This is a genomic window from Buttiauxella cochleicola (assembly GCF_021282435.1).
Classification (GTDB): Bacteria; Pseudomonadota; Gammaproteobacteria; order Enterobacterales; family Enterobacteriaceae; genus Buttiauxella; species Buttiauxella massiliensis.
Genome location: NZ_JAJSOT010000013.1, coordinates 57,672 through 101,269, shown reverse-complemented (window position 1 = coordinate 101,269; position 43,598 = coordinate 57,672). Strand labels below are relative to the sequence as shown.

The window sequence follows — 43,598 nt, the reverse complement described above, 5'->3', positions numbered from 1 at the left end:
TTTCAGAGTCAAGCGTTTATTTTCGCTTTTCATCTGGCTGACAAGCCGGTTTGTAAGCCGTTGTGCCGTGTCAGTGGAGGCGCAGTATAGGGATTTTCTGGGGGCTGACAAGTGTTTATTGCAAATAGATTACCAAGCGTCTTTTTTTTCGCCAAAAGCACTACAAAACAGCTGTTACACGGGATATTTGCTGTTTTAAGCACCAGTAAAGGACACCTGGTGGCATACTACAAATAGAAACAACGCTAAAGGAATTGCATTTATGTCTCTATCTGCACAACAACTCGCGGCACAAAAGAACCTTTCCTATGTTCTTGCGGAAAAACTAGCGCAACGCATTCTTCGAGGTGAGTACGAAGCGGGCAGTATATTGCCTGGTGAAATCGAATTGGGTGAGATCTTCGGAGTTAGTCGCACAGCGGTACGAGAAGCAGTAAAGACATTAACAGCAAAAGGAATGGTTCTACCTCGCCCGCGTATTGGTACTCGAGTTATGCCTCGCAGTCACTGGAACTTCCTTGATAAGGAGTTGCTCACGTGGTGGATGACAGAGGAGAACTTTAATGATGTGGTGGATTACTTCCTTGTTATGCGTAATAGCCTGGAACCACAAGCCTGTGCCATGGCCGCTATTAATGGCACTCAAGAGCAGAAAACATTTCTCAACGAGATGATGGTAGAAATGGTAAAGCTGAAAGGCTCGTTTGACCGCCAACGCTGGATAGAAATCGATATGGCTTACCATGAACAAATCTATGCAATGAGTGGTAACCCTTTCCTTTGTTCTTTCGCTAACTTATTCCGCTCTATTTATTACAATTACTTTACCGCAATAACTAATAACGACGTTATTAAGCTCGACTTGCACCAGGCAATCGTTGATGCCATTACCCAGGGCGACAGTCAGGCCGCGTTAATCGCCGGCCAGACACTGTTAAAAGAACCCTCCGCTCAAGGGTAAAGACTCGCCTTCTCCTGGATGCGTTTAAAACATCAGGATAAAAATGACCAAAACAGCTCGCAGTATGGCCGGGTTACCGTGGATAGCGGCAATGGCTTTCTTTATGCAGGCGCTGGATGCCACAATTCTCAACACAGCCTTACCCGCCATTGCTCATAGTCTTGGGCGCTCTCCACTGGCAATGCAATCCGCGATTATCAGTTATACCTTAACCGTTGCAATGCTGATCCCCGTCAGTGGTTGGCTTGCCGACCGCTTTGGTACTCGGCGCGTGTTTATGTTTGCGGTTTCCCTCTTTACTCTCGGTTCGTTTGCCTGCGCGATGTCAAACTCGCTCGGTGAGTTGGTTGTCTTCCGTGTGATACAGGGTATCGGCGGGGCGATGATGATGCCGGTCGCCCGCTTAGCATTACTACGAGCCTATCCGCGCAGTGAACTCTTACCGGTTTTAAACTTTGTCACCATGCCCGGATTGGTCGGCCCCATCCTCGGCCCACTACTCGGCGGTGTTTTGGTTACATGGGCGAGCTGGCACTGGATTTTCCTCATTAATATACCTATTGGTATCCTTGGGCTGATTTACGCACGTAAGTACATGCCAAACTTTACGACTTCACGTCGTGGCTTTGATATGACAGGTTTTCTTCTGTTTGGCCTAAGCCTGGTGCTTTTCTCAAGCGGAGTGGAATTATTCGGCGAGCGAATTGTTTCAAGTTATATCGGCATTTTGACCATTATTGGCGGTCTGGTTCTGTTAGCCACTTATATATGGCATGCACGCCGACATCCTACGCCACTGATCGCGCTGCCGATGTTTCGTACCAGAACCTTCTCTGTCGGTATTATCGGGAATCTCGCATCGCGCCTCGGCACCGGTTGCGTCCCCTTCCTTATGCCTTTAATGCTACAGGTTGGTTTTGGCTATTCGGCGCTGATCGCTGGCTGCATGATGGCACCGACTGCAATTGGTTCTCTGCTGGCTAAATCCACCGTGACTCAGGTATTACGCCGACTGGGTTACAGGAAAACGTTAGTCTGTGTGACTGTGATCATCGGTTTGCTGATTGGACAATTTTCATTGCAGTCGCCGGGGATGGAAGTGTGGCTACTGATTCTGCCGCTATTTATTCTTGGGATGGCGATGTCCACGCAGTTCACGGCTATGAATACTATTACGCTTGCGGACCTCACCGATGAAAATGCCAGTAGCGGAAATAGTGTATTGGCGGTGACGCAACAACTGGCAATTAGCCTTGGCGTCGCGGTAAGTGCAGCTGTACTTCGTCTATATGAGAGCGTCGAGAGTATTAACACTGTCGAGCAGTTCCACTATACATTCCTGACGATGGGTGGGGTGACGCTCGTTTCGGCTCTCGTGTTCTTACTGTTACGCCCGAAAGATGGGCGCAACATGATTAAACGCTAGGCCGAACCACGCACCACCAGTTCAGGCGTCAGAAACAGGCGCTGTTGCTCCAGGGAGGGTTGTGCCATTCGGTGTATCAGCACATCAACGGCCAACTCACCCAATTCATCTTTAGGCTGATGAATAGTCGTGAGCGGTGGCGTCATATAACGCGCCAGTTCTATATCATCGTAACCAACAACCGCCATATTCTGTGGAACCGTCAATCCAGCCTGATACAAAGCCTGATATGCGCCAACCGCCATCGCATCATTGCCAGTAAATACGGCGTGCGGCGGTTGTTCCAGTGCAAGCAGGGAATTCATCGCTGTGAAACCACCCTGAAACTCAAAGTCGCCAATGATTTCATACCCTTCACGAATCTCAAGTCCTGCGCGGTTCATCGCCTTGCGATAACCTTCGAGGCGCAAACGCGCTGGCGTTTTATCCTGCGGGCCGGTAATACAAGCGATGTGGGTATAGCCATTATCAATAAGATGTTGCGTTGCAGTCTCGCCGCCGAGCAGCGAGTTGTCCTGAATCACATCGCTTTCGCCCTCGAAAGGCGACCAGTCCATCATCACGGTTGGAATAGAAGGATAGCGACTCATGATGTCAGGCGAAGGGAGATGGGTTTCAGTACATAAAAGAAGAAGACCGTCGACGCGCTTTTGCAGCAGCGTTTCCAGGTTGCGATTCATCCGCTGTTCGTCGCCTTCGGTGTTGCAGAGAACCAGGCTGTAGCCGCGCTCAAAGCAACTCCGTTCCACACCGCGTACCAGTTCCGAATAAAATGGGTTGCTACTAGCGGTGATTAGCATCCCGATAGTGTGCGTTTGATTGAGTTTGAGGCTACGCGCCAGAGCGGATGGCGCATAGTTAAGAGTCTTGATTGCCGCATCAACCTTTGCACGAACGGCATCACTCACAAAACGGTCGTTATTAATGACGTGCGAAACGGTAGAAGTCGAAACCCCCGCCAGCTTCGCGACGTCTTTCATGGTGGCCATGATTATCCTTGCTGTTGCAAAAACTCGTCGATTTCATGACGCCATGGCACGGAAGGTTGCGCACCTTTACGAGTCACGGCAATAGCGGCAGCCGCATGTGCAAAACGAATCGCTTCATTCATTGGTTTTTCTTCCAGCAAGGCCGTCACCAACGCACCATTAAAGGTGTCGCCAGCGGCGATGGTATCCACGGCTTTAACTTTAAAACCTGGTACGCGCTGACCTTTGCCGTTTTCACTAAGCCAAACGCCGCGACTGCCAAGCGTAATAATCACGGTTTGAATGCCTTTCGCATGCAGAGCTTTGGCCGCAACTGCTGCGTCGTCATCGTTTTCAACGCGCACGCCCGTCAGCTTTTCCGCTTCGGTTTCATTTGGCGTGATCATATCCACCAGCCCAAGCAGCTCGTCTGATAATTCACAGGCCGGTGCAGGATTGAGCACGACTTTAGTTTTGTTCTGATGAGCAATTTTAGCCGCCGCCAACACGCTTTCCAGCGGTGACTCAAGCTGCATTAAAAGTGCAGAAGCTTCTGCAATTTTTTGGTTCTGTTCAGCCACAAGCGCTGGCGTTAATGCCGCGTTCGCCCCGGCGTGAATGCCAATTACATTTTCCCCGGCGCCATTCACGAAGATCAGTGCCACACCTGTAGAGGCTTCTTTAATAGTGCTGACTGGGGAAGTATCGATTTTGTCGCTTGCCAGTTGCTTGCAAACACGGCTTCCGGTGTCGTCATCGCCCACACAGGCAATAAAGGCAATGTCTGCGCCGCTGCGCCCGGCAGCAACTGCCTGGTTTGCCCCTTTCCCACCGAACGCGACCTGATACTCTTGCCCGGTAACGGTTTCACCCGGCGTTGGGAAATGTTCGAGGTTCAGGATATGGTCAGCGTTGATGCTGCCCAGGACGACGAGATTGCCTTTAGTTTTCATTTTTATCCGTCCAGTTAAGTGTGCCACCCCCATTTCTGGAGTGGCACGGTGCCCTGCTTTTCTATTGTTGTCTTATTTAGTAACCAGCTTCAGGTCGACCGGGATTTTGGAGTCGACTTTTTCGCCTTTCAATACTTTGTCTGCGGTTTCTACGCCGATAACACCAATCTGGTCGGCCATCTGTGCCACGGTTGCGCCCAGCTTGCCGCCTTCAACAGCTTTCACGCCGTCAGCAGTACCGTCAAAACCAACCACCAGCACGTCGGATTTACCAGCGGTTTGCAGTGCACGCAACGCGCCCAGCGCCATTTCATCGTTCTGAGCAAACACCGCCTGCACATCTGGATGCGCAGTCAGCAAGTTTTGCATGACGTTCAGGCCCTTAGTACGGTCGAAGTCAGCAGGCTGGCTCGCAAGAACGGTAAATTTGTGCGCAGCCGTTGCTTGTTTGAAGCCTTCGCCACGTTCACGGGCAGCAGATGCACCCGCAATACCTTGCAGTTCGATAACTTTCGCGCCTTCACCCAATTTCTTAGCGATGAAGTCACCAGCCATCTTGCCGCCAGCAACGTTATCAGAAGCAATGTGGCTCACTACGGTGCCCTGATTCGCCATACGGTCGAGGGTAATCACAGGGATTTTAGCCTGGTTGGCCATTTTCACCGCATTACCTACGGCATCGGAGTCCGTTGGGTTGATAAGCATCAATTTAGTGCCGCGAACCGTGAGGTCCTGCACGTTGGCCAGCTCTTTTGCCGGGTTATTTTGCGAGTCCAGAACAATCAGGTTGTAGCCCAGTTTGTCGGCTTCTTTCTGCGCGCCGTCTTTCAGTGAAACGAAGAACGGGTTATTCAACGTGGAAACAACCAGCGCGATAGTATCTTTCGCCATCGCGTTAGCGCTAACCGTGGCGCTCAGTGCAACAGCGGAAACCAGGGTAGCTAGTTTTTTCATATTCATAGTCAGATGTCCTGTAGGGTTATGATTGTTACTGCTTTTTATTGTCCACCAGCACCGCCAGTAAAATAACCACTGCTTTGACGATCATCTGGTAATAAGAAGAAACACCTAATAAATTCAGCCCGTTGTTAAGGAAGCCCAGGATCAGCGCACCGATCAGCGTCCCAACAATTCGCCCTTTCCCGCCCGCCAGGCTTGTTCCACCCAGAACCACCGCAGCGATAGCATCCAGCTCATAGCCGGTACCCGCTGTTGGTTGTGCAGAGGAAAGACGCGCCACTTCGATGATCCCGGCCAAAGACGCCAGCAGACCGCAAAGTGAGTAAACGATAATTTTTACTTTGTTAACGCTGATACCTGACAAACGCGTCGCAGCTTCATTACCGCCCAGCGCGTAGATATAACGACCCAGGCGAGTGTGGTGCAGCATGTACCATGCAGCCAGGAAAACGATACCCATGATCCACACAGGCGTTGGGATCCCCAGTGGGCGGCCAATACCAAACCAGCCAAACAGATCCGCGTTATCAGAGAACCCAGTGTTTACCGGGCTGCCGTTGGTGTACACCATCGTCACACCACGCAACAAAAGCATCATCACCAGCGTGGCAATAAATGCCTGGACTCGCCCTTTAGCAACAATCACCCCTGTTACAGCCCCGATTGCAACACCCAACGCCAGTGCACTGGCAATAGCCACCAGAGCATTCACTTCTAAACCAACAATCGAGGCGGCCACAGCTCCGGTCAGCGCCAGTAAAGAACCGACGGAAAGGTCGATCCCGGAAGTCAAAATGACCAGCGTCATCCCAACCGCCATAATGGCGTTCACGGAGGTTTGTTGCAGGATATTGAACAGGTTATTTACAGTGAAGAAGTTAGGGCTAAGGCTCGAGACAACAGCAATCAACACCAATAGTGCGATCAGTGATTTTTGCTCCAATAGCCACGCTTTAGTGAACCAGCGACGTGTCGAAATAGACTGGGTACTCATTTTACAGACTCCTGATTCACGCGATTTAACTTGCCGACGGCCGCCGCCATGAGTATTTCCTGGGTAGCCTCTTCACGGGTAAATTCCCCGCCCAAATGGCCTTCATGCATCACCATAATTCGGTCGCTCATACCTAGGACTTCCGGCATTTCGGACGAAACGAGAATGATGCTTAACCCATCGGCTTTGAACTGATTGATTAATTGATAAATTTCTTTTTTCGCCCCAACATCAACTCCGCGCGTTGGTTCATCAAGAATCAACACTTTCGGGCGCGTCATCAGGCCACGGGCAATCGCCACTTTTTGCTGATTCCCCCCTGAAAGCAGCCCAATCGGCTGTTCCATTGATGGGGTTTTCACGTTGAACAAACGGATAAAGTCCTGCACCGCTTGCTGTTCATCTTTATGTTTCAGGCGGCCCGCGTTATGGCTGAAGTAGCGCAGTGCGGTCAGCGACATGTTCTCTTTCACCGACATGCCGAGCACCAGCCCATCACGCTTACGGTCTTCCGAGATATAAACAATGCCGTTTGCCAGGCCATCTTGCGGTGAGCGCGTCACCACTTCACGACCGTCCAGCGCAACATAACCGCCGGTACGCGGCAGTGCGCCATACAGCACTTTCATTAATTCGGTGCGGCCCGCACCCATCAAACCGGCAACGCCCAGGATTTCACCTTTGCGCAGAGTGAAACTCACGTCATGTACGCCTGGTCCGGAAAGGTTATCGACGCGCAGAAGGATTTCGCCGGGTTGCTTATCCAGCCGTGGGTATTGGTCTTCAAGTTTACGGCCGACCATCATTTCGATAAGCGTATCTTCGGTCAGCGTCACCACTTCACGTTCGGCAATAAACTGCCCGTCGCGGAACACGGTCACGTCGTCGCAAATCTCGAAGATCTCTTTCATGCGGTGGGAGATATAGACGATGCCACGCCCCTGAGCTTTCAGCTCGCGGATAACGCGGAATAAAGAATCGGTTTCGGTATCGGTCAAAGCATCGGTTGGTTCGTCCATCACAATGACTTTCGACTCGAAGCTCAGAACCTTGGCGATTTCGACCATCTGCTGATCGCCAATCGACAAATCACCCACCAGCTTCTGGCTAGTAAAGCGCAGGTTCAGTTTCGCCAGCAGTTTGTCTGCTTCGGCGTACATTTTCGTCCAGTCAATCTTGCCGAAACGGCCAACAAATTCACGACCGAGGAAGATGTTTTCCGCAATACTGAGCTGCGGAATCAGGTTGAGTTCCTGATGAATAATCCCGATGCCCGCTTCCTGTGAGGATTTTGGGCCGGTAAAGATGGTTTCTTTGCCAAGCCACAACAGCGAACCCGCATCACGCTGATAAATGCCGGTCAGCACTTTCATCATGGTGGATTTGCCTGCGCCGTTTTCACCTACCAGCGCCATCACGCGCCCCGGATAAACATTCAGCGCGGCTCCTGACAGGGCTTTTACGCCCGGGAACGCTTTATCGATCCCTTTTAATTGCAGTAACGGTTCCATGCCGGCCTCAGAAAGTTACGCCAGCACAGAGAATGATATTCGCATACGGGGAACACTCCCCGCTGCGAATAACCGCCTGGCTATCAGCGGTGTGTTGCTTGAACTGCTCATGACTAATGTAACGAATAGAAATGGTGTTTCCCTGGTGTTGTTGCAGTTGCTCGATATGGCTAAGCAACGTTTCATGGAGTTGGGGATTATGTTGTTTAATTTCCGAAGCTAAGTACGCCGCTTCAACCTGCATCTCTTGCGTTACGACTTCAACGACCTGCATAAAACCCGGTACGCCGTGAGTCAGAGCCAAATCTATACGCGGTGTATTGCGCGGGATCGGCAATCCTGCATCGCCAATCACCAGCGTGTCGGTGTGGCCAAGACGGGAAATAACAGACGAGATATCAGCGTTGAGAACTGTGCCTTTCTTCATTTTCTTACTCCACTAGCGAAACGTTTCGCTGGAGTAAAGTGTAGGAAATATAGTGATGGTAAAACAACCAGCACATTGCGGAAATGTGATCGCCATCGAAACGTTTCGCTGCATTGTTTCATTAAGAAGGAAATGAGAGCGCGTTCAATCAACAGGCAAAGAAAAACGCCCCTTCGATTGAAGAGGCGTTGGCGTTAAATCTCGACCTGGGTACCTAACTCGATAACCCGGTTTGGCGGGATTTCGAACTGGTCAGGCGCTCGCAGAGCGTTTCGTTGTAAGGCTAAGAATAGCTTGCCGCGCAGTCGCAAATACCACGGGCGTTTACCGATGATCAGCGATTCATGGGACATAAAGAACGACGTCTCCATCATTCGGCAGCTCAACCCTTCCAGGCCGCAGCGATGGAACACCTCTTCCACGTTTGGCGTTTCGCGCCAGCCGTAGCTTGCCACCACTCGCCAGAAGGTAGGCGAAAGCTGTTCTATAGAAACACGACGTACATTATGAACGTACGGTGCATCTTCAGTTCGCAGCGTCAGGAGTACCACGCGCTCATGCAGCACTTTGTTGTGCTTGAGGTTGTGAAGCATGGCAAAAGGAATCACGTTCAGCGCACGGGACATATAAACCGCTGTACCCGGCACGCGTACCGGCGGTGATTTTTCCAGGGAGGCAATCATTGCTTCCAGTGAATTTCCGTGCTCATGCATACGGCGCAGCAGACGGAAACGCTCGCTTTTCCAGGTCGTCATAATGATAAACATCACTAGCGCCAGGCACAGCGGCAGCCAACCACCGGAGAAGATTTTGACCACGTTAGCTGAGAACAACGGGATATCGATACACAGGAAAGCAAAGCCCATCAGCAGCACAGCAATTTTGTTCCAGTGCCAGTTTTTGGTGGCGACGGTACAACAAAGGATGGACGTCAGCACCATCGTACCCGTTACCGCGATACCGTAAGCTGCTGCCAGGTTGCTGGAGTGCTCGAAACTCACAATCACAATCACCACAGAGATATAAAGGAGCCAGTTAATTGCTGGCACATAAATCTGCCCGGATTCCATTTCCGAGGTGTGGATGATGCGCATTGGCGACAGGTAACCCAGGCGCACAGCCTGGCGAGTCAACGAGAACACGCCGGAAATCACCGCCTGAGAGGCGATAACTGTGGCAAGCGTTGCCAGAATCATCAACGGGATTAGCGCCCAGTCTGGAGCCAGCAAGAAGAACGGGTTCTTAATCGCTTCCGGAGATTTGAGCAGCAGCGCGCCCTGGCCGAAATAGTTCAGCACCAGAGACGGCAGCACCACGGAAAACCATGCGATACGAATCGGCAACTTACCGAAGTGGCCCATATCCGCATACAAGGCTTCAACACCGGTAATAGAAAGCACGACCGCGCCAAGTGCAAAGAATGAAACCGTTTTGTATTCGAGGAAGAAGTGCACCGCCCACGCAGGATTCAGCGCATGAAGAACTTCCGGGTTGTCGATAATACTGCGCGCACCTAACACTGCCAGAACCAGGAACCATAGCATCATGACAGGAGCAAACAGTTTACCCACCAGCCCAGTACCGTGTTTCTGAATCATAAACAGCAGAGTCAGTACTGCTATCGACAAAGGAACGATATAGGCGTCAAGCTGCGGCGCGGCTATCTCAAGCCCTTCGATGGCCGACATAACCGATATTGCCGGGGTGATGACTACCTCGCCATAGAAGAAGCTGCCGCCGATCAATCCCATGATCACCAGCACCGACGTCATTCTTGCCGAAGTATTACGCCCAGCCAAAGACATTAGCGTCAAAATACCGCCTTCACCGGCGTTATCAGCACGCATGACAAAAGTAAGATATTTAACAGAGACGACTAAGATCAATAACCAGAAAATTAACGATAGAAAGCCAAATACGGCGTCACGTTCTACGCCAAACCCAAATTGACCAGACAGACATTCACGAAGGGTATAAAGCGGGCTAGTACCGATATCACCGTATACCACCCCAATTGCAGCCAGCGTTATCGCAGGCAATGATTGTTTATTATCAGCGCTCATAGACTAATCTTTTGTTGGAATCCTGAAAGCGTGTGCTTAGTCCCTTGGCCCACAAAAAGGCGCACAGTATGCACGATAATGAAGTAAATCGTACCCCTAAATACAACAGGCTTAACTTATGTCAGGGAAAAAAGAGCCGTTCATCAATCCATTAACGATAATATAGATGAACGATATACTCGCTGTACCCAATGAGTTTTATACCGCGTAAGGATGCAATGCTAATTATGGCTCAATCACATTTATTGGCTGAAAGAATTTCACGGCTTAGCCAGGCGCTGGAAAAAGGATTGTTTGAACGCCAACACGCGGTGCGTCTTTGCCTGCTGGCAGCGCTAAGCGGAGAAAGTGTTTTCTTGCTTGGCCCTCCAGGTATAGCCAAGAGTTTGATTGCCCGCCGACTGAAGTTTGCATTCCAGCATGCGCGCGCTTTTGAATACCTGATGACGCGTTTCTCGACCCCAGAAGAGGTGTTTGGTCCGCTTTCCATTCAGGCTTTAAAAGATGAAGGCCGCTATGAACGTCTGACTGCGGGCTATTTGCCAGAAGCTGAAATCGTCTTTCTCGATGAAATCTGGAAGGCAGGCCCAGCAATTCTGAATACTCTGCTGACCGCAATAAATGAACGCCGTTTCCGTAATGGGGCAAGTGAAGAAAAAATCCCAATGCGTTTGCTGGTGGCCGCCTCCAATGAACTCCCGGAAGCAGACAGCAGCCTGGAAGCCTTATACGACCGTATGCTGATTCGCCTGTGGCTCGACAAAGTGCAGGATAAAGGCAATTTCCGCTCAATGCTGGTCAGCCAACATGATGAGAACGACAACCCGGTTCCCGAAAGCCTGCAAGTCACTGACGATGAGTATTTCCAGTGGCAGAAAGATATTGGCACGGTTTCGTTACCGGATAATGTATTTGAGCTGATCTTCACTTTGCGCCAGCAGCTAGAGAATGTGTCGGGAGCACCTTATGTATCAGACCGCCGCTGGAAGAAAGCCATTCGTCTGCTGCAAGCCAGCGCCTTCTTTAATGGCCGAAATTCCGTCGCGCCAATTGATTTAATCCTGCTGAAAGATTGCCTGTGGCACGACACCGCAGCGATGAATTTGATGCAACAACAGCTGGAAATATTGATGACAGGGCACGCGTGGCAGCAACATGCCATGCTCAGTAAATTAGCAGCCATCGTGCAGCGCCGGATTCAGTTACAACAGCAGCATAGCGACCGCGAAGCCATCACGGTGGCCAAACAGGGCGGCATGTTTGCCCGTCGCCCTCAGTATCAATTGCCTGACAATCTGATGGGCGAAACACTGACATTGCTGCTCCAGCAACCGCTAAAACTGCATGATATCGAAGTTCTCCATGTATCCATTCCCCGTGAAGCCTGCGCTCAATGGCTAATAAAAGGTGGCGAATTACGCGGTAAACTCAACGGTATTGGTTTTGCCCAGGTTCTGAATATGGAAGTCGACAGCAGCCAGCATCTGGTTTTGCGCGATATCAGTTTGCAAGGCACGCGGCTGATGATGCCGGGCAAACAGCAGGAAGGTATGCCAGAGGAGATCAAGCAGCAATTTGACTCTCTCGAAGAGACTCTCCACCAGCAACATGAACGATTTAACGATCAGCAAAAATGCCTGTTTATCCACAACGATTGGCTTGGAAAGATCGAAGCCAGTCTGCAAGATGTGGCCGAACAGATTAAACAGGCGCGGCATTAATGCTCAGCGTTGAGGCTCTTGATGTCATCCTCGCGATTAGCGAGGGTGAATTAATAGAAGGAGTGATTATCGCGCTGCTGGCAGCCCCGCAGCTGGCTATATTCTTTGAGAAATTCCCGCGCATGAAAAAGGCGGTGACCAAAGACATCCCCCGTTGGCGCGAATTGCTGAAAGCCCGCTTGCATGACACCAACATCCCTCAAGAATTAGCCCGGGAAGTGCAGTGTTATCAGGAAAGCCAGTTGCTTACCACCAGCCAGCTTTCTGCAAAACTGTCGGAAATTTTACAGTTACTGAAAAGCGTCGATTCACCCTTTTTTGAGCAAGCCCAGAAGCTGGTGGCCGAAACACCTCGACTGACACCCGCCCAACAAACGCTGTTTCTGCAACGCTGGCGTCTGAGTCTGGTGGTTCAGACCACATCACTTAACCAACAATTACTGGAAGACGAGCGTGACCTGTTGCTCGCTGAAGTGCATCAGCGTCTGGCATTAAGCGGCCAGCTAGAACCAGTTTTAGTCGATAGCGATAACGCCGCAGGGCGTCTGTGGGATATGAGTGCCGGTTCGCTTAAACGTGGGGATTATCAGCTCATCGTTCAGTACGGTGATTTTCTTGCCAGCCAGCCTGAATTGCTCAAACTGGCCGAACAGCTTGGTCGCTCTAAAGAAGCAAAAGCGGTGCCGAGAAAAGATGCTCCAACCGAAACCTGGCGCATGTTGGTGCGTGAGCCCGCAACGGTGCCAGAACAGGTTGACGGGCTTCAGCGTAGCGATGACATTTTGCGGTTATTACCCCCAGAGTTGGCAACACTTGGCATTAGTGAGCTGGAATTTGAGTTCTATCGTCGGCTGGTGGAAAAGCAGTTGCTGACTTATCGGTTACATGGTGATTCCTGGCGCGAGAAAGTTGTCGAGCGCCCTGTCGTTCACCAGAATTTTGACGAGCAGCCACGCGGGCCTTTCATTGTTTGCGTGGATACTTCAGGTTCAATGGGTGGTTTTAACGAACAATGTGCCAAAGCGTTTTGCCTCGCACTGATGCGCGTGGCGCTGGCCGATAACCGTCGCTGTTTCATCATGCTGTTTTCCAGTGAAGTGGTGCGCTACGAGGTGTGTGGTGCAGATGGTATTGAGCAAGCGATCCGTTTTCTGAGCCAGCGTTTTCGCGGTGGTACCGATCTCGCCAGTTGCTTTAGGGCAATCGCAGAAAAAATGCAGGGAAGTGAATGGTTTGATGCCGATGCGGTTGTGATTTCTGACTTTATTGCTCAACGCTTGCCAGATGATGTCGTCACACAAGTGAAGGATCTGCAGCGTAAACATTTACATCGTTTTCATGCAGTCGCGATGTCGGGGCATGGTAAGCCCGGCATCATGCGCATATTCGATCATATCTGGCGCTTCGATACCGGGATGCGTAGCCGCCTGCTGCGTCGCTGGCGGCGTTAATTCTTACAACAGTGATGCTACCTTCGTATGGACTTCAGCAGGCCACACGCCGCACTGTACCTGACCAATGTGCGGCTGTTGCAGCATCAGCATCACCAGGCGAGACTGGCCAATACCACCACCAATAGTTTGCGGCATTTCACCTTTGAGCATTGACTGGTGCCACTCAAGTTGCAGACGATCGACATCACCCGTTACGGCCAACTGGCGTTTTAAAGTTTCAGCGTCGACTCGGATCCCCATAGACGAGAGCTCAAACGCATCTTCGAGGATCGGGTTCCACACCATAATGTCACCGTTCAACCCTTTGAAATCGCCCTGACAGGCGGTTGACCAGTCATCGTAATCCGGTGCACGAACATCATGGCGTTTTCCATCTGCCAGTTTGCCACCAATACCAATCAGGAACACCGCGCCCAGCTCTTTGGCAATCGCACGCTCACGCCCTTTTGCATCAAGGTCGGGGAAACGCTGTTGTAGTTCTTCGCTATGAACAAAGTGGATTTGTTCAGGCAGGAAAGGCGTCAAACCGTACTGCTCGCTCACTGCGGCTTCCGTGGCTTTCATTGCCGCCCAGATGCTTTCTACAGTTTGCTTGAGCGTACCGAGATGACGTTCTCCTTCACCCATAACTCGTTCCCAATCCCACTGATCAACGTACACAGAGTGAATAGGGGTCAAACGGTCTTCATCGGGGCGAAGAGCTTTCATGTGCGTGTAAAGCCCTTCGCCTGCGCTGAAGTCGTGCTGGCCGAGTGTTTTTCTTTTCCATTTAGCCAGCGAATGCACCACTTCAAACTGCGCGTCAGGCAAGGTTTTCACCTTCACCTGCACCGCCTTTTCACAACCAGACAGATTGTCTTGAGTACCATCACCCACGCGGCTGAGAATCGGAGCCTGGACTTCCATCAGACCAAGCTTTTCTTCCAGTTGACGAGAGAAGTGGGACTTAACAAAACTAATCTGGCGTTGTTTAGCGATGTAGGCAGTTTTCATGGTTTTCTCTTTATTGTGTTGTTTTACTGACGATGATTAAGCAACAAACTCGGCATAACATTCAATAATCAACAATAAAAAAGCCTTACTGGTTTTCAATCGACTAATTTAAGGCTATAAAATCTGAACTATCGTTACTAATCATAGGAAAAAGTGATGGATAATTATCAGATCGACAATCTCGATCGCGGCATCCTCGACGCTTTAATGGCAAATGCGCGTACCGCTTACGCAGAACTGGCTAAACAGTTCGGTGTTAGCCCTGGCACTATTCACGTGCGCGTAGAGAAGATGAAACAGGCGGGAATTATTACCGGCGCACGCATCGATATCAGTCCCAAGCAGTTGGGATACGACGTTTGCTGCTTTATCGGCATCATTTTAAAGAGTGCGAAGGACTACCCTTCGGCACTGGCAAAACTGGAAAGCCTCGAAGAAGTCACCGAGGCGTATTACACCACCGGACACTACAGCATCTTTATTAAGGTGATGTGTCGATCTATCGATGCGCTGCAACAGGTACTTATCAACAAGATCCAAACAATTGATGAAATTCAGTCCACCGAGACACTGATCTCCCTCCAGAACCCGATCATGCGCACTATCAAGCCATAGCCGCTATTTTTAATACCCATATTATCCACAGGTAGATCGCAGGCCTTACACAGCGTACAATGCCCATCGTTTCGAAAAGGTGGGATCGCAATGACAGAAGTTACTCTGATTAGCGGCAGTACCCTGGGCAGTGCTGAATATGTGGCTGAACATTTAGCGCAGAAGCTAGATGAGGCGGGTTTTACGACCCAAACGCTGCATGGGCCACTGTTTGAAGATCTACAAACCAGTGGGATATGGCTGATTGTCTCTTCTACTCATGGAGCAGGTGATCTTCCTGACAATCTGCAACCGTTGTTCGATGCTATAAATGAAGAACGTCCGGATCTGAGTTCTCTTCATTATGGTGCAATCGGAATTGGTAGTCGTGAATACGACACTTTTTGCGGCGCAATTGAAAAATTGGACACCCTTCTGACGGAGTGCGGAGCTAAAAGAGTGGGCTCTTTACTCAAAGTGAACATCCTTGATCACGATATTCCGGAGGATCCGGCAGAGATTTGGGTCGGATCATGGAAGAATTTACTCCTGGATTTGTAAAGATCTAACTTTTATCTGTGTATAAGTATGCTTAAAACCTTGGGTTAAGCAGTAGTTATCCCAATAACAACTCCTGTTCACTTTTTGAGTTGTGCATAACTAGTGATTTTGATCCCAGCTTATACGTACTGGGATCACCGATCATTCACAGCTAATGATCCTTCTTAATCACTTGATCTCTTTAGCATAAAAACGGTTATCCACAGAACATGCCGATCCTAATAAGAGATCATAATAAAGAGATCTTTAAATAAAAAAGATCTTCTTTTAATTACCTACGATCCCAATACTTTCTCGAAAGGCTAAAGTTAAGTAGAATCGCCAACCTCGGGAATCAGTCATCCCCCCATTTGCAAAACCGTGAGGCAGTACCATGTTTTATCCAGATCCTTTTGACGTCATCATCATTGGCGGGGGTCATGCAGGCACTGAGGCTGCAATGGCCGCTGCACGGATGGGCCAACAAACCCTTCTTTTGACTCACAATATCGACACTCTGGGACAGATGTCTTGTAACCCAGCAATCGGTGGTATTGGCAAGGGACATCTGGTTAAAGAAGTGGATGCTTTAGGCGGTTTGATGGCAAAAGCTATCGACCATGCCGGTATCCAGTTTAGGATACTAAACGCGAGTAAAGGCCCTGCAGTACGGGCTACTCGTGCTCAGGCAGACCGAGTGCTGTATCGCCAGGCGGTACGCACTGCACTGGAAAACCAGCCGAACCTGATGATCTTCCAACAAGCTGTTGAAGATCTGATTGTTGAGAACGATCGCGTTGTCGGTGCTGTCACACAAATGGGTCTGAAGTTCCGCGCTAAATCCGTGGTACTGACTGTCGGTACGTTCCTGGACGGCAAAATTCATATCGGACTGGATAACTACAGCGGTGGCCGTGCGGGCGATCCGCCATCCATTTCGCTTTCACGTCGTCTGCGTGAACTGCCACTTCGTGTCAGTCGCCTGAAAACAGGCACACCACCACGTATCGATGCACGCACCATCGATTTCAGCGTACTTGCCCAGCAACATGGCGATAGCCCAATGCCGGTGTTCTCGTTCATGGGAAATGTGAACCAGCATCCTGCGCAAGTACCTTGTTACATCACGCATACCAACGAAAAAACGCATGACGTTATTCGTAATAACCTCGATCGCAGCCCGATGTATGCAGGTGTTATCGAAGGGATTGGCCCGCGTTACTGCCCATCAATCGAAGACAAAGTGATGCGTTTTGCTGATCGCAATCAGCACCAAATCTTCCTTGAACCTGAAGGGCTAACCAGCAACGAAATCTACCCGAACGGCATCTCCACCAGCCTCCCGTTTGATGTTCAGATGCAGATCGTCCGTTCGATGGAAGGTATGGAAAATGCGAAGATCGTGCGACCTGGCTATGCTATCGAATACGACTTCTTCGATCCTCGCGATCTGAAACCAACGCTGGAAAGCAAATATATCCAGGGCCTGTTCTTTGCCGGACAAATTAACGGCACCACCGGTTACGAAGAAGCTGCGGCGCAAGGTTTACTGGCTGGTTTGAACGCAGCACGCTTCTCTGCAGAGAAAGAGGGTTGGGCACCAGCTCGCTCCCAGGCATACCTCGGCGTACTGGTAGACGACCTTTGCACCCTTGGCACGAAAGAACCGTACCGCATGTTTACCTCACGTGCTGAATACCGCCTGATGCTGCGTGAAGATAACGCCGATCTGCGTTTAACCGCCGTTGGCCGTGAAATGGGTCTGGTGGATGACGAACGTTGGGCACGCTTTAACGAAAAACTGGAAAGCATTGAGCTTGAGCGTCAGCGTCTGAAAGACATCTGGCTGCATCCTCACTCTGAAAGTGTTGAAGAAGTGAACGCCAAACTAAGTGCTCCACTATCGCGTGAAGCAAATGGCGAAGATCTGCTGCGTCGTCCAGAAATGACCTATGCTGAGATGATGCAACTGTCAGTATTTGCGCCAGGCCTTCAAGATCCACAGTCTGCTGAACAGGTAGAAATTCAGGTCAAATACGAAGGCTACATCGTGCGTCAGCAAGAAGAGATTGAAAAACAACAACGTAACGAAAATACGTTGCTTCCTGCAACGCTGGACTACCGGCAGGTGAGTGGTCTTTCTAACGAAGTGATCGCTAAGCTTAACGATCACAAACCAGTCTCAATAGGCCAGGCATCACGCATTTCAGGGGTAACCCCGGCGGCGATCTCCATTTTGCTTGTCTGGCTAAAAAAACAAGGCCTGCTACGCCGTAGCGCCTGATTTATAAATTTTCAGGGCCAGGAATTCCTGGCCCGTTTTTTTGATGGGTATTGACCACAGTGCTTAACAAACTGAATCGCCTGCTGGAAAGCGCAGGCATTACGCTGCCAGAAAACCAGAAACAACAATTGGTTGGCTATGTTGAACTGCTCCACAAGTGGAACAAAGCGTATAACCTAACCTCTGTTCGTCTTCCTGAAGACATGTTGGTACGCCATATTCTGGATAGTATCGTTGTAGAGCCGTACTTGCAGGGCTCACGTTTTATCGATGTGGGAACAGGTCCTGGTTTACCAGGGATCCCGCTGGCCATTGTGCGCCCGGATTCGCATTTTACGCTGCTCGACAGCCTCGGTAAGCGCGTACGCTTCCTGCGGCAGGTCCAGCATGAGCTTCACCTTGATAACATCACGCCAGTACAAAGCCGTGTAGAAGAGTTCCCGGCCGAGCCACCTTTTGATGGGGTTATCAGCCGTGCTTTTGCCTCAATGACTGACATGGTGACCTGGTGTAAACATCTGCCTGCTGAGCATGGTCGCTTCTATGCTCTCAAAGGATTGCGCCCGGATGATGAAATTGCAGCCTTACCCGCAAGCTTCACGGTTGAAGAAGTGATTCGTTTGCAGGTGCCAGAGCTTGATGGTGAACGTCATCTGGTGATGATTAAGCCAAACAAAAATTAATATTTATCAAAAAAAGGCGAAAAAGGATTGTTTCTTTTTGGTTAAAAAATCAAGAGAAAAGGCCTGAAATCTCTGGTTACATTTAACGTGAGTTTAACTTTCCTCTATCACTTTTTTAACGCGAAATGCAGAGTTAGGTTTAAAAGTAGTTAAGCATGAAAATATAACCCTGCTAAATATTACGTAAGTATCAAACGCGGATAATTGTTAAAATATAAATAAAAATGTCAATGAAATGTTTTAATGATGTTTCAGGCTATTTTAAATAGAGTAGACAGTAATCAGCTTATTTATCAGACATCTGTGTTTCGCACTTAATGAGACAGACAAATGCATAATGGCTGTGACATGTTTGATTTGTGATCTTGTGCACGCTTTATTAGGCGACTATTTCGGTTGTTTGCCCTTTTAGGGAAAATAACCAGTATTTAGAAAAAGTTGAAAAATAACTGCGTTGGAAAATATTTAAACATTTGTTCACCTTTTTGCTACTTATTGTTTGAAATCACGGGGCCGCACCGTATAATTTGCTCGCTTTTTGAGGCTTGACTCAAAGACGTAAAGGCAGTTTTATACCAGCGCGACATACCCCGAAGGGAGCAGGAGTTAGGATACGCCATGTCTGTGTCGCTATTGAGTAGAAACGTTGCTCGTAAGCTTCTGTTCCTTCAGCTTCTTGCAGTGATAGCAATTGGATTGCTGTTTTGCCTCAAAGACCCCGTGTGGGGTGCTTCTGCTTTTGGCGGGGGCCTGGCAGCCTGGTTGCCAAATGCTGTATTTATGAATTTTGCCTGGCGTCACCAGGTGCATACACCGTCAAAGGGCCGTTTGGCCTGGACCTTCGCTATCGGCGAAGTATTAAAGGTGATAGCGAGCTTTACCATACTGGTGGTGGCGTTAGCTGGTTTTAAGGCGGTCTTGTTGCCGCTTATTGTGACGTGGGTTTCGGTGCTGGTTGTGCAGATACTCGCACCAGCTGTAATTAACAACAAAGGGTAAGAGGCATCATGTCTGCAGGAGAAATCTCTACACCGCAGGAGTATATAGGCCACCATCTGAATAACCTTCAGTTGGACCTGCGTACTTTCTCGCTGGTTGATCCGTATCACCCCCCAGCTACCTTCTGGACACTCAATATTGACTCCATGTTCTTCTCCGTGGTTCTGGGTTTCTTGTTCCTGGTGTTATTCCGCAAAGTAGCAAAAAACGCTACTAGTGGTGTCCCAGGGAAATTCCAGACAGCAGTTGAGTTGGTCATCGGTTTTGTTAATAGCAGTGTCAAAGACATGTACCATGGCAAGAGTAAGGTCATTGCACCGCTTGCTCTGACGGTCTTTGTCTGGGTATTCCTGATGAACCTGATGGACCTGCTGCCAATCGATTTCCTGCCGTTCATCGGCGAGCATATCTTTGGCCTGCCAGCCCTGCGTGTGGTGCCGTCTGCGGACGTGAACATCACCCTGTCTATGGCGCTTGGCGTGTTTATCCTGATTCTTTTCTACAGCATCAAAATGAAAGGCATTGGCGGCTTCACGAAAGAGCTGACGCTGCAGCCGTTCAATCACTGGGCATTTATACCGTTCAACTTAATCCTTGAAGGTGTGAGCCTGCTTTCCAAACCTATTTCTCTTGGTCTGCGACTGTTCGGCAACATGTATGCCGGTGAATTGATTTTCATTCTGATTGCTGGTCTGTTGCCGTGGTGGTCACAGTGGATTCTGAGTGTGCCTTGGGCCATTTTCCACATCCTGATCATTACGCTGCAAGCCTTCATTTTCATGGTTCTGACGATCGTCTATCTGTCGATGGCATCTGAAGAGCATTGATTTTACTTACCACTACTGCGTTTTAACTGAAACAAACTGGAGACTGTCATGGAAAACCTGAATATGGATCTGCTGTACATGGCTGCCGCAATTATGATGGGCCTTGCGGCAATCGGTGCGGCGATCGGTATCGGCATCCTCGGTGGAAAATTCCTGGAAGGCGCAGCGCGTCAACCTGATTTGATTCCTCTGCTGCGTACTCAGTTCTTTATCGTTATGGGTCTGGTGGATGCTATCCCGATGATCGCTGTTGGTCTGGGTCTGTACGTGATGTTCGCCGTCGCGTAGTAAGCATTGCTTAATACACCAAGCAATATCAGAACGTTAACTAACAAAGAGGCATTGTGCTGTGAATCTTAACGCAACAATCCTCGGCCAGGCCATCGCGTTTGTCCTGTTTGTTCTGTTCTGCATGAAGTACGTATGGCCGCCAATCATGGCTGCCATCGAGAAGCGTCAACAAGAAATTGCTGACGGTCTCTCTTCTGCAGAACGTGCCAAAAAGGACCTTGACCTTGCACAGGCCAACGCGACCGACCAGCTGAAAAAAGCCAAAGGTGAAGCTCAGGTGATTATTGAGCAGGCGAACAAACGCCGTGCTCAGATCCTTGAAGAAGCTAAAACCGAGGCAGAGCAGGAACGTGACAAAATCGTTGCACAGGCTCAGGCAGAAATCGACGCAGAACGTAAACGCGCTCGTGAAGAACTGCGTAAGCAAGTGGCTCTGCTGGCTATCGCCGGTGCCGAGAAGATCATTGAACGTTCCGTGGATGAAGCTGCTAACAGCGACATCGTTGATAAACTGGTCGCTGAACTGTAAGGAGGGAGGGGCTGATGTCTGAATTTGTAACTGTAGCTCGCCCCTACGCCAAAGCAGCTTTTGACTTTGCCGTCGAGCACCAAAGCGTTGATAACTGGCAGCATATGCTGGGTTTCGCCGCTGAGGTGTCTAAAAACGAACAAATAGCAGAGCTTCTTTCCGGCGCATTAGCTCCGGATACGCTCTCTGCGTCGTTTATCTCCATCTGTGGTGACCAGCTAGACGCCAATGGCCAGAACCTGATTAAGGTGATGGCTGAAAATGGGCGTCTGAAAGTTCTTCCTGATGTTCTTGAGCAATTCGTTCAACTGCGTGCAGCCCAAGAGGCTACCGTTGAAGTCGAAGTGACTTCTGCCAGCGCATTAAACGAAGACCAGCTTTCGAAAATCAGCGCCGCGATGGAAAAACGTCTGTCACGCAAAGTTAAGCTGAATTGCAAAATTGACAAGTCTGTAATGGCGGGTGTCATTATCCGCGCAGGTGATATGGTTATTGATGGTAGCGTACGCGGCCGTCTTGATCGCCTGACAGACGTCTTGCAGTCTTAAGGGGACTGGAGCATGCAACTGAATTCCACCGAAATCAGCGAACTGATCAAGCAGCGCATTGCTCAGTTCAGTGTTGTGAGCGAGGCTCACAACGAAGGTACAATCGTTTCTGTAAGTGACGGTATCATCCGCGTACACGGCCTGGCCGATGTAATGCAGGGTGAGATGATTTCCCTTCCGGGAAACCGTTACGCCATTGCACTGAACCTCGAGCGCGACTCTGTAGGTGCAGTAGTAATGGGTCCGTACGCTGACCTTGCCGAAGGCATGAAAGTTAAGTGTACTGGCCGTATTCTTGAAGTACCGGTAGGCCGTGGCCTGCTGGGTCGTGTGGTGAACACCCTGGGTGCACCTATCGATGGTAAAGGTCCGCTTGAGCATGACGGTTTTGCTGCCGTTGAAGCGATCGCACCTGGTGTAATCGAACGTCAATCCGTAGACCAGCCTGTACAGACTGGTTATAAGTCCGTCGATGCCATGATCCCAATCGGTCGTGGTCAGCGTGAACTTATCATCGGTGACCGTCAGACAGGTAAAACTGCTCTGGCAATCGATGCCATCATCAACCAGCGTGATTCCGGCATCAAATGTATCTACGTTGCTATCGGCCAGAAAGCGTCCACTATCTCTAACGTGGTTCGTAAACTGGAAGAGCACGGCGCACTGGCTAACACTATCGTTGTTGTTGCAACTGCATCAGAATCTGCTGCACTGCAATACCTGGCACCGTACTCCGGTTGCGCGATGGGTGAATACTTCCGTGACCGCGGTGAAGATGCACTGATCATTTATGATGACCTGTCTAAACAGGCTGTTGCTTATCGTCAGATTTCCCTGCTGCTTCGTCGTCCACCAGGTCGTGAAGCTTACCCAGGCGACGTATTCTATCTCCACTCCCGTTTGCTGGAACGTGCTGCGCGTGTAAACGCTGAATACGTTGAAGCATTCACTAAGGGTGAAGTAACAGGCAAAACAGGTTCCCTTACTGCGCTTCCGATTATCGAAACGCAAGCGGGTGACGTTTCCGCGTTCGTTCCGACCAACGTAATTTCTATTACCGATGGTCAGATCTTCCTGGAATCAACACTGTTTAACGCCGGTATTCGTCCTGCGGTTAACCCGGGTATCTCCGTATCTCGTGTTGGTGGTGCTGCTCAGACCAAGATCATGAAAAAACTGTCCGGTGGTATCCGTACCGCTCTGGCACAGTATCGTGAACTGGCTGCGTTCTCTCAGTTTGCATCAGACCTTGACGATGCGACCCGTAAGCAGTTGAGCCATGGTCAGAAAGTGACCGAGCTCCTGAAACAGAAACAATATGCGCCGATGTCTGTTGCGCAGCAGTCTCTGGTTCTGTTCGCTGCTGAACGTGGTTACCTCGAAGATGTGGAACTGGCTAAAATCGGTAGCTTCGAAGCCGCTCTGCTGGCTTACGTTGACCGTGACCATGCTCCACTGATGCAAGAAATCAACCAATCTGGTGGCTATAACGACGAAATCGAAGGCAAGCTGAAAGGCATCCTCGATTCCTTCAAAGCAACTCAGTCCTGGTAAAGTCTGGCGGCTTGTCTTAGGGCAAGCCGCAAGGCATTGAGGAGAAGCTCATGGCCGGCGCAAAAGAGATACGTAGTAAGATCGCAAGCGTCCAGAACACGCAGAAGATCACCAAAGCAATGGAAATGGTCGCCGCGTCCAAAATGCGTAAAACGCAGGAACGCATGGCTGCCAGCCGTCCTTACGCAGAAACTATGCGTAAAGTGATCGGCCACCTGGCTTTGGGTAATCTTGAATACAAACACCCTTACCTGGATGAACGCGAAGTCAAACGCGTGGGCTACCTGGTGGTGTCCACTGACCGTGGTCTGTGTGGTGGCTTGAACACTAACCTGTTCAAAAAGCTGCTGGCTGACATGAAAGAGTGGTCCGATAAAGGCGTTCAAAGCGAAATCGCAATGATCGGCTCTAAAGGCGTCTCTTTCTTCAACTCTGTAGGCGGCAATATTGTTGCTCAGGTGACTGGTATGGGTGATAACCCTTCCCTGTCCGAGTTGATTGGCCCGGTGAAAGTGATGTTGCAGGCCTACGATGAAGGCCGTCTGGACAAGCTGTATGTTGTCAGCAACAAATTTATTAACACAATGTCTCAGGTTCCTACCCTTACCCAACTGCTGCCGTTACCGCCAGCAGAAGACGGCGAGTTGAAGAAGAAATCCTGGGATTATCTGTATGAACCTGATCCTAAAGCGCTGCTGGACACCTTGTTGCGCCGTTATGTGGAATCTCAGGTTTATCAGGGCGTCGTAGAAAACCTGGCCAGCGAGCAGGCCGCACGTATGGTGGCGATGAAAGCCGCTACCGACAATGGCGGCAGCCTGATTAAAGAGCTGCAGTTGGTTTACAACAAAGCTCGTCAGGCCAGCATTACTCAGGAACTCACCGAAATCGTCGGTGGCGCTTCCGCGGTATAACCAGGTTTACGTATTTAGAGGATTCGAGATGGCTACTGGAAAGATTATCCAGGTAATCGGCGCCGTGGTGGACGTCGAGTTCCCTCAGGATGCCGTACCAAAAGTGTACGACGCTCTTGAGGTTACAAATGGTAAAGACCGTCTGGTGCTGGAAGTTCAGCAACAGTTAGGTGGTGGCGTAGTTCGTACTATCGCCATGGGTACTTCTGATGGTTTGCGTCGTGGTCTGGAAGTTTCTAACCTCGATCACCCAATTGAAGTGCCGGTAGGTAAAGCAACTCTGGGTCGTATCATGAACGTCCTGGGTGAGCCTATCGACATGAAAGGCGATATCGGCGAAGAAGAGCGTTGGGCTATTCACCGTTCTGCTCCAAGCTACGAAGAGCTGTCAAGCTCTCAGGATCTGCTGGAAACCGGCATCAAAGTAATGGACCTGATTTGCCCGTTCGCTAAGGGCGGTAAAGTTGGTCTGTTCGGTGGTGCGGGTGTTGGTAAAACTGTAAACATGATGGAGCTGATCCGTAACATCGCGATCGAGCACTCCGGTTACTCTGTGTTTGCAGGTGTGGGTGAGCGTACTCGTGAGGGTAACGACTTCTACCACGAAATGACCGACTCCAACGTTCTGGACAAAGTATCACTGGTTTATGGCCAGATGAACGAGCCACCAGGTAACCGTCTGCGCGTTGCGCTGACCGGTCTGACCATGGCTGAGAAGTTCCGTGACGAAGGTCGTGACGTTCTGCTGTTCGTTGATAACATTTACCGTTATACCCTGGCCGGTACAGAAGTATCTGCACTGCTGGGTCGTATGCCATCTGCGGTAGGTTACCAGCCAACTCTGGCAGAAGAGATGGGTGTTTTGCAGGAGCGTATTACCTCCACCAAAACTGGCTCAATCACTTCTGTTCAAGCGGTATACGTACCTGCGGATGACTTGACTGACCCATCTCCAGCAACCACCTTTGCTCACTTGGATGCAACCGTGGTACTGAGCCGTAACATCGCGTCTCTGGGTATCTACCCTGCGGTAGATCCACTGGATTCCACCAGCCGTCAGTTAGATCCACTGGTTGTTGGCCAGGAACACTACGACACCGCGCGTGGCGTGCAGTCTATTCTGCAACGTTACCAGGAACTGAAAGACATCATCGCCATTCTTGGTATGGATGAACTTTCTGAAGAAGATAAATTGGTTGTAGCACGTGCGCGTAAGATTCAGCGCTTCCTGTCTCAGCCATTCTTCGTAGCAGAAGTCTTTACCGGTTCTCCGGGCAAGTTCGTATCGCTGAAAGATACTATCCGTGGCTTTAAAGGCATCATGGACGGCGAATATGACCATCTGCCAGAGCAGGCGTTCTACATGGTTGGTACTATCGACGAAGCCGTTGAGAAAGCTAAAAAACTTTAACGCCTTAATCGGAGGGTGACATGGCAATGACTTATCACCTGGACGTCGTCAGCGCGGAGAGCCAAATGTTCTCCGGTCTGGTTGAGAAGATCCAGGTAACGGGTAGCGAAGGTGAGCTGGGGATTTATCCTGGCCACGCCCCGCTGCTCACCGCCATTAAGCCTGGTATGATCCGCATCGTTAAACAGCACGGACATGAAGAGTATATCTACTTGTCTGGTGGTGTGATGGAAGTGCAGCCTGGCACGGTAACCGTGCTGGCCGATACCGCAATTCGTGGTCAGGACCTCGACGAAGCTCGAGCCCTGGAAGCGAAGCGTAAAGCGGAAGAGCGCATCCATAGTTCCCACGGTGATGTGGACTACGCTCAGGCTTCTGCTGAACTGGCTAAGGCGATCGCGAAACTTCGCGTTATCGAGTTGACCAGAAAAGCGATGTAACTACCTGCTTGAAAAGACAAATGCCAGCCAGGTTTCCCTGACTGGCATTTTTTTCGTCTGAACCTTTTACTGCTTCGTTAAAAACTCACCTGTTTTGAACGAACCATCAGCATTGCGTTGCAACGGGACTGGCAGCGTCAAAGACTGATAATCTTTTATGCTCAGTTGCTTACCTTCGCTGTTTTCCGTTTTACCATCCCGAATGAAATAGTTGCTGTTATCTACATTTCCGGAGATAGCGTCATCATATTTCCCCTCAACGCTACGCAATGAAATGTTATCGGTGAATTTACCCTGAGTTTCTGCGCGCCCATAAGGGCTTGGGCGGAAGATGTAGTTAAAGCGTTGGTTATCCACTGCGACGTTGTTCGCCACCACCAGTGCACCAGGGTTGAAGTTATCAGTAAAGCCATCGAGGTGGTTACCAATCGCAATGCTGTTATGGATTTCATGCGCGACAGGCTGCCCTTCCCCGCCCAATTTGAAACCGTTGCTGGTGTTGTTGCGGGCAATAGAGTTCTCGATCACCACAACGCCATTGGCACCGTCTTCAATCTTGTTGAACAGGTCATAGCCATCATCAATATTGTCGTGCGCATAGCATCCTTCAAGACGGTTGCCATCACCCACACGCATCTTCACCGCAAAGCCATCAGCATTGATTTTGCCTGGATCTTCATTACTGAAGGATTCAGCGTTAACAACCTTGTTGTAGCTTGCCCACAACGGGCGGCCTACATCAGAAGGAGATGAAATCTGGATGCCTGTGTCGTCATTTTTATAGGCGACTACACTTTCGATAAGGTTATGACTGCCCTGAACTCGCAAGCTCTTATCGGTAACTTCAATGCCTTTGACATGCCAGTAGTTGCCATCCAAAGCCAGGCCGCGAATCACGACTTTGCCATCGGCCTCGAGGGTCTTCAGTTTGCCTTTTAAGCCACTGTCAGCTGTCGAAATGGTAGTAAGTGGGTACTCACCGCTGCTTAAGATGAGTTTTCCACCAGGAGAGACGAGAGAGATGGCACTGGCCAAATCAAGCGGTGCGGATTTAGAACCATTGTTACTTGATGCACCATCTGGCGCTACGTAAAGCGTATTACCCTCCATGTTTTTGACTTGCTCAACCATGAAGTTTTGGGTGACAGGGGTTTTGTCTTTACCGCTGGTCGGGGTAAACGTCACGGTGAAACGTGCTTGCTCTTTAAGTGTGGTTGGCAGAGTGAACATTTCTCCGGCCTTGGCCACTTTTTCCTGACCGATTACAACTTCATCCTGACGTACGGTGAAGTTGCCGTCATAGTTAGCGCGAGCCTGTACCACGTACTCGCTGGTGGTGCTTTTTGCTGGAGAGGCAATTTGCATCACAACAGGCCATGCTTTCGGCACGAAAGGTGTGGAAGCAACAGTATTTGCCGCACTGGTTTCTAATGACGCATCACTGACGGTGATTTTTGCATTACGTGAAGCAAAGAAACCAACGTAGTACTGGCTTTTGTCCTGTACGGTGATGATATCAGCGCGTTTAACATTTTCAGAAACCCATGCATCGCTTCCGGCTGGAGCCCATGAAGTGACAAAACCCTCGTTGGTTCGCTCGAGCTTCATGCGGAAAGTCGGTGCTTTGCTCAGATCAATGGCTTCCTGATAGCTTTTACGAGAAATAGTTGAGCCGGTATTTCCCCATGGCTGAGTAATACCATCACGCGCAATGGCCTGCATTTTCACGCGTGATGCGTCCTTTTTATCCTGCGTCATGATGGCATTCATTACCATATTGGAAGCTGCAGGGAACTCTTCGTAGCCTTCCTTCAGCGGCTCCTGGCGTGGATTACCTAATACATCCCTTACCAGCATCCCGGCACCTTCCTGCGCCGCCGGTTTCGCACCATTTTCAGGGCCAAACTGATCGACAGTGACTGTTGCCTGTAAGACAAAATTCTCACTGGCGGGTAATGCGGTATAGAAGAACGTTAATCCATCGTGAGAGTTAGCGATTTTACCGCCACGGCTTTCGATGGTGATGGGTTTCGAAAGGTCGACGGAATCTGCTGTCGCCAGCTTTTTGCCATCGATCGTTACGTTGTTCACACCCACTTTTTCAGGTAAGACATTAGATGAAAAGTTAACATCTGTTGATTGCCCGAAAGCAATCGCGTGCCAGATGGGTTGTTGCTCTGCAGTTGCAGGCAGGGATAAAGCCGCGCCGCAAAGCGTAAGAGCCAGAGGTATTTTTGACGCCATTATTATTCTCCTTATAAATGTCCAAGCCATTATCTATAAAAATGAAACGTTGTTTCTTTTATGCTTGTCACAAAGGGTGATTTTTAAAACACTAACATTTCAAATATGTGGAGTAGCTTTGTTTCCGGCCGAAAAGAAGTCTTAATCCACAGAGATCTATGGCTTTTGTTATTTCAGAAGTACTTTTTACGTGCTTATCCACCTACAATTGAGCACATGAGCAACTCAAATGCGCATCAAGAGCCTGTTTTTTAGGCATCGCGTTTTTTGTTGCAAAATATGTAGAATTTTCAACGTGAAATCGTTTTACTTCCCTCTCAAATTAAAGTCAGGACGCGTATGTCAAACAATGCGATGAGCGTGGTTATCCTAGCCGCAGGCAAAGGAACCCGCATGTATTCAGACCTCCCGAAGGTATTACATACTCTTGCTGGGAAACCGATGGTTCAACATGTTATTGATGCGGCTAATAATTTAGGCGCGCAGCGTGTACATCTGGTTTACGGCCATGGCGGCGATCTACTCAAAAATACACTCAGCGATAGCTCTCTTAATTGGGTATTGCAGGCTGAACAGCTTGGGACCGGCCACGCCATGCAGCAAGCCGCACCTTTCTTTGCTGACGACGAAGACATTCTGATGCTTTACGGCGATGTGCCGCTTATTTCCGTCGAATCTCTACAGCGCCTGCGTGATGCCAAACCACAGGGCGGCATTGGTTTACTGACGGTAAAACTCGACGATCCAACCGGTTATGGCCGTATCGCTCGTGAGAAAGGCAAGGTCGTTGGTATTGTTGAGCATAAAGACGCGACTGAAGAACAACGCAAAATTGACGAAATCAACACCGGGATTCTGGTGGCGAATGGCGCGGATCTGAAACGCTGGCTAGCGAAGCTCGATAACAACAATGCTCAGGGTGAGTTCTATATCACTGACATTATCGCGCTGGCTCACCACGAAGGTCATGAAATCACCGCCGTTCACCCGGACCGTTTAAGTGAAGTGGAAGGCGTGAACAACCGTCTGCAACTGTCACGTCTTGAGCGCGTCTACCAAAGTGAGCAAGCTGAGAAACTACTGCTGGCAGGTGTGATGCTGCGCGATCCGGCGCGTTTCGACCTGCGGGGTGAACTGACGCACGGGCGTGATGTAGAAATTGATACTAATGTCATTATTGAAGGTTCGGTGACCCTGGGTCATCGCGTCAAAATTGGCACCGGCTGCGTTATCAAAAACAGCGTGATTGGCGATGATTGTGAAATCAGTCCATACACCGTTGTAGATGATTCGACCCTTGCGGCAGCTTGCACCATTGGGCCATTCACTCGTTTGCGCCCTGGTGCGGAACTGGCGGAAGGCGCACACGTTGGCAACTTCGTGGAAATGAAGAAAGCGCGCCTGGGCAAAGGCTCAAAAGCTGGGCATCTGAGTTACCTGGGTGATGCTGAAATTGGCGACAACGTGAATATTGGCGCTGGCACCATCACCTGTAATTACGACGGCGCGAACAAATTCAAAACTATCATCGGCGATGATGTTTTTGTCGGTTCTGATAGCCAACTGGTGGCACCGGTCACCGTTGCACGCGGTGCGACGATTGGCGCAGGCACGACGGTCACACGTAATGTTGGTGAAGATGAACTGGTTATTAGTCGCGTAAAGCAGACTCATATCCAGGGTTGGCAGCGTCCGGTTAAGAAAAAATAATTTTTAACCCTCTCCCAAGGGAGAGGGTTGGAGTGAAGGTTGTTCTCGAAAATAACCCGCTCCGTAGCAGTACTAAAACTATAACCCCACTCTCTACAAGGCTCGGGGCCCCGGAATACGGGATATTTACCCAAAGAATTTCGTGCGGCAGAAAGGTGGCAAACTTGAGAAACCCAGGGAGCTTACATCAGTAAGTGACTTGGTTGAGCAAGTGCAGCCAACGCATCTGCAGTGCGAAAGACAACGGGTAAAACAGGTCAGCGACAACACATGGCGTAATGCCATTATCAGGAATCTAATCTTATGTGTGGAATTGTTGGCGCGGTCGCGCAACGTGATATCGCTGAAATCCTTCTCGAAGGACTACGTCGTCTGGAATACCGTGGTTATGACTCTGCGGGCCTGGCTGTAGTAGACGAAAAAGGTCAAATGACCCGTCTGCGCCGTCTGGGTAAAGTGAACAAACTGGCCGAAGCTGCCGCAGAAACTGCGCTGCATGGCGGTACCGGTATTGCACACACTCGCTGGGCGACTCACGGCGAACCATCAGAAGTTAACGCTCACCCACATGTTTCCGAACATATTGTGGTGGTTCATAACGGCATTATCGAAAACTATGAACCGCTGCGCGAAGCCCTACAGGGTCGCGGTTACATCTTCGTTTCACAAACCGATACCGAAGTTATTGCTCACCTGGTTCACTGGGAACTGGAGCAAGGCGGTAGTCTGCGTGAAGCTGTGCTGCGTACCATCCCACAACTGCGTGGCGCTTACGGCACCGTTATCATGGACACCCGTAACCCAGACGTGCTGCTGGCAGCTCGTTCAGGTAGCCCGATGGTTATCGGCCTTGGCATGGGTGAAAACTTTATCGCATCCGACCAACTGGCATTGCTGCCGGTAACGCGTCGTTTCATCTTCCTTGAAGAAGGCGATATCGCGGAAGTGACTCGTCGCTCCGTAACCGTATTCGATACCAAAGGTGAGCAGGTTAAACGCCCGGATATCGAATCCAGTCTGCAATATGACGCGGGCGACAAAGGCATTTATCGCCACTATATGCAGAAAGAGATCTACGAACAGCCGAACGCGATTAAAAATACCCTGACTGGCCGCATCAGTCATGGCGCTATCGATCTTTCTGAGCTTGGCCCGCAAGCCAACGAAATGCTGTCTCAGGTTGAGCACATTCAAATTGTCGCGTGTGGCACTTCCTATAATTCAGGCATGGTGTCGCGCTATTGGTTTGAATCACTGGCAGGCGTGCCGTGCGATGTCGAAATCGCTTCTGAGTTCCGCTACCGTAAATCAGCGGTGCGTCGTAACAGCCTGATGATCACCCTTTCCCAGTCTGGCGAAACGGCAGATACACTTGCGGCGCTGCGTTTGTCTAAAGAGTTGGGCTATCTGGGTTCGCTGGCGATTTGTAATGTTCCGGGTTCTTCCCTGGTGCGTGAATCCGACCTCGCGCTGATGACCAACGCGGGCACTGAAATCGGCGTGGCATCCACCAAAGCGTTTACCACTCAGCTTACCGTTCTGCTGATGCTGGTGGCGAAACTGAGCCGCCTGAAAGGCGGGGATGCTGCGATTGAGCAAGACATCGTTCATGGCCTGCAGGCGCTGCCAAGCCGTATTGAGCAGATGCTGTCTCAGGACAAACGCATTGAAGCGCTGGCTGAAGATTTCTCAGACAAGCATCATGCGCTGTTCTTAGGCCGTGGCGATCAATACCCAATCGCAATGGAAGGCGCGCTGAAGCTTAAAGAAATCTCTTACATTCACGCTGAAGCGTATGCGGCAGGCGAGCTGAAACACGGCCCGCTGGCGCTGATTGATGCAGATATGCCGGTTATCGTTGTGGCTCCAAACAACGAACTGCTTGAAAAGCTGAAATCGAATATCGAAGAAGTGCGCGCGCGTGGCGGCCATCTGTATGTATTTGCAGATAAAGATGCAGGTTTTGCCAGCAGCGATAACATGCACATCATTGAGATGCCGCATGTAGAAGAAGTTATCGCACCTATCTTCTACACCGTACCGTTGCAGTTGCTGTCTTATCACGTTGCGCTAATTAAAGGCACCGACGTTGACCAGCCACGTAACCTGGCAAAATCAGTTACGGTTGAGTAATTGCTCTGATCGGTAATACAAAATAAAAAAGGCCGGTTGCGCTAAGCACAACCGGCCTTTTTACTGCTAAATCAATTCTCTTCCTGCGTCACCAGTTTTGGTTCTTCAGGGGATTTCAGCAGAACCCACAAGACAATCGCCCCGATTACATCAAACACCGAAAGCACAGCGAACAGCGGGCTGAAGCCAACCGTGTCGGCCAGAGCCCCCACAACCAGTGCAAACATGGTGCTGGCGGTCCAGGCTGCCATGCCGGTAAAACCGTTGGCGGTGGCAACTTCGTTTGAATCAAACATGTCGGAAGACAGTGTAATCAACGCACCAGACAGTGACTGGTGAGCGAAGCCACCAACGCATAGCAATGCAATTGCCACCATTGGGCTGCCAAACAAACCGACCATGCCTGGCAGAATCATCAGCGCGGCACCCATTGTGACCACTAGTTTGCGGGAAACCACAATATTCACGCCGAAGACTTTCTGGAACATACCAGGCAAATAACCACCAATAATGCAGCCAAAATCGGCGAACAGCATCGGGATCCAGGCAAACATAGCGATATCTTTGAGGTTAAAGCCGTAGGTGTGCACCATAAACAGTGGGATCCACGCGTTAAACGTCCCCCATGCAGGTTCAGCCAGGAAACGCGGCAGAGCGATACCCCAAAACTTGCGCTGTTTCAGCAGGTGGCCAATGCGAACCTTTTCAACCTTTGGTTTTTCAGGTTGGCCGCCAGTGATATACAGATATTCTTCTTTCGATAGTGATTTGGTTTTTGACGGGCGGTTATAAGTGAAATACCAGCCAGCGGCCCACAGCACGCTGAAAACACCGACGATAATAAACGCCAGTCTCCAGTCCCTGATATAGATTGCCCATGCGACCAGTGGAGGGGCAATCACCGCGCCAATAGAGGAACCAACGTTGAAATAGCCGACGGCGACTGAACGTTCAGTATCCGGGAACCATTCAGTTACTGATTTCAAACCAGCAGGTATCATCGCACTTTCGGCGAAACCGCCGAGGCCGCGGAACATTGCCAGGCCTTTCCAGCCAGTCGCGAATGACGCACCAATGCAGAACACGCCCCACATCAGGCCGAAAATGGTGTAACCCACTTTTGTACCCAATGTATCAAGCAGATAACCGGCAATAGGTTGTGCAATGGTGTAGCACGCTGAGAATGTCGCAATAATGTAAGAATATTGCTGGGTGGTAATGTGCAGATCGCTCTGTAATGTTGGCGCTGCGGCAGAAATAGTATTTCGGGTTAAATAGCAAAGAATGGTGCCTAATGTCACCAGTGACAGCATAAACCAGCGCTTGTGGCCTGTTTTGCGCATAATGAATCCCCGTTTTTCAAGCAATAAGTGGCCTGACCGCTGCAAGGCAGCAGGCAAATAAATAATTCAGAGGAGATAAAAATCAGCGGCGCTTCAGAAGACGTCGAGGATTCTGGTTTGGCCCATCCTGGACTTGTTTTTGTTATGCAGATCACACTATGTGTTGATAATGAACCTGTGTTTCACTTTTATTTGTGATTAATCTCAATTTTTTGTGGGTAATCTACCCCTAACGGGTAGCGTATGTGACGTGTGTCACATTTTTTTAAGTGATGGGTTAATGGTAATTATGCAAAATTTGAATAAAACGCATCGCAAAATGCCCACTGATTCACCCATACGAATTAATAAATACATTAGCGATTGCGGTATCTGCTCCCGCCGTGAGGCCGATCGTTACGTTGAGCAGGGCGAAGTGTTTATTAACGACAGCCTGGCTAGTTTTGGCGCTCAGGTATTTTCCGGTGATGTGGTGAAGGTAAACGGTCAGCTTATTGTGCCGCGTGATGACAACGATCTCGTGCTGATGGTTTTGAATAAGCCTGTGGGCATCATCACTACAATGGAAAAGAGTGTGCGCGATAACATCAGCGGTCTCATTCATAGCGACAAACGCGTTTCCCCTATCGGGCGTCTGGATAAAGATTCGCAGGGGCTCATTTTACTGACCAACCACGGTGATGTAGTTAATAAAATTCTGCGTGCCGGTAACAATCATGAAAAAGAGTATGTGGTCACCGTCGATAAGCCGATAACTGACGAGTTTATTATTGGAATGGGCGCGGGCGTTCCGATACTTGGCACGGTAACCAAACACTGTAATGTGACGAAAGAATCTGAGCTGATATTTCGTGTTATTTTGGTGCAAGGGCTGAACCGCCAGATCCGCCGGATGTGTAAATATTTCGGTTATGAAGTGACCCGGCTTGAACGTGTCCGCATCATGAATATCCACCTGCAAGGCCTGGCATTAGGGGAATCACGCCATTTGAGCTGCGAGGAAAAACGCGAATTATTGAGACGGATTGAGGGCTCAGAATCTGCAATGTGACAGGCGTAACTTGGTTGCAAAATCGCCTGTCATAAAACTGTCATAATTCGTACATTTAACTGTCACCAAACTGTCCTATTTTCTATCCTGCATCCACTAAACAATGAATTACGTTAATACCCAAATAATTCGAGTTGCAGGAAGGCGGCAAAAGAACGAATCCCGATGAGCTTAGTGAACTAAGTGATTCGGGTGAGAGAGTGCAGCCAACGCATCTGCAATTTGAAGTATGAGGGGTATATCACCTCTGCAGGAGACACTATGAAAGCTATGCGTACCACTGTCGCAACTGTTGTCGCCGCGACCTTATCCCTGACTGCTTTTGGCGCAAACGCCGCTGCAAGCCTGACTGGTGCCGGTGCAACATTCCCTGCGCCGGTGTATGCCAAATGGGCAGATACCTACAATAAATCAACTGGTAACAAAGTAAATTACCAGGGTATCGGCTCCTCCGGTGGCGTTAAACAAATCATTGCTAACACTGTAGATTTCGGCGCATCTGATGCTCCGCTGTCTGACGATAAACTGCAACAAGAAGGGCTGTTTCAGTTCCCAACTGTTATCGGCGGTGTCGTTCTGGCAGTTAACCTGCCGGGCGTGAAATCTGGTGAGCTGGTGCTCGATGGTAAAACTCTGGGTGACATCTACCTGGGCAAAATCAAAAAATGGGATGACGAAGCAATTGCTAAACTCAACCCAGGCATGAAACTGCCACAGCAGAATATCGCAGTTGTGCGTCGTGCTGATGGTTCCGGTACTTCCTTCGTCTTCACCAGCTACCTGGCGAAAGTAAACGAAGAGTGGAAAACCAAAATCGGTGCGGGCTCAACGGTAAACTGGCCAACGGGTCTGGGCGGTAAAGGTAACGACGGTATCGCAGCCTTCGTTCAACGTCTGCCTGGTTCAATTGGCTATGTTGAATACGCTTACGCTAAGCAAAACAACCTCGCTTATACCAAACTGGTATCTGCTGATGGTAAACCAGTAGCGCCTTCTGAAGAGAACTTTGCCAATGCGGCGAAGGGTGCAGACTGGAGCAAATCATTTGCTCAGGATCTGACTAACCAGAAAGGTGACGCTGCGTGGCCAATCACGTCCACAACCTTCATCCTGGTTCACAAAGAGCAGAAAAACCCAGAGCAAGGTGCTGAAGTACTGAAGTTCTTCGACTGGGCTTATAAAGACGGTGCAAAACAGGCGAGTGACCTGGATTACGCCGCCCTGCCAGACGCTGTGGTTGAGCAGGTTCGTGCGGCATGGAAGACCAACGTGAAAGACAGCTCCGGTAAGGCGCTTTATTAATTAACGAAAAAGGCGGATGGCACTTATGCTTATCCGCCCTACAACTGATTTCATAGGTCGGATTAGTGTTAGCGACATCCGACATGTTGTAAGAAATATATTTAACTTAAAGAGTAAGCTATGGCGGTAAGTAAGCCGACGTTCAAGTCCCCTGGTAAACAAGGTGATGTCATTTTCAGTGCGCTGGTAAAACTGGCTGCGCTGATTGTGCTATTTCTGCTGGGCGGCATCATCATCTCCCTGATCATCTCCTCCTGGCCGAGTATTCAGAAGTTTGGCTTCTCGTTCTTATGGACCAAAGAGTGGGATGCTCCTAACGATATTTACGGTGCACTGGTTCCGATTTACGGCACGCTGGTGACTTCGTTTATTGCCCTGTTGATTGCTGTGCCTGTGAGTTTTGGTATTGCTCTGTTCCTTACGGAGCTGGCGCCAAACTGGCTGCGCCGCCCGCTGGGTATCGCCATCGAACTATTGGCTGCGATCCCAAGTATCGTATACGGCATGTGGGGCCTGTTTATCTTTGCTCCGCTGTTTGCGAAATACTTCCAGGAACCTGTCGGTAACGTGCTCTCTTCGGTGCCGATTGTTGGTGAGCTGTTCTCAGGCCCGGCGTTCGGTATCGGTATTCTCGCCGCAGGCGTAATACTGGCCATCATGATCATTCCGTACATTGCCGCTGTTATGCGTGATGTATTCGAACAAACCCCAGTGATGATGAAAGAGTCAGCCTATGGCATTGGCTGCACCACATGGGAAGTTATCTGGCGTATCGTTTTGCCGTTTACCAAAAACGGTGTGATTGGTGGTGTGATGTTGGGTCTGGGCCGTGCTCTGGGTGAAACCATGGCGGTAACCTTTATCATCGGTAACACCTACCAGCTCGATAACGCCTCGCTGTATATGCCGGGCAACAGTATTACTTCTGCACTGGCGAACGAATTTGCTGAAGCGGAATCTGGCCTACACACCGCAGCGCTGATGGAGCTTGGACTGATTCTGTTTGTGATCACCTTTATCGTACTGGCTATCTCTAAGTTCATGGTTATGCGTCTGGCGAAGAATGAAGGAGCGCGTTCATGACGACAATGGAAATGCAAAGCCGCGCGGCGCTCGCAGAATCTCGCCGCAAAATGCAGGCTCGTCGTCGGTTTAAAAACCGCATTGCTCTGACACTTTCAATGGGAACCATGGCGTTTGGCCTGTTCTGGTTGGTGTGGATCCTATTCTCTACGGTGACTCGCGGTATCGACGGTATGTCGATTGCGCTGTTTACCGAAATGACGCCACCGCCAAACACCGAAGGTGGTGGTTTAGCCAACGCCCTTGCAGGTAGCGGCCTGTTAATCCTGTGGGCGACCGTGTTTGGTACGCCGCTGGGCATCATGGCGGGTATCTACCTGGCGGAGTATGGCCGCAAATCAGCGCTGGCTGAGGTGATTCGTTTTATCAACGACATCCTGCTTTCTGCGCCATCCATTGTTGTCGGCCTGTTTGTTTACACCATTGTGGTTGCGAAAATGCAGCACTTTTCCGGCTGGGCTGGGGTGATTGCGCTGGCGCTGTTGCAGGTGCCAATCGTTATTCGTACCACTGAAAACATGCTGAAACTGGTGCCAGACAGCCTGCGCGAAGCGGCTTACGCACTGGGCACGCCAAAATGGAAAATGATTTCTGCGATTACGCTCAAAGCGTCTGTTTCCGGGATTATTACCGGGGTGTTGCTGGCGATTGCTCGTATCGCGGGTGAAACGGCCCCGCTGCTGTTCACGTCGCTCTCCAACCAGTTCTGGAGCACTGACATGATGCAGCCGATTGCCAACTTGCCAGTGACGATATTCAAATTTGCGATGAGCCCGTTTGCCGAATGGCAACAGTTAGCCTGGGCTGGTGTTCTGATTATTACCCTTTGTGTGCTGCTGCTAAATATTCTGGCGCGCGTGATTTTCTCAAAGAGTAAACACGGTTAAATTTTGCGACGCGGCAAAGGCGGCGTCGGATGGAGATTAAGAAACAGATGAGTATGGTCGATACTACCCCAGACAAAATTCAGGTTCGTGATTTGAACTTCTATTACGGTAAGTTCCATGCCCTGAAAAACATCAATCTGGATATCGCTAAGAACCAGGTTACCGCATTCATTGGCCCGTCAGGCTGTGGGAAATCCACCCTGCTGCGTACATTCAACAAAATGTACTCGCTCTATCCAGAGCAGCGTGCCGAAGGTGAGATTCTGCTGGATGGGGAAAATATCCTCACCCAGAGCCAGGATATCGCCCTGCTGCGTGCCAAAGTCGGCATGGTGTTCCAGAAGCCGACGCCATTCCCGATGTCGATTTATGACAACATCGCGTTCGGCGTGCGTCTGTTTGAAAAGCTGTCACGCAGCGACATGGACGAGCGTGTGCAGTGGGCTTTGACCAAAGCCGCATTGTGGAATGAAACCAAAGATAAATTACATCAGAGCGGATACAGTCTCTCCGGTGGCCAACAGCAGCGTCTGTGCATTGCGCGTGGTATTGCGATTCGCCCGGAAGTGTTGCTGCTTGATGAGCCGTGTTCAGCGCTTGACCCAATTTCTACTGGTCGCATCGAAGAGCTGATCACTGAGCTGAAAGAAGATTACACCGTGGTAATCGTGACCCACAACATGCAGCAAGCGGCGCGTTGTTCCGACCACACCGCGTTTATGTACTTGGGTGAGCTGATTGAATTTAGCGAAACCGACACGCTGTTTACCACACCAGCTAAAAAGCAAACCGAAGATTACATTACTGGCCGCTACGGCTGATCCGGGAGAACAAAATGGATAGCCTCAATCTCAACAAACACATTTCCGGCCAGTTTAACGCCGAGCTGGAATATATCCGCACTCAGGTGATGACCATGGGTGGGCTGGTGGAACAACAGCTTTCTGATGCGATCACCGCCATGCACAATCAAGATGGTGAGCTGGCTAAGCGCGTTATCGAAGGCGACCAGAAAGTTAACATGATGGAAGTGGCAATCGATGAAGCCTGTGTGCGCATCATCGCTAAGCGCCAGCCAACAGCCAGTGACTTACGCCTGGTGATGGCCATCATCAAAACGATATCTGAGCTGGAACGTATCGGCGACGTCGCAGACAAAATCTGCCGCACGGCGCTGGAGAAATTCTCTCAGCAACACCAGCCGTTACTGGTTAGCCTGGAATCATTGGGCCGCCACACCGTGCAAATGCTGCATGACGTTCTGGATGCATTTGCGCGTATGGATCTCGACGAAGCGGTGCGTATCTATCGCGAAGATAAGAAAGTTGACCAGGAATATGAAGGCATCGTGCGCCAACTGATGACTTATATGATGGAAGACTCACGCACCATTCCAAGCGTGCTGACCGCACTCTTCTGTGCGCGTTCTATCGAGCGTATCGGTGACCGTTGCCAGAATATCTGCGAGTTCATCTTCTACTTCGTCAAAGGACAGGACTTCCGTCATGTCGGTGGCGACGAACTGGATAAGCTGCTGGCGGGTAAAGATCCGAAAGAGTGATCAAAAAAACGTCAATAAAAACGCCAGCGAATCGCTGGCGTTTTTATTGGTGCATCGTTCAACGATTAGCGAACGATAATGCCTAACAGAATACCCAGCGCACCAAAGTCAGCATCACTAAACGTGGTGTTAGCAAAGCCTATATCGCCCAGTACTGGCAGCAGGAACACTGGCAGGAAGGTAATCAGCAAGCCCTGCGCAAAAGCACCCAGAATTGCTCCACGACGTCCACCCGTTGCATTACCGAATACGCCAGCGGCTGCACCTACGAAGAAGTGTGGCACCACGCCTGGGATAATCACGGTCATGTTCAGCAGGTAGAGCGCGAACATACCGATTAACCCTGCGGCAAAGCTGCTCAGGAAACCAACCAGTACGGCGTTAGGCGCATAAGGGAAGACGACCGGGCAATCGAGTGCAGGCTTCGCGTTCGGCACCAGCTTGTCGGAAATACCTTTGAACGCTGGAACGATCTCCGCGATCACCATGCGCACACCTTGCAGAATGATGTACACACCCGCCGCAAAGGTAATGGATTGCATGATGGAGAACATGAACCAGTTCTTACCACCGCTCAGTTCTTTCACCACATCTGCGCCCGCAAATAGGCACGTCACCAGGAAGATAATGCTCATGGTAAAGGAGATGGCTACCGGCGTATCGCGCAAGAACAGCAGACTTTTCGGCACATTCATGTCTTCAGTCGAGTGTTCTTTATTACCAAATTTGCTGCCGATAAACCCGGCCAGCACGTAAGACAATGTTGAGAAGTGGCCGATTGCCACGTCGTCAGAACCGGTAACTTTTTTCATGTAAGGGTGCGCAATGGCCGGGAAGAACACCATCGCCACACCTACAACCAGAGAGCCTACAGCGATTAATGTAACACCGCTCATACCAGCTGTTGCCAGAATCACCGCTACCATCATCGACATAAATAACGTGTGATGACCGGTCAGGAAGATGAATTTCCACGGCGTAAAACGGGCAATCAGAATGTTGATAACCATCGCGAAGAACATGATCATCGCCATTTCTTTACCGAAGCTCTTCTGCGCCACGGAAACAATCGCTTCGTTGTTCGGCACCACGCCCTGAATACCAAAGGCGTGCTGGAAGATGTTCGCAAAGTCACCTAACGATGACACTACCAGACCTGCACCCGCACCTAAAATCACAAAACCCATAATGGTTTTGACGGTGCCTTTAATACATTCGGTGACTGGTTTTTTCTGTGCAATCAAGCCAATCAAAGCGATTAAACCGACCAGCACCGCTGGTTCGGAAAGCACATCGCTCATCAAAAAACGAAAGAAATCCATATCGACCCCTGCTTACAGTGCGCCTAACTCGGTTAATGCCACGGACAAACGTTCTTTCATGGCTTTCTTATCGATCATGTTATCCAGTGCGACGATTTTTCCACCGACGGACTGGGCGACTAACTGCTCAGCGATGTCTTTGGTACCTACAAAAATATCGCTCGGCGTACCTTTGGCTGAACCAAGATCAACATGGTCAACATCCGCACTGACACCCAGATCTTTCACGATGGTTTTAATGCTCATTTCCATCATCAGGCTGGTGCCTAAACCGTTACCGCAAACCACTGTGATTTTCATAATTTTCCCCTGGATTAAGAGCCTATCCCATTAGGCTATTTTATTTGTTCGTTTGGTCTTGGGCTGTGCTCAAAATCCTCACGTACTACGTGTACGCTACGGTTTTTCCGCGCAGTCCGATCCCAAACGGTCTGCAACAATTACGCCTACTGGGCCAGGCTCTAATAGCGCGCAATGACGGACAAAATGTCCTGCGTTGTTTTGGCCGTCAAAATGGCCTGAATGTCTTGTTCGTTATCGAATAATTGGGCGAGTTGAGAAATCGCTTCAATGTGGCTGGTGCTGTCGGGTGCGGCCAACACGATCAATAACTTCACCGGATCATTTTCATCGGCATCAAAATTCACACCAGAAGTAATCAGCGTTAGCGCCAGTGCCAGTTTATTTGCACCTTCTTCTGGTCGTGCGTGTGGCATCGCAATGCCGGGGCCGACTACATAGTACGGGCCGATGGCTTCATGCGAGCGGTATATAGCATCGACATAACGAGGCTCGATTGAACCATTTTCAATCAGCGGACAACATGAAATAGCCACGGCATCGCGCCAGTCTTTAGCCTGCGTGACGACCTGAATGACCTCTGTGGTTAGTAGATTCTTTAACATGCGACTGATAACTCCCGATGATAATTAACAGGAGGGTAGATTTTTTGCGCAGACATTAATGTGATGAATATCCCATTTGATAGCGCTACCTGATAGCGCTATCAAGGATTGTGATAGCGCTATCATTTCTCGTGGGTCCGACTTTGGCTATATCGAGTTCCTGCATATACAATGCGTTAGGGTTTTTGCTAACGTGTTCAATTGTCTGACGGATAGTCGGTGAAATAAAAATAATGAAAACAGTGAGTTGTCGTTGTCCGGAGAGGCCTGATGGAAAAGCCGCGTAAGCGCCGTAGTACCGGGCGAGTCACACTGCAAGAAGTTGCCAATTATGCGGGTGTCGGAACCATGACCGTTTCCCGCGCGTTAAGAACCCCGGAGCAGGTCTCTGACAAACTGCGAGAGAAGATTGAGCAGGCAGTGGAGGAGTTGGGTTATATCCCCAATCGGGCTGCGGGAGCACTGGCTTCCGGCCATAGCGATACGGTCGCCGTTCTGATTCCTTCTTTAACCGACAAAGCCAGTTCGCGCTTTATGCAGTCGCTACAGCAGGTGCTAAATAAAAATGAATTCCAGCTCCTGCTAGGTTGCCACGAACATAATCAGCATAAAGAAGCTGAAATATTAATGACATTGCTGCAAAGCAACCCGGCCGCGTTGGTGATTTTTGGCTCGCAGCTGGCGGAAAAAACCTATCAGATTCTCGAAAGAACAAACATTCCAACGATAAACGTTGTGGGTTCCCCGTTTAGCCAGGCGAAGATTTCCCTCGAAACGGCATTTTTTGAGGCGGCGCATAAGCTGACCGAACACCTGCTGGATCAGGGTTACAAAAATATCGGTTTTATTGGTGCGCACATGGACAATCGCCTGCAACGCCAGCAGCTGAATGGCTGGCATAAAGCGATGCTCAGCCGCTACCAGAACTCTGATCAGGTGATTACCACTCCGGAAGCCGCAAGCCTACAGTTCGGGCGTTATGCGTTGACCGAAATACTGCAACGCCAGCCGGAACTCGATGCTGTTATTTGCAGCCATGAAGACATTGCCCTTGGGATTATGTTTGAGTGCCAGCGCCGCTTGCTAAAAATTCCAGGTAACATTGCTGTCGCTTGTCTCGATGGCTCAGACAGTTGCGATCAAACGCACCCTACGCTGACTTCCATACGTATAGATTATAAAAAAATGGGCAAAGAGGCGGGTAAGATGCTGATTGAGTTGCTCAATAACGATGATGACGACGAGTTAGATGAAGCGCGCGTTGAACTATTCAGTTATCAGATTGAATTACGCCAAAGTACCTGAGTCATTGGGCGGATAAGCGTAATCGCTATCCGCCATCTTCGCTAACCCGTAATATTCCAGCCTCGCGCGCGCCATAACTCCGGCAACTGCGCTAAATCGGTAAAGGTTGTCACTTTCGGGTGGTTAATCGGCTTGTTATGCGGGTCGGCACAGAAATAGAAAACTTCCATACCTGCGGCAATACCTGATTGTGCACCAGCCATTGAATCATCCACCAGCACGCAATTTTTCGCCTCGACACGCATGGCATCGGCTGCGTGGAACATCAGCGCCGGGTCCGGTTTCCACATCTGAATATCGTAGCCGCTAAACAGTTTGTCTTCGAAATGGTGGAGCATGCCGGTTTTGCCCAGCGAGTGCTGCATTTTGCTGACCGGGCCGTTGGAAACGATACACATCGGCACGGTGACTTGCGCAATCAGCGCGGCGGCACCGTCAATCTCAACTAGTTCGCTGTCGAACAGGCGTGAAACTTCGGCGCGATAAATCGGCTCAAGTTCCTCTTTCGCCAGGTTCACTCCATATTCGGCATTGATCGTGTCGATTATTTCGTAGAGCTTGATCCCCTTAAAGGTCTTGTGAACCTCCTCGAGCGCAAGTTCGATGCCGTATTGCGCAAACATATGCACGTAGGCCTGGGAGCAAATCACTTCACTATCAACTAGCGTGCCATCGCAGTCGAAGAACACCGCATCTATCCGGGACAT

The 43,598-nt window shown here is 50.0% G+C and carries 39 protein-coding genes and 1 pseudogene; 26 read left to right on the top strand and 14 right to left on the bottom strand.

The annotated features are described in order from the left end of the window. Positions 1-262: 262 nt before the first annotated feature. The gene (locus LVQ77_RS21465; protein ID WP_232864017.1) at positions 263-961 is read left to right on the top strand and encodes a FadR/GntR family transcriptional regulator; all 699 of its coding nucleotides are present in this window, start codon (positions 263-265) and stop codon (positions 959-961) included. A 43-nt stretch (positions 962-1,004) separates the two neighbouring features. Continuing rightward, entirely contained in the window at positions 1,005-2,387 is a 1,383-nt protein-coding gene (mdtD, locus tag LVQ77_RS21460) for a multidrug transporter subunit MdtD (RefSeq protein WP_232905449.1), read from the top strand. On the opposite strand, the gene rbsR is transcribed toward mdtD, so the two are convergent. The 7 genes from rbsR to kup form a co-directional block, all read right to left on the bottom strand. Then, complete coding sequence (gene rbsR / locus LVQ77_RS21455; protein WP_232864016.1) at positions 2,384-3,376, bottom strand: ribose operon transcriptional repressor RbsR; 993 nt, start codon at positions 3,374-3,376, stop codon at positions 2,384-2,386. The two genes, mdtD and rbsR, sit on opposite strands and share 4 nt — an antisense overlap. A gap of 2 nt (positions 3,377-3,378) precedes the next feature. After that, positions 3,379-4,308 (bottom strand): ribokinase, encoded by a 930-nt coding sequence (rbsK, locus tag LVQ77_RS21450; RefSeq protein ID WP_232864015.1) that lies wholly within the window; start codon positions 4,306-4,308, stop codon positions 3,379-3,381. 72 nt (positions 4,309-4,380) lie between these two features. Further along, the gene (gene rbsB, locus LVQ77_RS21445; RefSeq protein ID WP_151993927.1) at positions 4,381-5,268 is read right to left on the bottom strand and encodes a ribose ABC transporter substrate-binding protein RbsB; all 888 of its coding nucleotides are present in this window, start codon (positions 5,266-5,268) and stop codon (positions 4,381-4,383) included. A 28-nt stretch (positions 5,269-5,296) separates the two neighbouring features. Then, positions 5,297-6,262: a ribose ABC transporter permease gene (rbsC, locus tag LVQ77_RS21440; protein ID WP_232905448.1), complete on the bottom strand. Its 966-nt coding sequence runs from the start codon at positions 6,260-6,262 to the stop codon at positions 5,297-5,299. Further along, the gene (gene rbsA, locus LVQ77_RS21435) at positions 6,259-7,773 is read right to left on the bottom strand and encodes a ribose ABC transporter ATP-binding protein RbsA (RefSeq protein ID WP_232905447.1); all 1,515 of its coding nucleotides are present in this window, start codon (positions 7,771-7,773) and stop codon (positions 6,259-6,261) included. Before rbsA ends, rbsC begins: the two co-directional genes overlap by 4 nt. Before the next feature lie 7 nt (positions 7,774-7,780). Continuing rightward, positions 7,781-8,200 carry a D-ribose pyranase gene (gene rbsD, locus LVQ77_RS21430; RefSeq protein WP_232905446.1) on the bottom strand — a complete coding sequence of 140 codons (420 nt, stop codon included), beginning with the start codon at positions 8,198-8,200 and terminating at the stop codon, positions 7,781-7,783. Between the two features lie 194 nt (positions 8,201-8,394). Further along, positions 8,395-10,263, bottom strand: coding sequence for a low affinity potassium transporter Kup (gene kup / locus LVQ77_RS21425; RefSeq protein ID WP_232905445.1), 1,869 nt, complete (start codon positions 10,261-10,263; stop codon positions 8,395-8,397). A gap of 227 nt (positions 10,264-10,490) precedes the next feature. Between kup and ravA the strand changes: the two genes are divergently transcribed. Beyond that, complete coding sequence (ravA, locus tag LVQ77_RS21420) at positions 10,491-11,984, top strand: ATPase RavA (RefSeq protein WP_232864011.1); 1,494 nt, start codon at positions 10,491-10,493, stop codon at positions 11,982-11,984. Next, positions 11,984-13,435 (top strand): ATPase RavA stimulator ViaA, encoded by a 1,452-nt coding sequence (gene viaA / locus LVQ77_RS21415; RefSeq protein ID WP_232905444.1) that lies wholly within the window; start codon positions 11,984-11,986, stop codon positions 13,433-13,435. Before ravA ends, viaA begins: the two co-directional genes overlap by 1 nt. A 3-nt stretch (positions 13,436-13,438) precedes the next feature. On the opposite strand, the gene asnA is transcribed toward viaA, so the two are convergent. Then, entirely contained in the window at positions 13,439-14,431 is a 993-nt protein-coding gene (gene asnA, locus LVQ77_RS21410) for an aspartate--ammonia ligase (RefSeq protein ID WP_232905443.1), read from the bottom strand. A 156-nt stretch (positions 14,432-14,587) separates the two neighbouring features. Between asnA and asnC the strand changes: the two genes are divergently transcribed. From asnC to LVQ77_RS21345, 13 genes are all read left to right on the top strand, one after another. Next, on the top strand, positions 14,588-15,046 hold the full coding sequence (asnC, locus tag LVQ77_RS21405; RefSeq protein ID WP_034499887.1) for a transcriptional regulator AsnC: 459 nt from the start codon (positions 14,588-14,590) through the stop codon (positions 15,044-15,046). Between the two features lie 90 nt (positions 15,047-15,136). Beyond that, on the top strand, positions 15,137-15,586 hold the full coding sequence (gene mioC / locus LVQ77_RS21400; protein WP_064555894.1) for an FMN-binding protein MioC: 450 nt from the start codon (positions 15,137-15,139) through the stop codon (positions 15,584-15,586). A 373-nt stretch (positions 15,587-15,959) separates the two neighbouring features. Then, positions 15,960-17,849, top strand: coding sequence for a tRNA uridine-5-carboxymethylaminomethyl(34) synthesis enzyme MnmG (mnmG, locus tag LVQ77_RS21395; RefSeq protein ID WP_232905442.1), 1,890 nt, complete (start codon positions 15,960-15,962; stop codon positions 17,847-17,849). A gap of 59 nt (positions 17,850-17,908) precedes the next feature. Then, a complete protein-coding gene (gene rsmG, locus LVQ77_RS21390; protein WP_151993918.1) occupies positions 17,909-18,532 on the top strand; it encodes a 16S rRNA (guanine(527)-N(7))-methyltransferase RsmG in 624 nt (207 codons plus the stop codon). A gap of 618 nt (positions 18,533-19,150) precedes the next feature. Next, positions 19,151-19,531, top strand: coding sequence for a F0F1 ATP synthase subunit I (atpI, locus tag LVQ77_RS21385; RefSeq protein WP_034499880.1), 381 nt, complete (start codon positions 19,151-19,153; stop codon positions 19,529-19,531). Positions 19,532-19,539: 8 nt separating this feature from the next. After that, positions 19,540-20,358, top strand: coding sequence for a F0F1 ATP synthase subunit A (atpB, locus tag LVQ77_RS21380; protein WP_034460700.1), 819 nt, complete (start codon positions 19,540-19,542; stop codon positions 20,356-20,358). A 48-nt stretch (positions 20,359-20,406) separates the two neighbouring features. Further along, a complete protein-coding gene (atpE, locus tag LVQ77_RS21375) occupies positions 20,407-20,646 on the top strand; it encodes a F0F1 ATP synthase subunit C (RefSeq protein ID WP_004393045.1) in 240 nt (79 codons plus the stop codon). Positions 20,647-20,707: 61 nt separating this feature from the next. After that, the gene (atpF, locus tag LVQ77_RS21370) at positions 20,708-21,178 is read left to right on the top strand and encodes a F0F1 ATP synthase subunit B (protein ID WP_034460698.1); all 471 of its coding nucleotides are present in this window, start codon (positions 20,708-20,710) and stop codon (positions 21,176-21,178) included. A gap of 14 nt (positions 21,179-21,192) precedes the next feature. Further along, entirely contained in the window at positions 21,193-21,726 is a 534-nt protein-coding gene (gene atpH / locus LVQ77_RS21365; RefSeq protein WP_064514880.1) for a F0F1 ATP synthase subunit delta, read from the top strand. 12 nt (positions 21,727-21,738) lie between these two features. After that, a complete protein-coding gene (atpA, locus tag LVQ77_RS21360) occupies positions 21,739-23,280 on the top strand; it encodes a F0F1 ATP synthase subunit alpha (RefSeq protein ID WP_124025053.1) in 1,542 nt (513 codons plus the stop codon). A gap of 50 nt (positions 23,281-23,330) precedes the next feature. After that, positions 23,331-24,194, top strand: a complete 864-nt coding sequence (gene atpG / locus LVQ77_RS21355; RefSeq protein ID WP_115631717.1) for a F0F1 ATP synthase subunit gamma — start codon at positions 23,331-23,333, stop codon at positions 24,192-24,194. 28 nt (positions 24,195-24,222) lie between these two features. Continuing rightward, positions 24,223-25,605 (top strand): F0F1 ATP synthase subunit beta, encoded by a 1,383-nt coding sequence (gene atpD, locus LVQ77_RS21350; protein ID WP_064514874.1) that lies wholly within the window; start codon positions 24,223-24,225, stop codon positions 25,603-25,605. Between the two features lie 20 nt (positions 25,606-25,625). After that, entirely contained in the window at positions 25,626-26,045 is a 420-nt protein-coding gene (locus LVQ77_RS21345; protein WP_124025055.1) for a F0F1 ATP synthase subunit epsilon, read from the top strand. Between the two features lie 66 nt (positions 26,046-26,111). On the opposite strand, the gene LVQ77_RS21340 is transcribed toward LVQ77_RS21345, so the two are convergent. Further along, positions 26,112-28,289 (bottom strand): right-handed parallel beta-helix repeat-containing protein, encoded by a 2,178-nt coding sequence (locus LVQ77_RS21340; protein WP_232905441.1) that lies wholly within the window; start codon positions 28,287-28,289, stop codon positions 26,112-26,114. A 339-nt stretch (positions 28,290-28,628) separates the two neighbouring features. Between LVQ77_RS21340 and glmU the strand changes: the two genes are divergently transcribed. Both glmU and glmS read left to right on the top strand, forming a co-directional pair. Continuing rightward, a complete protein-coding gene (glmU, locus tag LVQ77_RS21335) occupies positions 28,629-29,999 on the top strand; it encodes a bifunctional UDP-N-acetylglucosamine diphosphorylase/glucosamine-1-phosphate N-acetyltransferase GlmU (RefSeq protein ID WP_232905440.1) in 1,371 nt (456 codons plus the stop codon). A 303-nt stretch (positions 30,000-30,302) separates the two neighbouring features. Beyond that, a complete protein-coding gene (gene glmS / locus LVQ77_RS21330) occupies positions 30,303-32,132 on the top strand; it encodes a glutamine--fructose-6-phosphate transaminase (isomerizing) (RefSeq protein WP_232864004.1) in 1,830 nt (609 codons plus the stop codon). Between the two features lie 71 nt (positions 32,133-32,203). Here the strand turns inward: glmS and LVQ77_RS21325 are convergent, their stop codons facing one another. Continuing rightward, entirely contained in the window at positions 32,204-33,475 is a 1,272-nt protein-coding gene (locus LVQ77_RS21325) for an MFS transporter (RefSeq protein WP_232864003.1), read from the bottom strand. A gap of 319 nt (positions 33,476-33,794) precedes the next feature. On the opposite strand from LVQ77_RS21325, the pseudogene rluF reads away from it, so the two are divergent. From rluF to phoU, 6 genes and pseudogenes are all read left to right on the top strand, one after another. Then, positions 33,795-34,517 (top strand): annotated as a pseudogene (gene rluF, locus LVQ77_RS21320) (23S rRNA pseudouridine(2604) synthase RluF); the annotation flags it as partial. Positions 34,518-34,787: 270 nt separating this feature from the next. Then, positions 34,788-35,828 carry a phosphate ABC transporter substrate-binding protein PstS gene (pstS, locus tag LVQ77_RS21315; RefSeq protein WP_232864002.1) on the top strand — a complete coding sequence of 347 codons (1,041 nt, stop codon included), beginning with the start codon at positions 34,788-34,790 and terminating at the stop codon, positions 35,826-35,828. Positions 35,829-35,948: 120 nt separating this feature from the next. Then, positions 35,949-36,911 carry a phosphate ABC transporter permease PstC gene (gene pstC, locus LVQ77_RS21310; RefSeq protein ID WP_034460683.1) on the top strand — a complete coding sequence of 321 codons (963 nt, stop codon included), beginning with the start codon at positions 35,949-35,951 and terminating at the stop codon, positions 36,909-36,911. Continuing rightward, the gene (gene pstA, locus LVQ77_RS21305) at positions 36,908-37,798 is read left to right on the top strand and encodes a phosphate ABC transporter permease PstA (RefSeq protein WP_151993912.1); all 891 of its coding nucleotides are present in this window, start codon (positions 36,908-36,910) and stop codon (positions 37,796-37,798) included. Before pstC ends, pstA begins: the two co-directional genes overlap by 4 nt. 47 nt (positions 37,799-37,845) lie before the next feature. After that, entirely contained in the window at positions 37,846-38,619 is a 774-nt protein-coding gene (pstB, locus tag LVQ77_RS21300; RefSeq protein WP_064514930.1) for a phosphate ABC transporter ATP-binding protein PstB, read from the top strand. A gap of 14 nt (positions 38,620-38,633) precedes the next feature. Beyond that, complete coding sequence (phoU, locus tag LVQ77_RS21295; protein WP_034460681.1) at positions 38,634-39,359, top strand: phosphate signaling complex protein PhoU; 726 nt, start codon at positions 38,634-38,636, stop codon at positions 39,357-39,359. Positions 39,360-39,424: 65 nt separating this feature from the next. Here phoU and ulaA read toward each other — a convergent pair whose 3' ends face one another. The 3 genes from ulaA to LVQ77_RS21280 all read right to left on the bottom strand — a co-directional run bounded on the left by ulaA (position 39,425) and on the right by LVQ77_RS21280 (position 41,586). Further along, positions 39,425-40,681: a PTS ascorbate transporter subunit IIC gene (ulaA, locus tag LVQ77_RS21290; protein WP_064514855.1), complete on the bottom strand. Its 1,257-nt coding sequence runs from the start codon at positions 40,679-40,681 to the stop codon at positions 39,425-39,427. Positions 40,682-40,693: 12 nt separating this feature from the next. Beyond that, entirely contained in the window at positions 40,694-40,981 is a 288-nt protein-coding gene (locus tag LVQ77_RS21285; RefSeq protein ID WP_232864001.1) for a PTS sugar transporter subunit IIB, read from the bottom strand. 161 nt (positions 40,982-41,142) lie between these two features. After that, entirely contained in the window at positions 41,143-41,586 is a 444-nt protein-coding gene (locus LVQ77_RS21280; RefSeq protein WP_232864000.1) for a PTS sugar transporter subunit IIA, read from the bottom strand. A 270-nt stretch (positions 41,587-41,856) separates the two neighbouring features. On the opposite strand from LVQ77_RS21280, the gene LVQ77_RS21275 reads away from it, so the two are divergent. After that, positions 41,857-42,891 carry a LacI family DNA-binding transcriptional regulator gene (locus tag LVQ77_RS21275; protein ID WP_232905439.1) on the top strand — a complete coding sequence of 345 codons (1,035 nt, stop codon included), beginning with the start codon at positions 41,857-41,859 and terminating at the stop codon, positions 42,889-42,891. Positions 42,892-42,932: 41 nt separating this feature from the next. On the opposite strand, the gene yieH is transcribed toward LVQ77_RS21275, so the two are convergent. Then, a complete protein-coding gene (gene yieH, locus LVQ77_RS21270; RefSeq protein ID WP_232905438.1) occupies positions 42,933-43,598 on the bottom strand; it encodes a 6-phosphogluconate phosphatase in 666 nt (221 codons plus the stop codon).

What these genes read in the sequence shown, in the direction of transcription:
- LVQ77_RS21465 (WP_232864017.1), top strand. Translation starts at nt 263, where the DNA reads ATGTCTCTATCTGCACAACAACTCGCGGCACAAAAGAACCTTTCCTAT.
- mdtD (WP_232905449.1), top strand. Translation starts at nt 1,005, where the DNA reads ATGACCAAAACAGCTCGCAGTATGGCCGGGTTACCGTGGATAGCGGCA.
- rbsR (WP_232864016.1), bottom strand. Translation starts at nt 3,376, where the DNA reads ATGGCCACCATGAAAGACGTCGCGAAGCTGGCGGGGGTTTCGACTTCT.
- rbsK (WP_232864015.1), bottom strand. Translation starts at nt 4,308, where the DNA reads ATGAAAACTAAAGGCAATCTCGTCGTCCTGGGCAGCATCAACGCTGAC.
- rbsB (WP_151993927.1), bottom strand. Translation starts at nt 5,268, where the DNA reads ATGAATATGAAAAAACTAGCTACCCTGGTTTCCGCTGTTGCACTGAGC.
- rbsC (WP_232905448.1), bottom strand. Translation starts at nt 6,262, where the DNA reads ATGAGTACCCAGTCTATTTCGACACGTCGCTGGTTCACTAAAGCGTGG.
- rbsA (WP_232905447.1), bottom strand. Translation starts at nt 7,773, where the DNA reads ATGGAACCGTTACTGCAATTAAAAGGGATCGATAAAGCGTTCCCGGGC.
- rbsD (WP_232905446.1), bottom strand. Translation starts at nt 8,200, where the DNA reads ATGAAGAAAGGCACAGTTCTCAACGCTGATATCTCGTCTGTTATTTCC.
- kup (WP_232905445.1), bottom strand. Translation starts at nt 10,263, where the DNA reads ATGAGCGCTGATAATAAACAATCATTGCCTGCGATAACGCTGGCTGCA.
- ravA (WP_232864011.1), top strand. Translation starts at nt 10,491, where the DNA reads ATGGCTCAATCACATTTATTGGCTGAAAGAATTTCACGGCTTAGCCAG.
- viaA (WP_232905444.1), top strand. Translation starts at nt 11,984, where the DNA reads ATGCTCAGCGTTGAGGCTCTTGATGTCATCCTCGCGATTAGCGAGGGT.
- asnA (WP_232905443.1), bottom strand. Translation starts at nt 14,431, where the DNA reads ATGAAAACTGCCTACATCGCTAAACAACGCCAGATTAGTTTTGTTAAG.
- asnC (WP_034499887.1), top strand. Translation starts at nt 14,588, where the DNA reads ATGGATAATTATCAGATCGACAATCTCGATCGCGGCATCCTCGACGCT.
- mioC (WP_064555894.1), top strand. Translation starts at nt 15,137, where the DNA reads ATGACAGAAGTTACTCTGATTAGCGGCAGTACCCTGGGCAGTGCTGAA.
- mnmG (WP_232905442.1), top strand. Translation starts at nt 15,960, where the DNA reads ATGTTTTATCCAGATCCTTTTGACGTCATCATCATTGGCGGGGGTCAT.
- atpI (WP_034499880.1), top strand. Translation starts at nt 19,151, where the DNA reads ATGTCTGTGTCGCTATTGAGTAGAAACGTTGCTCGTAAGCTTCTGTTC.
- atpB (WP_034460700.1), top strand. Translation starts at nt 19,540, where the DNA reads ATGTCTGCAGGAGAAATCTCTACACCGCAGGAGTATATAGGCCACCAT.
- atpE (WP_004393045.1), top strand. Translation starts at nt 20,407, where the DNA reads ATGGAAAACCTGAATATGGATCTGCTGTACATGGCTGCCGCAATTATG.
- atpH (WP_064514880.1), top strand. Translation starts at nt 21,193, where the DNA reads ATGTCTGAATTTGTAACTGTAGCTCGCCCCTACGCCAAAGCAGCTTTT.
- atpA (WP_124025053.1), top strand. Translation starts at nt 21,739, where the DNA reads ATGCAACTGAATTCCACCGAAATCAGCGAACTGATCAAGCAGCGCATT.
- atpG (WP_115631717.1), top strand. Translation starts at nt 23,331, where the DNA reads ATGGCCGGCGCAAAAGAGATACGTAGTAAGATCGCAAGCGTCCAGAAC.
- atpD (WP_064514874.1), top strand. Translation starts at nt 24,223, where the DNA reads ATGGCTACTGGAAAGATTATCCAGGTAATCGGCGCCGTGGTGGACGTC.
- LVQ77_RS21345 (WP_124025055.1), top strand. Translation starts at nt 25,626, where the DNA reads ATGGCAATGACTTATCACCTGGACGTCGTCAGCGCGGAGAGCCAAATG.
- LVQ77_RS21340 (WP_232905441.1), bottom strand. Translation starts at nt 28,289, where the DNA reads ATGGCGTCAAAAATACCTCTGGCTCTTACGCTTTGCGGCGCGGCTTTA.
- glmU (WP_232905440.1), top strand. Translation starts at nt 28,629, where the DNA reads ATGTCAAACAATGCGATGAGCGTGGTTATCCTAGCCGCAGGCAAAGGA.
- glmS (WP_232864004.1), top strand. Translation starts at nt 30,303, where the DNA reads ATGTGTGGAATTGTTGGCGCGGTCGCGCAACGTGATATCGCTGAAATC.
- LVQ77_RS21325 (WP_232864003.1), bottom strand. Translation starts at nt 33,475, where the DNA reads ATGCGCAAAACAGGCCACAAGCGCTGGTTTATGCTGTCACTGGTGACA.
- pstS (WP_232864002.1), top strand. Translation starts at nt 34,788, where the DNA reads ATGAAAGCTATGCGTACCACTGTCGCAACTGTTGTCGCCGCGACCTTA.
- pstC (WP_034460683.1), top strand. Translation starts at nt 35,949, where the DNA reads ATGGCGGTAAGTAAGCCGACGTTCAAGTCCCCTGGTAAACAAGGTGAT.
- pstA (WP_151993912.1), top strand. Translation starts at nt 36,908, where the DNA reads ATGACGACAATGGAAATGCAAAGCCGCGCGGCGCTCGCAGAATCTCGC.
- pstB (WP_064514930.1), top strand. Translation starts at nt 37,846, where the DNA reads ATGAGTATGGTCGATACTACCCCAGACAAAATTCAGGTTCGTGATTTG.
- phoU (WP_034460681.1), top strand. Translation starts at nt 38,634, where the DNA reads ATGGATAGCCTCAATCTCAACAAACACATTTCCGGCCAGTTTAACGCC.
- ulaA (WP_064514855.1), bottom strand. Translation starts at nt 40,681, where the DNA reads ATGGATTTCTTTCGTTTTTTGATGAGCGATGTGCTTTCCGAACCAGCG.
- LVQ77_RS21285 (WP_232864001.1), bottom strand. Translation starts at nt 40,981, where the DNA reads ATGAAAATCACAGTGGTTTGCGGTAACGGTTTAGGCACCAGCCTGATG.
- LVQ77_RS21280 (WP_232864000.1), bottom strand. Translation starts at nt 41,586, where the DNA reads ATGTTAAAGAATCTACTAACCACAGAGGTCATTCAGGTCGTCACGCAG.
- LVQ77_RS21275 (WP_232905439.1), top strand. Translation starts at nt 41,857, where the DNA reads ATGGAAAAGCCGCGTAAGCGCCGTAGTACCGGGCGAGTCACACTGCAA.
- yieH (WP_232905438.1), bottom strand. Translation starts at nt 43,598, where the DNA reads ATGTCCCGGATAGATGCGGTGTTCTTCGACTGCGATGGCACGCTAGTT.